General features: G+C 71.8%; 53 protein-coding genes and 1 tRNA gene (1 of these 54 running past the window's edge). 22 read left to right on the top strand and 32 right to left on the bottom strand.

Features of this window, described 5'->3' with window-relative positions; all coding sequences use genetic code 11:
- From purM to E2C06_RS37525, 3 genes are all read left to right on the top strand, one after another.
- Positions 1-606: the 3' portion of a phosphoribosylformylglycinamidine cyclo-ligase gene (gene purM / locus E2C06_RS12685; RefSeq protein WP_241671243.1), read on the top strand. It extends 492 nt beyond the left edge of the window; only the last 606 of its 1,098 coding nucleotides appear in the window; its start codon lies off the left edge, out of view; its stop codon occupies positions 604-606.
- 1 nt (position 607) lies between these two features.
- Positions 608-1,261, top strand: coding sequence for a phosphoribosylglycinamide formyltransferase (gene purN, locus E2C06_RS12680; protein WP_206664523.1), 654 nt, complete (start codon positions 608-610; stop codon positions 1,259-1,261).
- Positions 1,262-1,338: 77 nt separating this feature from the next.
- Positions 1,339-1,494: an aa3-type cytochrome c oxidase subunit IV gene (locus tag E2C06_RS37525; RefSeq protein WP_165982359.1), complete on the top strand. Its 156-nt coding sequence runs from the start codon at positions 1,339-1,341 to the stop codon at positions 1,492-1,494.
- A 44-nt stretch (positions 1,495-1,538) separates the two neighbouring features.
- Here E2C06_RS37525 and E2C06_RS12670 read toward each other — a convergent pair whose 3' ends face one another.
- The gene (locus E2C06_RS12670; RefSeq protein ID WP_133288973.1) at positions 1,539-1,811 is read right to left on the bottom strand and encodes a CsbD family protein; all 273 of its coding nucleotides are present in this window, start codon (positions 1,809-1,811) and stop codon (positions 1,539-1,541) included.
- Positions 1,812-2,236: 425 nt separating this feature from the next.
- Between E2C06_RS12670 and E2C06_RS12665 the strand changes: the two genes are divergently transcribed.
- On the top strand, positions 2,237-3,352 hold the full coding sequence (locus E2C06_RS12665; protein ID WP_133288972.1) for a THUMP domain-containing class I SAM-dependent RNA methyltransferase: 1,116 nt from the start codon (positions 2,237-2,239) through the stop codon (positions 3,350-3,352).
- A gap of 60 nt (positions 3,353-3,412) precedes the next feature.
- Here the strand turns inward: E2C06_RS12665 and ndk are convergent, their stop codons facing one another.
- A complete protein-coding gene (ndk, locus tag E2C06_RS12660; RefSeq protein ID WP_133288971.1) occupies positions 3,413-3,835 on the bottom strand; it encodes a nucleoside-diphosphate kinase in 423 nt (140 codons plus the stop codon).
- 100 nt (positions 3,836-3,935) lie between these two features.
- On the opposite strand from ndk, the gene E2C06_RS12655 reads away from it, so the two are divergent.
- The gene (locus tag E2C06_RS12655; RefSeq protein ID WP_133288970.1) at positions 3,936-4,121 is read left to right on the top strand and encodes a hypothetical protein; all 186 of its coding nucleotides are present in this window, start codon (positions 3,936-3,938) and stop codon (positions 4,119-4,121) included.
- A gap of 51 nt (positions 4,122-4,172) precedes the next feature.
- A complete protein-coding gene (locus tag E2C06_RS12650; RefSeq protein WP_133288969.1) occupies positions 4,173-6,041 on the top strand; it encodes an ABC-F family ATP-binding cassette domain-containing protein in 1,869 nt (622 codons plus the stop codon).
- Positions 6,042-6,177: 136 nt separating this feature from the next.
- On the opposite strand, the gene E2C06_RS12645 is transcribed toward E2C06_RS12650, so the two are convergent.
- Positions 6,178-6,651, bottom strand: a complete 474-nt coding sequence (locus E2C06_RS12645; protein ID WP_133288968.1) for a DUF1203 domain-containing protein — start codon at positions 6,649-6,651, stop codon at positions 6,178-6,180.
- Positions 6,652-6,897: 246 nt separating this feature from the next.
- Here E2C06_RS12645 and E2C06_RS12640 point away from each other — a divergent pair, with 246 nt between their 5' ends.
- Positions 6,898-7,236 carry a hypothetical protein gene (locus E2C06_RS12640; protein ID WP_133288967.1) on the top strand — a complete coding sequence of 113 codons (339 nt, stop codon included), beginning with the start codon at positions 6,898-6,900 and terminating at the stop codon, positions 7,234-7,236.
- Positions 7,237-7,276: 40 nt separating this feature from the next.
- Here the strand turns inward: E2C06_RS12640 and E2C06_RS12635 are convergent, their stop codons facing one another.
- The 8 genes from E2C06_RS12635 to E2C06_RS12600 all read right to left on the bottom strand — a co-directional run bounded on the left by E2C06_RS12635 (position 7,277) and on the right by E2C06_RS12600 (position 17,872).
- Entirely contained in the window at positions 7,277-8,191 is a 915-nt protein-coding gene (locus E2C06_RS12635) for an FUSC family protein (protein ID WP_133288966.1), read from the bottom strand.
- Positions 8,188-9,153, bottom strand: coding sequence for a tripartite tricarboxylate transporter substrate binding protein (locus tag E2C06_RS12630; RefSeq protein ID WP_133288965.1), 966 nt, complete (start codon positions 9,151-9,153; stop codon positions 8,188-8,190). Before E2C06_RS12630 ends, E2C06_RS12635 begins: the two co-directional genes overlap by 4 nt.
- 80 nt (positions 9,154-9,233) lie before the next feature.
- Entirely contained in the window at positions 9,234-10,202 is a 969-nt protein-coding gene (locus E2C06_RS12625) for a tripartite tricarboxylate transporter substrate binding protein (RefSeq protein WP_133288964.1), read from the bottom strand.
- 376 nt (positions 10,203-10,578) lie between these two features.
- Positions 10,579-11,565: a tripartite tricarboxylate transporter substrate binding protein gene (locus tag E2C06_RS12620; RefSeq protein ID WP_133288963.1), complete on the bottom strand. Its 987-nt coding sequence runs from the start codon at positions 11,563-11,565 to the stop codon at positions 10,579-10,581.
- Between the two features lie 120 nt (positions 11,566-11,685).
- Positions 11,686-13,998, bottom strand: coding sequence for an LPS-assembly protein LptD (locus E2C06_RS12615; protein WP_241671242.1), 2,313 nt, complete (start codon positions 13,996-13,998; stop codon positions 11,686-11,688).
- On the bottom strand, positions 13,995-15,119 hold the full coding sequence (lptG, locus tag E2C06_RS12610; RefSeq protein WP_133288962.1) for an LPS export ABC transporter permease LptG: 1,125 nt from the start codon (positions 15,117-15,119) through the stop codon (positions 13,995-13,997). The genes E2C06_RS12615 and lptG overlap by 4 nt, the downstream gene beginning before the upstream one ends.
- Positions 15,116-16,303, bottom strand: a complete 1,188-nt coding sequence (lptF, locus tag E2C06_RS12605; RefSeq protein WP_133288961.1) for an LPS export ABC transporter permease LptF — start codon at positions 16,301-16,303, stop codon at positions 15,116-15,118. Before lptF ends, lptG begins: the two co-directional genes overlap by 4 nt.
- A 129-nt stretch (positions 16,304-16,432) precedes the next feature.
- Complete coding sequence (locus E2C06_RS12600) at positions 16,433-17,872, bottom strand: FAD-binding oxidoreductase (RefSeq protein ID WP_133288960.1); 1,440 nt, start codon at positions 17,870-17,872, stop codon at positions 16,433-16,435.
- 87 nt (positions 17,873-17,959) lie between these two features.
- Between E2C06_RS12600 and E2C06_RS12595 the strand changes: the two genes are divergently transcribed.
- The 3 genes from E2C06_RS12595 (at position 17,960) to E2C06_RS12585 (ending at position 21,909) form a co-directional block, all read left to right on the top strand.
- Positions 17,960-18,331 carry a DUF2946 family protein gene (locus E2C06_RS12595; protein WP_133288959.1) on the top strand — a complete coding sequence of 124 codons (372 nt, stop codon included), beginning with the start codon at positions 17,960-17,962 and terminating at the stop codon, positions 18,329-18,331.
- A gap of 55 nt (positions 18,332-18,386) precedes the next feature.
- Positions 18,387-20,456, top strand: a complete 2,070-nt coding sequence (locus tag E2C06_RS12590) for a TonB-dependent receptor family protein (protein WP_133288958.1) — start codon at positions 18,387-18,389, stop codon at positions 20,454-20,456.
- 139 nt (positions 20,457-20,595) lie between these two features.
- Positions 20,596-21,909, top strand: coding sequence for a CitMHS family transporter (locus E2C06_RS12585; RefSeq protein ID WP_133288957.1), 1,314 nt, complete (start codon positions 20,596-20,598; stop codon positions 21,907-21,909).
- A 142-nt stretch (positions 21,910-22,051) separates the two neighbouring features.
- Here E2C06_RS12585 and E2C06_RS12580 read toward each other — a convergent pair whose 3' ends face one another.
- From E2C06_RS12580 to E2C06_RS12565, 4 genes are all read right to left on the bottom strand, one after another.
- Positions 22,052-22,576, bottom strand: a complete 525-nt coding sequence (locus tag E2C06_RS12580) for a chromate transporter (RefSeq protein WP_133288956.1) — start codon at positions 22,574-22,576, stop codon at positions 22,052-22,054.
- On the bottom strand, positions 22,573-23,154 hold the full coding sequence (locus E2C06_RS12575) for a chromate transporter (protein ID WP_165982358.1): 582 nt from the start codon (positions 23,152-23,154) through the stop codon (positions 22,573-22,575). Before E2C06_RS12575 ends, E2C06_RS12580 begins: the two co-directional genes overlap by 4 nt.
- A gap of 78 nt (positions 23,155-23,232) precedes the next feature.
- Positions 23,233-23,841 carry an HdeD family acid-resistance protein gene (locus E2C06_RS12570; RefSeq protein WP_165982357.1) on the bottom strand — a complete coding sequence of 203 codons (609 nt, stop codon included), beginning with the start codon at positions 23,839-23,841 and terminating at the stop codon, positions 23,233-23,235.
- Between the two features lie 102 nt (positions 23,842-23,943).
- Positions 23,944-25,197 carry a cation:proton antiporter gene (locus tag E2C06_RS12565; protein ID WP_133288953.1) on the bottom strand — a complete coding sequence of 418 codons (1,254 nt, stop codon included), beginning with the start codon at positions 25,195-25,197 and terminating at the stop codon, positions 23,944-23,946.
- A 296-nt stretch (positions 25,198-25,493) separates the two neighbouring features.
- Here E2C06_RS12565 and E2C06_RS12560 point away from each other — a divergent pair, with 296 nt between their 5' ends.
- The 3 genes from E2C06_RS12560 (at position 25,494) to E2C06_RS12550 (ending at position 31,986) form a co-directional block, all read left to right on the top strand.
- Positions 25,494-26,213 (top strand): response regulator transcription factor, encoded by a 720-nt coding sequence (locus tag E2C06_RS12560; RefSeq protein ID WP_133288952.1) that lies wholly within the window; start codon positions 25,494-25,496, stop codon positions 26,211-26,213.
- Between the two features lie 162 nt (positions 26,214-26,375).
- The gene (locus E2C06_RS12555) at positions 26,376-30,419 is read left to right on the top strand and encodes a PAS-domain containing protein (RefSeq protein ID WP_133288951.1); all 4,044 of its coding nucleotides are present in this window, start codon (positions 26,376-26,378) and stop codon (positions 30,417-30,419) included.
- A gap of 223 nt (positions 30,420-30,642) precedes the next feature.
- The gene (locus E2C06_RS12550; protein ID WP_133288950.1) at positions 30,643-31,986 is read left to right on the top strand and encodes an alpha/beta fold hydrolase family protein; all 1,344 of its coding nucleotides are present in this window, start codon (positions 30,643-30,645) and stop codon (positions 31,984-31,986) included.
- A gap of 16 nt (positions 31,987-32,002) precedes the next feature.
- Here E2C06_RS12550 and E2C06_RS12545 read toward each other — a convergent pair whose 3' ends face one another.
- The 3 genes from E2C06_RS12545 to E2C06_RS12535 form a co-directional block, all read right to left on the bottom strand.
- Positions 32,003-32,386, bottom strand: coding sequence for a hypothetical protein (locus E2C06_RS12545; protein WP_133288949.1), 384 nt, complete (start codon positions 32,384-32,386; stop codon positions 32,003-32,005).
- 212 nt (positions 32,387-32,598) lie between these two features.
- Positions 32,599-33,750 (bottom strand): helix-turn-helix transcriptional regulator, encoded by a 1,152-nt coding sequence (locus tag E2C06_RS12540; RefSeq protein WP_133288948.1) that lies wholly within the window; start codon positions 33,748-33,750, stop codon positions 32,599-32,601.
- Between the two features lie 241 nt (positions 33,751-33,991).
- Positions 33,992-34,067, bottom strand: a tRNA-Ala gene (locus E2C06_RS12535).
- Positions 34,068-34,281: 214 nt separating this feature from the next.
- Here E2C06_RS12535 and E2C06_RS12530 point away from each other — a divergent pair.
- The 5 genes from E2C06_RS12530 to E2C06_RS12510 are packed head-to-tail and all read left to right on the top strand — an operon-like array spanning position 34,282 to position 36,851.
- Entirely contained in the window at positions 34,282-34,593 is a 312-nt protein-coding gene (locus E2C06_RS12530) for a YggT family protein (protein ID WP_133288947.1), read from the top strand.
- A gap of 45 nt (positions 34,594-34,638) precedes the next feature.
- Complete coding sequence (locus E2C06_RS12525) at positions 34,639-34,944, top strand: DUF167 domain-containing protein (RefSeq protein WP_133288946.1); 306 nt, start codon at positions 34,639-34,641, stop codon at positions 34,942-34,944.
- The gene (gene folD, locus E2C06_RS12520; protein ID WP_133288945.1) at positions 34,941-35,789 is read left to right on the top strand and encodes a bifunctional methylenetetrahydrofolate dehydrogenase/methenyltetrahydrofolate cyclohydrolase FolD; all 849 of its coding nucleotides are present in this window, start codon (positions 34,941-34,943) and stop codon (positions 35,787-35,789) included. The genes E2C06_RS12525 and folD overlap by 4 nt, the downstream gene beginning before the upstream one ends.
- Positions 35,789-35,983, top strand: a complete 195-nt coding sequence (locus E2C06_RS12515; RefSeq protein WP_133288944.1) for a hypothetical protein — start codon at positions 35,789-35,791, stop codon at positions 35,981-35,983. Before folD ends, E2C06_RS12515 begins: the two co-directional genes overlap by 1 nt.
- Before the next feature lie 4 nt (positions 35,984-35,987).
- On the top strand, positions 35,988-36,851 hold the full coding sequence (locus tag E2C06_RS12510; RefSeq protein ID WP_133288943.1) for a DMT family transporter: 864 nt from the start codon (positions 35,988-35,990) through the stop codon (positions 36,849-36,851).
- 3 nt (positions 36,852-36,854) lie between these two features.
- On the opposite strand, the gene E2C06_RS12505 is transcribed toward E2C06_RS12510, so the two are convergent.
- Both E2C06_RS12505 and E2C06_RS12500 read right to left on the bottom strand, forming a co-directional pair.
- Entirely contained in the window at positions 36,855-37,490 is a 636-nt protein-coding gene (locus E2C06_RS12505; protein ID WP_133288942.1) for an FMN-binding negative transcriptional regulator, read from the bottom strand.
- Between the two features lie 225 nt (positions 37,491-37,715).
- Complete coding sequence (locus tag E2C06_RS12500) at positions 37,716-37,928, bottom strand: hypothetical protein (protein WP_133288941.1); 213 nt, start codon at positions 37,926-37,928, stop codon at positions 37,716-37,718.
- A 90-nt stretch (positions 37,929-38,018) separates the two neighbouring features.
- On the opposite strand from E2C06_RS12500, the gene E2C06_RS12495 reads away from it, so the two are divergent.
- Entirely contained in the window at positions 38,019-39,083 is a 1,065-nt protein-coding gene (locus E2C06_RS12495; RefSeq protein WP_133288940.1) for a mechanosensitive ion channel family protein, read from the top strand.
- Between the two features lie 53 nt (positions 39,084-39,136).
- Entirely contained in the window at positions 39,137-40,102 is a 966-nt protein-coding gene (locus E2C06_RS12490; protein WP_165982356.1) for a Bug family tripartite tricarboxylate transporter substrate binding protein, read from the top strand.
- A 54-nt stretch (positions 40,103-40,156) separates the two neighbouring features.
- Here the strand turns inward: E2C06_RS12490 and E2C06_RS12485 are convergent, their stop codons facing one another.
- Genes E2C06_RS12485 through E2C06_RS12475 form a run of 3 tightly spaced genes read right to left on the bottom strand, consistent with a single transcriptional unit; the run spans position 40,157 to position 42,761 of the window.
- The gene (locus E2C06_RS12485; RefSeq protein ID WP_133288938.1) at positions 40,157-40,729 is read right to left on the bottom strand and encodes a hypothetical protein; all 573 of its coding nucleotides are present in this window, start codon (positions 40,727-40,729) and stop codon (positions 40,157-40,159) included.
- Positions 40,722-41,513, bottom strand: coding sequence for a potassium channel family protein (locus E2C06_RS12480; protein WP_193560452.1), 792 nt, complete (start codon positions 41,511-41,513; stop codon positions 40,722-40,724). The genes E2C06_RS12485 and E2C06_RS12480 overlap by 8 nt, the downstream gene beginning before the upstream one ends.
- Positions 41,514-41,525: 12 nt before the next feature.
- A complete protein-coding gene (locus tag E2C06_RS12475) occupies positions 41,526-42,761 on the bottom strand; it encodes an argininosuccinate synthase (protein ID WP_133288937.1) in 1,236 nt (411 codons plus the stop codon).
- A 158-nt stretch (positions 42,762-42,919) separates the two neighbouring features.
- Here E2C06_RS12475 and E2C06_RS12470 point away from each other — a divergent pair, with 158 nt between their 5' ends.
- The gene (locus tag E2C06_RS12470) at positions 42,920-43,945 is read left to right on the top strand and encodes an alpha/beta fold hydrolase (protein ID WP_133288936.1); all 1,026 of its coding nucleotides are present in this window, start codon (positions 42,920-42,922) and stop codon (positions 43,943-43,945) included.
- A 123-nt stretch (positions 43,946-44,068) separates the two neighbouring features.
- Here the strand turns inward: E2C06_RS12470 and E2C06_RS12465 are convergent, their stop codons facing one another.
- The 9 genes from E2C06_RS12465 to E2C06_RS12425 all read right to left on the bottom strand — a co-directional run bounded on the left by E2C06_RS12465 (position 44,069) and on the right by E2C06_RS12425 (position 54,064).
- Positions 44,069-45,286: a urate hydroxylase PuuD gene (locus E2C06_RS12465; RefSeq protein ID WP_133288935.1), complete on the bottom strand. Its 1,218-nt coding sequence runs from the start codon at positions 45,284-45,286 to the stop codon at positions 44,069-44,071.
- Positions 45,286-46,650: a nucleobase:cation symporter-2 family protein gene (locus E2C06_RS12460; protein ID WP_133288934.1), complete on the bottom strand. Its 1,365-nt coding sequence runs from the start codon at positions 46,648-46,650 to the stop codon at positions 45,286-45,288. The genes E2C06_RS12465 and E2C06_RS12460 overlap by 1 nt, the downstream gene beginning before the upstream one ends.
- A gap of 96 nt (positions 46,651-46,746) precedes the next feature.
- Positions 46,747-47,724, bottom strand: a complete 978-nt coding sequence (locus E2C06_RS12455; protein ID WP_133288933.1) for a Bug family tripartite tricarboxylate transporter substrate binding protein — start codon at positions 47,722-47,724, stop codon at positions 46,747-46,749.
- A gap of 21 nt (positions 47,725-47,745) precedes the next feature.
- A complete protein-coding gene (locus E2C06_RS12450) occupies positions 47,746-48,495 on the bottom strand; it encodes a hypothetical protein (RefSeq protein WP_133288932.1) in 750 nt (249 codons plus the stop codon).
- 1 nt (position 48,496) lies between these two features.
- Positions 48,497-49,582, bottom strand: a complete 1,086-nt coding sequence (locus E2C06_RS12445; protein WP_133288931.1) for a malate/lactate/ureidoglycolate dehydrogenase — start codon at positions 49,580-49,582, stop codon at positions 48,497-48,499.
- A 53-nt stretch (positions 49,583-49,635) separates the two neighbouring features.
- Positions 49,636-50,790: an ABC transporter ATP-binding protein gene (locus E2C06_RS12440; protein ID WP_277751818.1), complete on the bottom strand. Its 1,155-nt coding sequence runs from the start codon at positions 50,788-50,790 to the stop codon at positions 49,636-49,638.
- Positions 50,791-50,819: 29 nt separating this feature from the next.
- Positions 50,820-51,725, bottom strand: a complete 906-nt coding sequence (locus E2C06_RS12435; protein WP_133288929.1) for a carbohydrate ABC transporter permease — start codon at positions 51,723-51,725, stop codon at positions 50,820-50,822.
- A complete protein-coding gene (locus tag E2C06_RS12430; RefSeq protein WP_133288928.1) occupies positions 51,722-52,666 on the bottom strand; it encodes a carbohydrate ABC transporter permease in 945 nt (314 codons plus the stop codon). Before E2C06_RS12430 ends, E2C06_RS12435 begins: the two co-directional genes overlap by 4 nt.
- 69 nt (positions 52,667-52,735) lie before the next feature.
- Complete coding sequence (locus E2C06_RS12425; protein WP_241671241.1) at positions 52,736-54,064, bottom strand: ABC transporter substrate-binding protein; 1,329 nt, start codon at positions 54,062-54,064, stop codon at positions 52,736-52,738.
- 236 nt (positions 54,065-54,300) lie between these two features.
- Here E2C06_RS12425 and E2C06_RS38710 point away from each other — a divergent pair.
- Positions 54,301-55,580 (top strand): YsnF/AvaK domain-containing protein (locus E2C06_RS38710; RefSeq protein ID WP_206664522.1); only part of this gene is annotated, 1,280 nt, incomplete at its 3' end.

Here is a 55,580-nt window from a genome sequence, read left to right as displayed (position 1 = left end):
TACGACCTGGCCGGCTTCTCGGTGGGTGCCGCGGAGCGCGAGGCGCTGCTGCCGAAGGCGATCGGCGCCGGCGACGTGCTGCTCGGCCTCGGCTCCTCGGGCGTGCATTCCAACGGCTTCTCGCTGGTCCGGCGGGTGGTGGCGGCGGCGGGGCTCGGCCTCGCGGACCCGGCGCCCTTCGCCCCGGCGATGACGCTGGGGGAGGCGTTGCTGGCGCCGACCAGGATCTACGTGAAATCGTTGGTCGCGCTGCACAAGGCGGGGCTGCTGAAGGCGGCGGCCCACATCACCGGCGGCGGCCTGCCGGGCAACCTGCCGCGGGTGCTGCCCGAGGGCGTGACCGCGGTGCTGGACGGGGCCGCCTGGCCGGTGCCGCCTGTCTTCGCCTGGCTGGCAGCGGCCGGCAACATCGCGGCCGATGAGATGCTGCGGGTCTTCAACTGCGGCATCGGCATGGTCCTGGTGGTCGCCGCCGGCAATGCCGAGGCCGCCATGGCGCAACTGGCCGCCGCCGGCGAGCAGGTCTTCCGCATCGGCGCGATCGAGGCGGGCAGCGGCCCGGCCGGACTCCGCATCGACAACCTGGCCGCCCATTGGCCGCGCTGACGTGGCCCGCGCCCGCACCGCCGTCCTGATCTCCGGCCGCGGCTCCAACATGGCGGCGCTGCTGGAGGCCGCTGCGGACCAGGCCTACCCCGCCGAGATCGCCCTGGTGCTGTCGAACCGCGCCGATGCCGCCGGCCTCGGCCGTGCCGCTGCGTCCGGCATCCCGACCGCGGTGGTCGAGAGCCGCGCCCATCGCGGCGACCGCCCGGGCTTCGAGGCGGCGATGGAGGCGGTGCTGGCGGAACACGGCATCGGGCTGATCGCGCTCGCCGGCTTCATGCGGGTGCTGACCGCGGCGTTCGTCGGCCGCTGGGAAGGCCGGCTGGTCAATATCCACCCCTCCCTGCTGCCGGCCTTCCCGGGGCTTGAGACGCATGAGCGGGCAATCGCGGCCGGGGTCCGGCTGCATGGCTGCAGCGTGCACCTGGTCAGCGCCGGGGTGGACGAGGGCCCGATCCTGGCCCAGGCGGCGGTGCCGGTGCTGCCGGGCGATACCCCGGCCGAGCTCGCAGCGCGGGTGCTGGCGGAGGAGCACCGGATCTACCCGGCGGCGCTCGGCTGGCTGGCGGCCGGGCGGGTGCGGATCGAGGCCGGCCGCGCGGTGGTGGACGGGGCGGCGGCACCGCAGGGGGCCCTGCGGAACCCCCTTCCCTGACCTCGCCCTTCAACGCCCTTGCCGGAAGCGCCAACGCTTCCTACACCGTGGCACCGGATCTCATAGGGACAGCAGCCGTGGCCGAGCAGACCAACTACGAATTTTCGGCAATCGAGGCGAAGGATGTCATCGCCACCCATGAGCGCGGCTGGGAAGGCTTCACCCAGTTCGTGACCTACGGCGTCGTCGCCGTGGTCGTGCTGCTGCTGGCGCTGCTGCTCTTCGTTGCGTGAATGAGAAACCGGGTGGCTGCCGCGGCGGCCACCCGGGTTGAGCGTTAGCGCCGGGCGGTGAACAGGCCGAGCGCATAGCCGATCACGCCGGCAATCAGCAGCGCCACCACCGGCTGCTGCTCGACGCCCCGACCGACCTGCTCCGCGGCGCCGCGCGCCACGTCCTTGGCCTGACCATAGGCGTCCTGGGCACGGCCGGCGATCTCGCGCGCCGCGCCCTCGGCCTGCGTCTTGCTATCGCCGAGCAGGTCGCCCGCGGCGCCCTGCACCTTGCCGGCCGCCTGCTTGACGGTGCCGCTGAACCGATCTTCGTCCATCTCGCTCATCTCTCCTTGCCGGTCGCCGGCGCGGGGGCCGTCTGCCTTCGCGCTGGCGTTCGCAGGAGGCGGAGCGCGACGGAGGCCCGATCGTTCCCCGGCGGATACTTCAGTCGAGCGTCGCGCCGGTGACCTTGACCCAGGCATCCCGGGCGATGCGCTCGCAGCGGCCGAGGGCAGCCAGCGCCCAGGGCGCCGTCGGCTCGGGCGCGACATGCCGGCGGAGGCGGCGGCCCTCGGCGTCGCGGCGACCAGCCCACGGTCCTGCCTGAACAGCATCTTCGGGAAGACCCGCACGGCGAGCCAGGCGGAGCCGGTCCGGCTGGTGGCAAGCTTCGCGCGCTGCTGCGGGATGGCGGCGTGCCCGCCGGCCTTTTCCGCCGCGTTACCCCGCCAGGCCCGCCGCGACCTGCTATGCCCCCCGGATGACCTCCCCCGACCAGTTCGAGATCTTCCTGACCACCTTTCCCGGCCTCGAGGCCACCCTCTGCGCCGAGGTCCGCGGCAAGGGGTTCAAGCTCGCGAAGCCAGTCCCCGGCGGCGTCACCATCCGGGGCGGCTGGCCGGAGGTCTGGCGCGCCAACCTCTGGATCCGCGGCGCCGGGCGGGTGCTGGCGCGGATCGATGCCTTCCACGTCACCCATCTCGCGCATCTCGACAGCCGCGCCCGGCAGGTGCCCTGGGCCAGCCTGCTGCGCCCCGACATGCCCGTCCGGGTCGAAGCCAGCTGTGCCGCCTCCAGGCTCTATCACAGCGGTGCGGTGGAGCAGCGGATCGCCACCGCGATCCGCGAGACGCTCGGCGCCCCGGTCGCGGCCGAGGCGGGGATCACGGTGATGGCGCGGATCGAGCACGACCGCTGCACCCTCAGCCTCGATACCTCGGGGGAGCCGCTGCACAAGCGCGGCTACAAGGCGGCGGTGAACCCGGCGCCGCTGCGGGAGACCATGGCTTCCCTGTTCCTGCTGGCCTGCGGCTATGATGGGCGGGAGCCGGTGCTGGACCCGATGTGCGGCGCCGGCACCTTCGTGATCGAGGCCGCCGAGATCGCCGCCCGGCTCAATCCCGGCCGGCAGCGCCATTTCGCCTTCGAGCATTTCGCCACATTCGATTCCGAGGCCTGGGCGCGCATGCGGGCGGTGGCCAGCAGCCGCGCCCCCGCGGCGCGCTGCCACGGCAGCGACCGGGATGCCGGGGCGGTGGCGATGAGCCGCGCCAATGCGGACCGCGCCGGCGTCGCCAGCCATGTCGAGTTCCGGCAATGCACGATCAGCGACGCGGCGCCGCCGGAGGGCCCGCCGGGCCTGGTCATGGTCAACCCGCCCTATGGCGCCCGGATGGGCGACAAGGCCGCGCTGGTCCCGTTGTATCGGGCGCTGGGCCAGGTGCTGCGGCAGCGGTTCGCGGGGTGGCGCGTGGGTCTCGTGACCGGCGAGCCGAGCCTGGCCCAGGCCACCGCCCTGCCCTTCCTGCCCCCTGCCGCCCCGGTCCCGCATGGCGGGCTGCGGGTCAGCCTGTACCGAACCGCGCCGCTGCCCTGACTCACAGGAAACGGTGAGTCGGGTTTGGGGAGAGAGGTGCCCTCTCCCCCCGATCTTCCTTCAGCCGACGATCTCGGTGCCGGCGAAGAAGAAGGCGATCTCGGTCGCCGCATTCTCGGCGCTGTCAGAGCCATGAACCGAGTTTGCCTCGATGCTCTCGGCGAATTCCTTGCGGATGGTGCCGGGGGCGGCATTGGCCGGGTTGGTGGCGCCCATGATGTCGCGATTGCGCTGCACCGCGTTCTCCCCTTCCAGCACCTGCACGACCACGGGGCCGGATGTCATGAAGGAAACCAGGTCCTTGTAGAAGGGCCGCTCCTTGTGGACGGCGTAGAAGGCGCCGGCCTGGGCGTCCGACAGGTGCAGGCGCTTCTGCGCGACGATGCGGAGGCCGGCCTCCTCGAACTTCGCATTGATCTTGCCGGTCAGGTTCCGGCGGGTGGCGTCGGGCTTGAGGATGGAGAGGGTGCGCTCGGTGGCCATGGGGGCGTTCCTTTGGCGTTGCGAAGGGTCGGGCGCCGGATAGGCGGGGTCCGGGCCGGATGCAAGCCCAACCCGGCGGCCCCGCCTGCGTTGGGCCGGCATGAGCGATGACCCCAAGCCGGACGACCTGCCCCCCAAGCAGGGCTACATCCCCCGCCCGCCCAGCCAGGCCGATGTGGACCTGGTCAGCGGCCAGCAGGGCATGATCGAAGACGAGTGGGGCGGCGAGCCGGCCGGGCAGCCCCTGCCGCCGGAGGAAGACGGGACGGAGAAGCAGCCCAGCTAGACCCTCGTCGCGATGGCGCCGGGGCGGCCGAGGCGGTAATCAGGCCCGGCAATGACCGTCCTCACCATCCGCGACCTCACGCTCCGCATCGCCGGGCGCGCCCTGCTGGAATCGGCCGACCTCGTGGTCGATCCAGGCCGGAAGGTCGGCCTGGTCGGGCGCAACGGCGCGGGCAAGTCGACCCTGCTGAAGGCCATCACCGGCGAGATCCAGCCGGATGGCGGGGAGATCCGCTTCGCCACCCGGGCCCGCATGGGCCATGTGGCGCAGGAGGCCCCGGGCGGACCGGAAAGCCTGCTGGAGACGGTGCTCGCCGCCGATACCGAGCGCGCGGCGCTGCTGGCCGAGGCGGAGCACCACCCGGACGGCCTGAGGATGGCCGAGATCCATGAGCGGCTGATCGCCATCAGCGCCGACAGCGCCCCGTCCCGCGCCGCCACCATCCTGGCCGGCCTCGGCTTCGACGCCGCCGCCCAGGCGCGGCCGACCACCGAGTTCTCCGGCGGCTGGCGGATGCGCGTGGCCCTCGCCCGGGTGCTGTTCCTCGAGCCCGACCTGCTGCTGCTGGACGAGCCGACCAACCACCTCGACCTCGAGGCGACGATGTGGCTGGAGGGCTGGCTGCAGCGCTTCTCCGGCGCCGCCATCGTGGTCAGCCACGACCGCGGGCTGCTGGAACGCTGCGTCGATGCGATCGCGCATCTCGACCGCGGCAAGCTCACGCTCTACCCCGGCGCCTTCGACAATTTCGTCCGCGTGCGGACCGAGCGCCAGGCGCAGCAGGCGGCGCAGAACGAGAAGCTGGCGGCCGAGCGCGCGCATATCCAGTCCTTCGTCGACCGCTTCCGCGCCAAGGCGACCAAGGCGCGCCAGGCGCAATCGCGCATCAAGGCGCTGGAACGGATGCCGGCGATCGAGAGCGTGGTCGAGGACCACGTCACCCGCTTCGCCTTCCCTGAACCCGCCGAGCTGGCGCCGCCGGTGCTGTCGATCAGCAGCGGCAGCATCGGCTACGACAGGCGGGTGGTGCTGAAGGGCCTCGACCTGCGGCTCGACCAGGACGACCGCATCGCCCTGCTCGGCGCCAACGGCAACGGCAAGTCGACCCTGGCGAAGCTCTTCGCCGGACGGCTGCCGCTGATGGGCGGCAGCCAGTTCCGCTCGCCCAAGCTGAAGGTCGGCTACTTCGCCCAGCACCAGACCGACGAGCTGGACCTGGAGGGCACGCCGCTGTCGCACATGCAGGCGGCGATGCCGAAGGCAACGGTGACGCAGTGCCGCGCGCAGCTCGCCCGCTTCGGCCTCGACGTCGAGCGCGCGACGACGAAGATCTCCGCCTGTTCGGGCGGCGAGAAGGCACGGCTGCTGCTGGCGCTCTGCACGCGCGAGGCGCCGCAGCTGCTGATCCTCGACGAGCCGACCAACCACCTCGACATCGACGCCCGCGACGCGCTGGTGAAGGCGCTGGCCGACTACAACGGCGCCGTCATCCTGATCAGCCACGACCCGCATCTGGTCGAGCTGGTCGCCGACCGGCTCTGGCTGGTGGGCGACGGCCGCGTCGCCAGCTTCGACGGCGACCTCGACGACTACCGGGCGATGCTCGGCGGCGGCAACCGCCGCGGCGCCCGCGGCGAGCCCGGCACCTCGGCGAAGCAGAACGACCGCCGCGGCAAGGCGGAAAGCCGCCAGGCCCTCGCCCCGCTGCGCGAGCGCGCCAAGCAGATCGAGGCGCAGATGGCCAAGCTGCAGGACGAGGCGAGCGCGATCGACACGGCGCTGGCCGACCCGCGGCTCTATGCCGGCAACAAGACCGACCTGATCAACCGCGCCACCACGCGGCGCGCGGTGATCGCCAGGATCCTGCCGACGCTCGAGACCGAGTGGCTGGAGCTGCAGGAGAAGCTCGAGGCGGCCTGATCCCCAGGGAAGGCCGGGGAGGAGTTATCCTCCTGGTCCCGTTCCTATCGCACTGGGTCGGTAGCCGCCCCAGAGAAAGGAAGGGTGGGGCCTGGAGAGGGAACACGTATCCCTCCCCAAACTTCCCCTGGCCGGCTCACGCCTGCTCCACCGCCGTCAGCAGGCATCCCGGCCGCGCGGTGTGGATATTCACGAAGCGGGTTCGCGGATCCTCCAGCGCCCGCGCCAGCAGCGGCGCCACCTCCCACCCCTCGCTCACCCCGCCGAGATCATAGAGGCACATCTCGTCGGCATCGTAGCTGCGCACCGAGACCATGCCGTTCGCCAGCACCACCGGCGCGATCGCATCGGGCGTCTCGAAACGGGTGCAGTCGCGTGCGTGCAGGAAGATCGGGCTCGGCGTCCAGTAGACGCCCTGCGGATGCGGCAGGTCGTAGCTGCCGAGCAGCATCGCCTCCCCTGCCTCCCCCAGTTGCAGGCAGTGACGGCAGGGAAAGCCCGGCCCGTCCACCACGCGGCGATGCAGCGCCTGGCCGCGATCGTCGCGGCCGGTGGCGCGCCAGCGCGCGGCGGTCTCGGTCGGGATGGCGACACAGCGGAAATGCGGCATGCGGCGGACTCCTTGCCGGGCGAGCCTCGCAGCGCGGCGCGGCCGCCGCCATCCGGTCCTTGCCTCCGCATCCCTGCGTTGGTTCCGCGTATCGTCCCGCGCGCAACGCACGGCACCCATGCGGGCATCAGCCCGGCAAATCACGGGCATCCACGATCCGTATTGGGATAATGCCGCGGACGGGTCCATCTGGTGTCGGGACAGGGCGACGCATTGCCGCCCCAACAACACAGGACGCCTAGCATCATGTTCCGCTCCATCCTCCTCGCTTCCACCCTCGCCGTCGCGCTGACCGGCACCGCCTTCGCACAAGGTGGCCCGCGCGTCGTTGGCGGCGGTCGCGACGCCGAGGTGGTCTACGACGCGCCGAGCGACAATGTCGTCGGCGGCGGCTATGGCCGCATCACCGGTGAGGCGGGAAACCGCAGCATCGCCTATGGCGGCGCGCCGCAAGCCCAGGCCCCGACCGGCCTGATCGCCGAGATCACCGGCGAGGCGGGCAACCGCCACGTCACCTACCACGCCCCCGGCACGGCCAATGGCGGCCAGCTGGCCGGCACCCCGGCCCGCCGCGTCGGCGGCTGACCCCACGGGTCGGGCGGGGGCACGCGCCCCCGCCCCGCCCTCATGTCCCGGCCACCACGCCCGCCGCCTTCGGGTCCCAGAGCCAGGGCGGATCGGGCAGAACGGCGATGCCGGCATGCGCGCGCGGGACCGGCCGGTGCCGCCCCGTGCCCGCCAGCACCGCTTCCCCCCGCGCCGAAAGGCGAAGGGGGTCGCCCGCCAGCAGCGGCCGGTGCGGCCCGGTCCGCAACCGCCGCACCAGGTCCCGCACGATCAGGTCGGTGACGTGAAAGACCGGATCGCCGGCGCGCAGCGCCGTAAGGACTTCGGCCTCCTCCGTTGCCCCCCCGGCCACCAACCGCAACAGCTTTCGCTCCGTCTCGCCCAGCCCGTCCGTGGTCCAGGGCAGGTCGCGCAGGTGCCGCAGCATCGCCGCGCCGAGGAAGGGAAGCGCCAGGTCCTGCCGCGCCAGCGCCTCCAGCGGTCGCGGATCGGCCGCGGCGAACCCTTCCCAGGCCTCCGCCGCCTGCTGCAGCTGCAGCGCGCTCAGCGGCGCGGGCAGCAGCGCGGCCAGTTCCGCATCGGGGAGTTCCGGGAAGCTGCGCACCCCATCCGCCGGCATCAACCATAACCGGTCGCGCAACAGCCGCTTCTCCGCCAGCAGCGACAGCACGCGGATCAGCGCCGCCTGGTCCCAGAGGTCGTGCTCGAACCAGAGATGCACCGCCTCGTAGCGGTGCAGTGCCTGCAGCGCGGCATATTCCCGGCCGAGCCGCAGCCGCGCCTCGCCCAGGTCCATGTCGGCATGCTGCGCCACGAAGCGCGCCCGCAGGCCGAGCCAGGCGAGCAGGTCGCCATCGTCCCGCGCCGGCCCCTGGCAGACGGGGTCGGAAAAGCAGAGATAGCCGCCGGCCACGCCGGCGCGCGGCAGGGCGACCCGCAGGTCGTCGCCGCAGCGGAGATGCAGCGTGCTCACACCTGCTTCAACCCCAGTTCCTGCACGATCCGCCGCGCCTCCTCGGCCAGCGCCACGGCCTCCCTGGCGAAGTCCTCGGTGCCGAGGTAACGCACCGGCATGTCGAACCGCGCGAGCACGGCGAGATGCGCCGGGTCGTGCACCGCGAGGCGGAAGGCGTCGTGGATGGTCCGCACCACCGCGGGGTCCATGCCGCGCGGCCCGGCGATGCCGTAGGTGCTCTCGCCCAGCACGTCCCAGCCCAGCTCGCGGAAGGTCGGCACCGCGGGGAAGCGGGCGACGCGTTCCGACATCCAGACCGCCAGCGGCCGGAAGCGGCCTTCCAGCGCCATGTCGAACAAGGCGCTGGTCTCGGCGGAGAAGTGGATGTCGCCCGACAGCAGCGCCTGCAGGTTGGGCGCGGCGCCGCGGAAGGCGACCGGCACCCAGTCGATGCCGGCCAGCTTCGCCAGGCGCTGCATCTGCACCTCCGTCGTATTGGCGCCGGGCGTGCCGTAGCTGATCTTCCCCGGATTGGCGCGGGCGAAGGCGATCAGCTCGGGCAGCGTCTGCCAGGGCGCGTCCGGCCGAACCACCACCCCGCCCATGTAGCCGACCAGGCGGATGATCCAGGTGAAGTCGCGCAAGGGATCCCATTGCGGCCGCTGCTGCATCGCCGGCATGCGGAAGACGCTGTTGGGCATCTGCGACAGGGTATAGCCGTCGGGCTTCGCGTCCTTCAGCGCGACGGCGCCGAGCGAGCCGCTCGCCCCCGGCCGGTTCTCCACCACGATCGGCTGGCCGAGATGCCGCGAGGCGAGCTCGCAGGCCGAGCGCATCTGGATGTCGGTCGCGCCGCCCGGCGTCCAGGGCACGAAGACGCGCAAGGGGCGGTCGGGGAAGCGCGCCTCGCCGCGGGCGGGGGCGGCCAGCGGCGCGAGGCAGGCACCGAGCAGCGCGCGGCGGGCAAGGGTCGGGGGCATGGGCGATCCTCCAGCGGCATGCCGGCTTGGGCCGGTCTGCCGCGGAGCATGCGCCTGCCGCACCCGCCGGCGCCAGCGCCTCAGTTCAGCTTGAGCCCGAGCCGCTGGATCATCGCCCGGTCCTCCTCGACCTGCTGGCGGACGAAGGCCCGGTAGTCGGCGGTATTCTTGTACATCAGCGGCATGTCGAATCGGTCCAGCACCGCGAGATGCGCCGGGTCGTCCAGCGCCTCCTTGAAGGCGTCGTGGATCACCCGCACCACGCCGGCATCCATCCCCTTCGGCCCGCCGATCCCGTAGGGCGAGGCGCTGACGATATCGATGCCGACCTCGCGCAGGGTCGGCGCGGCGGGGAAGCGCTTGGCGCGCTGCTCGCCCCAGGTGACCAGCAGGCGGCACTTGCCGTCCTCGACCAGCTGCGACCAGCCGCTGCTGTCGGCAAGGACGTCGGTGGTGCCGCCGAGCAGCGCGTTCATGTTCTCGGCAAAGCCGCGGAAGGGGACATGGGTCCAGTCGAGCCCGCGCTCGGCGGCGATGCGCTCCATCGTCAGGTGCAGCGAGGTGCCGATGCCCGGCGTGCCGTAATTGATCTTCCCCGGATTGCGCTTCGCGTCGTCCAGCAGTTCCGGAAAGGTCTTCCAGGGCGCGTCGGCGCGGACCACCACGCCGAAGAGATAGCCGCAGAGATGCACGATATAGGTGAAGTCGTTGACCGGATCGTACATCGGCCGGCTCGACATCAGCGGCGTGCGGAAGACGCTGACCGGCATCTGCCCGAGCGTATAGCCGTCCGGCTTGTCGGTCAGCATGGCCTGGGCGCCGAGGATGCCGCCGGCGCCGGACTTGTTGTCGATCACGATCGGCTGGCCGATGCGGCGGGCGGCGGCGTCGCAGAGCGCCCGCATCTCGACGTCGGTGGTGCCGCCGGCGCCCCAGGGGACGTACATGCGGATCGGCCGGGTCGGGAAGGCCGGCTGGGCGAGCGCCGGCGCGGCGAGCGTCGCGGCGCCGAGCGCCAGCGCGGCACGGCGGCCGATGGAATGGGTCATGGCGGTATCCTCTCCCGGTGCTGCGGCGCGGGTCGGGGCAGCGTGCGGACGGGCGTAAACACCCGCATGCGTGACGCTGCCCCGGATACGATGCGCGGCAGGGGTGCCGCCTGCGCGGCGTGGTGCGGCACCGCCTGTAGCCGAGGCGACGCGACGCGCCAACCGGGGGTAGCGGCAGCGGCAGCGGCGTCGCGCAGGCTTGTGACCTAGCGGCGCGGCCGCCAGCCGCCCATACCCGCCGCACCAGGTTCCGGCCTGCGGCCCGGAGGGCCGAGGCGCCGAATGGCGCCCGCCGCCGGTGCGGCGAAGCCAAGCCGCGCGGAGGCGCGGCGCCCGGCGTCCGAGGGGCACGAAGGTGGAACCTTCGTGCTGAGTATCAGTCGATCCGCAGCCCGAGCTTGCGGATGATCGCCGCCTCCTCCCCGGCGATCCGGCGGGCGAAGGCGGCGTAGTCCTCGGGCCCCATGTAGCGCAGCGGCATGTCGTAGCGCTCGAGCGTCGCCAGGTGCTGCGGGTCGAACAGCGCCTCTTTGAAGGCGTCGTGCAGCACCCTCACCACGCCGGGATCCATCCCCTTCGGGCCGGCCAGGCCATAGGGGCTGTCGGCGACGATATCGATGCCGACCTCGCGCAGGGTCGGCACATCAGGGAAGCGCTTCGTCCGCTCGGCGGTCCAGACCACCAGCAGCCGCAGCTTGCCGTCATCGACCAGCGGGGCCCAGCCGGTGCTGTCGGTATTCACCGTGGTCGCGCCGGACAGCACCGCCTGGATGTTGTCGGCACCGCCCTTGAAAGGCACGTGCAGCCACTCGATGCCGAGCTGCTCGGCGATGCGCTCCATCGTGATGTGCAGCGTGCTGCCGACGCCGGGCGTGCCGTAGGTGACCTTGCCCGGGTTGGCGCGCGCGTAGGCGACGAACTCCTGCCAGGTCTTCCAGGGCTGGTCGGCCCGCACCACCACGCCGAAGGTGTAGCCGGTCAGGTGGATGATCCAGCTGAAGTCGGCCAGCGGGTCGAAGGTCGGCCGGCGCGACATCGCGGGCAGGCGGAAGACGCTGATCGGCATCTGCCCGACGAGGTAGCCGTCGCCGCTGCGTTCCTGCGCCATCATCAGCGCGCCGAGCGTGCCGGTGGCGCCGGCCTTGTTCTCGACCAGCACGGTCTGGCCGAGCTTGCGGGTGGCCAGGTCGGACAGCACCCGCAACTCGGTGTCGGAGGAGCCGCCGGGCAGCCAGGGGACGATCATGCGGATCGGCCGGCTGGGGAAGCCGGCCTGCGCCAGGGCGGGCGTGGCAAGGGCCGAGGTGGCGAGCGTGGCGGCGCCGAGCGCGAGCGCGCCGCGGCGGCCGATGGTCGAACTCATTCTGCGGTTCCTCCGGTCTTTGGCCGGAGACTGCGCAACCCCGCGGGGATGCGCAACCGCCCAGGCCTGGCCGATACAGCGATCCACGTCCCGGTTGTCTCCATCCGGGACGGGCGCAGGCTATAGCGCCCGGAAGAAGTACTCGCCCAGCGTCTTGAAGCCGATCCGGAACAGCAGGATCGTGTTGGCCGGATAGAGCGTCTGCGTGGTCGGGTCCTGGGCGAAGCGCTTGATGAATCGGCCCTCGATGATGAAGCACTCGTCCTCGTAGCCGGCGAAGCCCTGCACCAGCACCGCGCGGCCGAGCGCGAGGTCGTACTTGCCGGAAAAGCCGGCGCGCCAGTACTCGTTGATCTTGCCGGCGATGCCGGCCGAGACCTCGTCGCGCGAGCGGGACGGCACCAGGTAGGGCAGCGGCACCGAATAGAGATAGCCGGCCGAGACCGTCACCCCACCGACGGTGACGTTCGCCACCGTGTCGGCCAGCTTGCGCTGGAAGATCTGCTCGCCGTCGGTGCGGACGCGGCCGATGGTCTCCAGCCAGGGGACCGGCGCCACCCGCAGCCGCGCGACATAGTCCGAGGCGCGGCGGTCGAGGCCAGAGCCGGCATAGGGGTTGGCGTCCTTGAAATCGTCGTCGAACCTGAAGGAGCGCCCGACCAGCCCCTCCACCTGGCCGCCATTGGGGAAGTCCCAGGCGGCACGCATCGCAGTATCGACGCGGCTGCCGCCTTCCTGCCGGTCGCGCCCGGTGAAGCGGTTCAACGCAAAGAGGTTCGCATCGGTGAACTCGAAGTCGATGCTGTCCTCGTTCGGCACGCTGCGCTGCGGCCCCATGCGCGGGCCGGTGACGAACTGCACGCGCGGCTCGATCGTCTGGCTGCCGTAGTCGCCGGCGTAGCGGATGAAGGGCATGCGCCAGTCGACCGCGGCGCGGATGTTGCCGACGCCGCGCGTGCCGTTGGCGTCCGGCAGGTTGGTCGGCGGCTCCTGCTGCCCCTTGGCATTGTATCCGATCGCCGTCGCGTCGGCCTTGAAGGTCCAGAGGCCGCCCATGGGGTCGACCTCCGGCCGCTCCCAGCGGGCACGCGTCGCCAGGCGTTGCGACTGGCTGCCGATGTCGCGGTAGATGCCGAGCAGCCCGGCATCCAGCGTCAGGTTGCCGCCGAGCACCTTCTCGCGCGGCGCGCGCTCGGCATAGATGTTCGGCAGGACATAGGGCACCTGCCGGGTGTCGTCCGAGGTGCGGAGGCCCTGATAGGCCCGCGCATCCATCCGCACGTAGCCCTCGGTGTCCCAGAAGCCCTCGGTATAGACCTGGCTGGTCAGCACCCGGCGGTATTCGTAGCGGAAGGTGCGCAGGTAGATCTCGGACGTCGCGCGGTTCAGGTCGAAGCCGGCGCGCCAGTTCTCATCCACCGTGAAGCGGCCCTTCAGGAAGATGTGGCCGGCGAACTCCTCCTTCCCCCCGGTGTCCTTGCCGTTCAGGCCGCCGATCGAGGCGCTGCCGAGAATCTCGCCGGAGTTGAACAGCTTGCGGTATTCGAGGCCAAGATTCGGATACTGCCGGGAGGAAACGATCGGGGTGATCGTCAGGTCGGAGGTCTGGTCGATCGCCCAGAAATACGGCGTCTCGAAGAAGCCGCCGAGGAAGCGGGTATAGCCGAAGGTCGGGAACAGGAAGCCCGAGGCCCGCGGGGTCGAGGGATCGGGGTGCGAGAGATAGGGCGTGTAGAGCACGGGGATGCCGAACATCCGCACTGTGGCGTCGCGGTAGGAGATCCGCAGCGCGTCCTTGTCCTGCGTCGCCCGCCGCGCCTGCACGGTCCAGAGCGGCGCCGCGGTCGGGTCGTCCTTGCAGAGGTCGCAGGAGGTATAGACCACGCGCGACAGCTCATTCACCGTGCCGCCGGTGCGCTGGGCGCCGTTCGCCGCCATCTTGCCGTTGGCCGCCAGCAACGCGCGTACGCCTTCCAGCACGCCGTCGCGGAAGCGGTCCTTCAGCTCGGCCCGGTCGGCGAACAGCACGCTGCCGTCCGGCTCCATGAGCTGGACGTTGCCGGTCGCGGTGGCGATGCCGGTGTTGCGGTCGTAGGTGAACTGGTCGGCGCGCAGCAGCCGCTCGCCCTGCCAGGCCTCGACCTTGCCGCGCGCGGTGACCAGCCCCTTCTCGCGGTCGTACTCGACCTCGTCGGCGGTGAAGGTGACGGGGGCATTCGGGTCCTGCTGCGGCCCGCCGCCGCCCAGCCCGGCAAAGGGGGCGACGCGCTGGGCGCCGCCGGCCGCGCCGCCGCCGGGCGCGAGGTTGCCGCCGAGCGGCGTCGGGTCGCGCGGGGTCACGCTCGGCGCATCCATCTGCGCCGCGGCCAGGCCCGGAAGGCCCGCGAGGAACAGCACACGGATGCCGCGGGCGGCAATGCGGGCGAGGCTCATCCGTCCTCCAGATGCAGGAGCAATGCAAGCGCCAGCAGCAATCCGGCGATGGTCGGCGCCCAGGCGGCGAGCTCGACCGGCAGGGTGCCCGCCTCGCCGAACTCGCTGGTGATTTTGTCTAGCACGAAGAGCGCGAAGCCGGCGGCGACGCCGGCGCCGATCATCTGCGCGACGCCGCCGCGGCGGGAGGTGCGCATCGAGAACCCGGCCGAGAGCAGCGCCATGGCGGCGGCCAGCACCGGCAGGGCCAGCAGGCTCTGGAAGTGCAGCTGGTGCCGCACCGCGGAGAAGCCGGCGGCTTCCAGCACCGCGATGAAGCCGGGCAGCGCCCAGAAGGACAGCGTGTCGGGCGAGGCGAAGCTGTTCTCGATCCGGTCGGGCGTGAGGTCGGTGGGGAAGTAGACCAGCGCGCGCGGCCCGGCGCTGCGGTCGGCATTGAAGGTGACGCTGTCCTCCAGCGCCCAGCGGCCGGGCAGCAGCCGGGCGCGCGGCGCCTCGATCCGCGCCAGCGGCCGGTCGTTGGCGGCCAGCCGCCAAAGGCTGACATCGGTCAGGGTGAAGTCGCCCGGCTTCGCCCCGGGCTTCGCCGCCAGCGGGCGGCCGGACAGGATGGCGACGCCCTGCGGGTCGAGCTCGCGGTCCGCCTGGCGCAGCCAGAGCCTGCCGCCGGCAATGGCGGTGAGGCCCGCGCTAGCGCGGAGATAGGCATAGTCCAGCCGCTCGGCGCGGGCGAGCATGACGGAGGACAGCGGCGAGACCGCGACGGTACCGAGCACGCCGAACAGCAGCGCGACGACCAGCGGCCCCGACAGGAAGCCCCAGGCGGAGATGCCGGCGGCGCGGGCCACCACCAGCTCCGAGGAGCGGGTCAGCCGCCAGAAGGCGAGAATGCCGCCCAGCAGGATGGCGAAGGGCAGGATCTGCAGCGCGACGAAGGGCAGCCGCAGCCCGGCGATGGTGGCAACCAGGGCGAAGCCGGCATCGGCCCGGGTCGCGGCGCGGCGCAGCAGCTCGATGAAGTCGAACAGCGCCACCAGCAGGGTCAGCCCGGCCAGCATGGCGAAGGTCGCCGCCAGGAAGCGTCGCGCGACATAGAGCGTGAGCGTGGTGGCAAGGGTCATGCCGGATTCGCCGGACCGAGCTGGGGCGGCCTGGGCCGGCGCCATTGCGGCAGGCCGGGCAGGCCGCTGATCGCCCAGGCGGCGACCAGGCCGGGGACCAGCGCATTCACCCAGATCAGCGGGATCATGGCATTCTGCCGCGCCGCCAGATTGTTGGTCATCAGCCCGATCGCGAGCAGCGCGACCACCACCAGGATGCCGGTGAAGAGCCGCAGCCCGCCGCCATGCCGGCGGAATTGCCCGGTCAGCGCGGTGGCCAGCGCCACCAGCCCGAAGCCGACGGCGTTCAGCGGCGAGGCCAGGCGCTGATGCGCCTCCGCCTTGAAGCGGCGCAGGTCGCGGTCGGGGACATGGTCGGCCGGGTCGGGGTGCAGCAGCTCGTCGATGGTGCGCTCCTGCGCGTTGCGGTAGCGCTCGCCGCCCTCGCCGGTCGCGCCGCGGCTGGTGCGGGCCAGGTCGATGCTGTTCTCGGTGAAGGACAGCACCGAGAGCCGGGTGCTGGCCGGGGTGCCGGGCGGGCTGCCGGCCGGCGCGGGGACGCGTTCCACCTGCTGCCGCTCGCCGTTCTCGAGCGTGACGCGCGGGCCGTTGGGGCCCGGAGTGATGCGGCCGGCCTCGGCCAGGATGGTGACCGGGGCGCCGCGTTCCCGCGCGTCATGCACCAGGATGCCGCGCAGCGTGCCGTCGCGGTCGCGGTAGCGGGCATAGACGGTCAGGTCGTCGCCGACCGAGCTGAACACCCCTTCCTGCACCAGGATGGCGGCGAGCTGGTTGCGGATCTCGTATTGCCAGGCGCGGAAGGCGGCCTGGCTGGCCGGGACCAGCCAGAGGTTGAGCGCGTAGCAGGTGAGAACTGCGAGGCCCGCCAGGGCGAGCGCCGGCCGGGCCAGCCGCCATTGCGAGATCCCGGCGGCGCGCATCACCACCAGTTCGCGGTCGGCCGAGAGGCGGACATAGACGAAGAGGATCACCACGAAGGTGGTGATGGGCAGGATGACGGCGAAGAAGCTCGGCAGCAGCAGGCCAGTCAACTCGATAAAAACCAGGAACGAGAGCCCGCGGTCGAGCACCAGCTCGATGAACCGGAGCGACTGGGTGAGCCAGACCAGCGCCGCGAGCCCGATGGTCACGGCGAGGAGGGCGGCGGCCAGCTGGCGGAAGATGTAACTGTCGAGCCGGGTCATGAGGTCGCGCGCACCCTAGCGGCGGCGGTGGCATGGGGAAAGCGCAAGCAAGGGGGATGTTGCGCCGAGGCCGCAGGTGTGGCCGAAGCGCCGGGCCCGGGCCGCGGCGGCAGCCGGGCGGTACCGCCGCTAGGGCAGCACCTTTCCCGGGTTCATCAGGCCCTGCGGGTCGACCGCCGCCTTGATCCGCTGCATCAGGTCCAACTCCGCCCCGCCGCGCCAATCCGCCATCATGTCGGTCTTGAGCCGGCCGATCCCGTGCTCGGCCGAGAAGCTGCCGCCGAGGTCGCGCACCACCTCGTTCACCGTCTCCATGATGTCGTGGCTGCGGGCCAGGAAGGCGGCCCCGTCCATGCCGACCGGCTGTTCCAGGTTCATGTGGATGTTGCCGTCGCCGAGATGGCCGAAGGGCACCGGGCGGATGCCGGGGATCAGCCGGGCGCAGGCTTCCGACGACCGCCGGATCAGCTCCGGGGTTTTGCTCACCGGAACGGAGACGTCGTTCTTCACGCTGGCGCCCTCGCGCTTCTGCGCCTCCGGGTGCTCCTCGCGGATCCGCCAGAGGGCGGCGCGCTGCGCCTCGCTCTCGCCGATTGCGGCGTCGAGCACCTCGCCCGCCTCCATCGCCTCCTCGAGCACCGCCTCGAGCAGGGCGCGCAGCCCCGTGTTTCCTCCCTCGGGGGGCCGGGAGGAGGCGAGGTCGACCAGCACGTAATGGGCATGGCCGGGTAGCGGGACGTTGCCGCCCTCGATATGCTTCGCGTAGAAGCCGACGCCCTCGCCCGACATGTATTCGAAGGCCCGAACCGCGCCCTCGTCGCGGTCGCGGAAGCGGCGGAACAGCGCCAGCGCGGCCTCTTCGTCCCGCACCGCGCAGAAGCCGACCTCCGATTCGCGGGCGCGGGGAAAGAGCCGCAGCACGGCCGCGGTGATGAAGCCGAGCGTCCCCTCGGCGCCGACGAAAAGGTGCCGCAGCGCGTAGCCGGTATTGTCCTTCCGGAGCCGCCGCAGGCCGTTCCAGACCTGGCCGTCCGGCAGCACCACCTCGAGCCCCAGCATCAGGTCGCGGGCATTGCCGTAGCGCACCGTGGTGTTGCCGCCGGCATTGGTCGAGAGCACGCCGCCGACCGTCGCCGTCCCCTCGGCGCCCAGCGAAAGCGGGAAGAGGCACCCGGCGCCGGCCGCGGCATCCTGCGCCGCCTTCAGCACCAGGCCGGCCTCGGCCGTCATGGTCATGTCGAGCGGGTCGATGTCGCGGATCCGGTTCAGCCGGGCGAGCGAGACAACGACCTGCCGGCCGCCCTCGTCCGGCGTCGCGCCGCCGACCATCGAGGTATTGCCGCCCTGCGGCACCAGCGGGGTGCCGGCGGCGGCGCAAAGCCTCACCGCCTCGGCCAGCTCGGCGACCGAGCCGGGGCGGACGACGCAAGGGGTCCGGCCGCGGTACAGCGCGCGCCAGTCGGCCAGGTGCGGCTCAAGGTCGGCGGGGTCGGTCAGCAGCCCGCGCGGGCCGAGCAGGGCGGCGAGGCGGTCGAGGAGAGGGGCGGGCAGCGGCTGGTCGTCGGGCATGGCCGGACAGTCCTGCGGATGCCGGCGCCGGTCAATTGCCATCGCGGCAGGGGTGACTTGCGCCGCCCGATCCGGCATAGCCGCGCAATGGTCCGTCGCGCGCCAACCCTCAGGGTCGTGCTCGCCCTGCTGCTGTCGCTGCAGTGGGGGACGGCCTTCGCGCATTGCCTTGCTCCCCTGGCGACCGGCGGCGGCGGCCATTCCATCGAGATCTGCGGCGCCGAGGGCCTCCGCACCCTGGTGATCGGCGAGGACGGCCAGCCCCGCGCGCCGGCTCCCGCGGCGCATGACAGCTGCCCGCTCTGCCCCGGCAGCGCCGCCCCGGGGCCGGAGGCGCCGAGGGTCGCCGCCACCGCCTTCCGCTACTTCGCCGCGGACCGCACGGCCAGGGTCGCCGGCCTGCCGCCCTCCCCCGCCCGCGCCCCGCCGCAACAACCGCGCGCGCCGCCCATCGCCTGACGCCACGCCTGCCACGCCGCGCCGCGGCCTGGCTTACCGTCGTCAGGAGATCGCCATGCCAGTCCAAACGCGCGCCCCCGGCGGGGCGCTGCTGCTCGCCCTGCTGCCGGCCACGGTGCTGGCCCAGGGGACGGGCCAGGAGCCGGTCACCACGCTGCCGGAACTGGAGGTGGTCGGACGGGCGCCGGGATCGCTCACCGCCCCCTCCGTCGCCGAGCAGCGGAAGCAGGTGGAGCAGACGCCCGCCGCTGCCCGCTTCATCGAGGCGGAGGAGTTCCGGAACCGCCGCGCCTTCACCCTGCGCGACGTGCTGTCCGATACGCCCGGCCTCTTCGTGCAGGACCGCTACGGGCAGGAGCTGCGGCTCTCCGTCCGCGGCTCCGGCATCGCCCGCGGCTTCCATCTGCGGGGGCTCGAGGTGCTGCAGGACGGCATCCCGGTGAACCTGGCCGACGGCAGCGGCGACTTCTACCAGATCGACCCGCTGGCGCTGCGCAGCGCCGCGGTCTTCCCCGGCGGCAATGCGCTGGCCTATGGCGCCTCCACCCTCGGCGGCGCGATCAACTTCACCACCCCGACCGCCCATACCGCCGAGGCGCCGAACATCCTCCGCGCCGAGGCTGGGGTCTGGGGGACCTGGCGGCTCTCCGGCCAGGTCTCGCGGATCCTCGGCGAGGCCGACGCGCTGGCCAACTTCTCCCATTTCTCGACCGATGGCTGGCGCCAGCACAGCCGCGGCAGCTACGACCAGTTCAACGCGAATGTCGGCTACCGCATCTCCGACACCGTCGAGACGCGCTTCTATGCCGGCATCTACGGCACGCGGCAGCTGCTGCCCGGCGCCTTGACGCTAGGCCAGGCGCTGAACACGCCCCGCATCGCCAATGCGCAGGCGCTCTCGGGCAACCAGGCGCGCAACGTCCAGGTCGAGCGCTTCGCCAACCGCACCACGGTCCGGCTGGATGCGGGGCAGCTCGACCTCGACAGCTGGGTGATCCACAAGTCGCTCTACCACCCGATCTTCCAGGTGCTCGACCAGGACGGGCTGACCTGGGGGATCGCGCCGCGCTGGACCCAGGCCTTCACGGTCGGCGGGTTGAGGAACGACCTGGTGGTCGGCGGCCGCTACTTCGCCGGCACCAACGACGCGCTGCAATACGTCAACAACCGCGGCTCGCGCGGCGCGCTGACCGCGAACGGCGTGCAGCGGGCGCAGAACTACGAGGCCTTCCTCGAGAACCGGCTCTGGGTGCTGCCCGGCCTCGCCCTGGTCGCCGGCGCGAAGGCGCTGCGGAACGAGCGCGACTACGAGAACCGGCTGACCAACCAGCAGTACAGCCGCACCTATGACGGGCTGAACCCGAAGCTCGGCCTGCTCTGGCAGCCGCGGCCGGAGGTGCAGGCCTTCGCCAACATCACCCGCAGCCAGGACGTGCCCGACTTTTCCGACCAGCTGCAGACGGTCAACAACCAACCGCTCTGGGTACCCCTGCAGGCGCAGCGGGCTTGGACGGTCGAGCTCGGCACCCGCGGCCGCTTCGAGCGCGGCAGCTGGGACGCGACGCTGTTCCGCAGCAACCTGCGCGGGCAGTTGCTGCAATACACGGTCAATCCCTCGATCCCCGCCAGCACCTTCAACGCCGGCACAACGGTGAACCAGGGGATCGAGTTGGCCGGGCGCTACGACCTGTGGCAGGGGCTGCTGGCGGCGGGGGATCGCCTCACCCTCGGCCAGGTCTGGACCTTCAACGACTTCCGCTTCCGCGCCGACCGCCAGTATGGCGACAACCGCATTGCCGGCCTGCCGCCGCACGTGCTGCGGACCACCCTCGCCTATGCGCAGCCCGACCGCTTCTTCGTGCGGCCGGCACTGGACTGGGTGCCGCAGGGCGCCTGGGCGGACTATGCCAATACCCTCCGCGCCAACAGCTACATCAAGCTGGGGCTGGAAGCGGGGGTGACGGTCGGGCCGGGCGTCTCGGTCTTCCTCGACGCGCGGAACCTGACGAACAAGCGCTACGTCTCCGACCTCGGCACCATCACCGATGCCAGCAAGGTCTCGACCGCGGTCTTCTATCCCGGCGAGGGGCGGAGCCTGTATCTCGGCACCCGGATCGCGTTCTGAAACGAAGGCGGCATCTTGTGGCGACCGGGGGGGTTCGCTAGGCAAAAGCACAAGGGCCGGCCGCCGCGCCGGACCCAAGGGCAATGCCCCGCCTGGCCGCCATGCGGTCCATTCGCATGGCGGCGGCCGGGGAGGATGCATGCTGACACTGCTCGCCTATGGCATGGTGCTGGTCTTCATGACGCTGATCATGACGGACCGGCTCTCGGCGCTGTTGGCGCTGATCCTGGTGCCGATCGCCTTTGCCCTGATCGGCGGCTTCGGCGGCACCATGGGGCCGATGATGATCGCCGGCATCCGCAACCTGGCGCCGACCGGCGTGCTGCTGCTGTTCGCCATCCTGTACTTCGGCATCATGATCGATGCCGGGCTGTTCGACCCGGTGGCGCGCACCGTGCTGCGGCTGGTGAAGGGCGACCCGGTGCGGATCATGATCGGCACCACGGTGCTGGCCTCCGTCGTCTCGCTCGATGGCGACAGCTCGACTTCCTACATCATCACCACCACGGCCATGCTGCCGCTGTTCCGCCGACTGGGGATGAACCCGCTCTACGCCGCCTGCGTCATCATGCTGGCCGCCGGCAACATGAACCTGACGCCCTGGGGCGGCCCGACCGCGCGCGCCGCCAGCGCGCTGCATGTTGACGTCAACGCGCTCTTCGTCCCGCTGATCCCGACCATGGTCGCCTGCCTCGGCTTCGCCGTCTTCGTCGCCTGGGTGCTCGGCCGGCGGGAACGCGCGCGGATCGGCGTGGTCGTTCTGCCGGGGCTCGACGACGTCGCCACCCCGCTCGGCGGCACGGTCGACACGGTGGCGCCGCTGCCGCCGGAGCGTCGGCCGCACCTGCTCTACGTGAACCTCGGCCTGACCGTGGCACTGATGGCCTGCCTGCTGCTCGGCGTGCTGCCGCTGCCGGTGCTCTTCATGATCGGCTTCGCCATCGCCATGGTCATCAACTATCCCGACCTGGCGGAGCAGAAGCGCCGCATCGCCGCGCATGCACCGAACGTGCTGGCCGTCGTCTCGCTCATCTTCGCGGCCGGCATCTTCACCGGCATCCTGTCCGGCACCGGCATGGTGGATGCGATGGCGAAAAGCGTCACCGCCATCATCCCGGAGGGCGCCGGGCAGTTCATCCCGCTGATCACCGCGCTGGTCAGCCTGCCCTTCACCTTCCTGATCTCGAACGACGCCTTCTACTTCGGCATCCTGCCGATCCTGGCCGAGGCCGGCGCCGCCTATGGCCACAGCGCCGAGGCGATCGGCCGCGCCTCGCTCGTCGGGCAGCAGGTCCACCTGCTGAGCCCGCTGGTGGCCTCCACCTACCTGCTGGTCGGGCTCTGCGAGATCGACTTCGGCGCGCACCAGCGCTTCACCCTGCCATGGGCGCTCGGCATGGCGGCGGTGATGCTGGCAGCGGGGGTGCTGGTCGGGGCGATCCCGCTGTTCTGAGGACAAGGAGGATCGGGGACAAGGTATTCTCCCCGAACCCCTCATCCGTTTCCATGAGCCCGCATTCGCTGCGCGGCGGACGCCCGGCCCGCGGAAGGGACGGTAGGAGTTCGGGCAGGGACTACTCTTTCCCTCCCTGACTTCAGCGCAGCAGGATCGACCCCAGCACGCCGCCGCCGACCAGCACCCAGAGCGGGCTGAAATTCGTCCGCCACACGAACACGCTCGACACCGCCACCACCAAAAGCGGCAGCAGGCCGAACTGGCTCGAGGCCTCGGCCATCACCAGCCCGGCCGCCAGCAGCAGCCCGACCGCGATCGGCACGAGGCCCCCCTGGGCCGGCTTCAGCCAGGGCGCGCCGCGCAGCCGGTGGGTCAGCCCCGCCACGCCCCAGGCCAGCACGGCCGCCGGCAGCAGCATGCCCACGGTCGCCATCGCCATCCCGCCCCAGGACCCGATCCGCCAGCCCATCACGCTGGCGACCAGGATGTTCGGCCCCGGCGCCACCTGGGCCAGCGCATAGAGCTGGGCGAAGGACGCGTCGTCCAGCCAGCCGCGCAGCTCGACCAGCTGCCGGTGCATCTCCGGCAGCACGGCATTGGCGCCGCCGACCGCGACCAGCGACAGGATGGAGAAGGTGGCCAGGATCTGCAGCAGCAGGGTCATCGGGCGGTCTCGCTGCGCAGGATCAGCCCGGCCCGCCAGAGCGAGGCGGCGATCGACGGCGGCGCCAGCGCCAGCACGATGAGCGGCAGCGGCAGCCGCAGCCAGGCCGCGGCGAAGGCGGCCAGGATCAGCAGCACGATCGCCTCCGGCGCGAGCTTCAGCTTGCCGACCATCTTGAAGGCCGTGCCGATCACCATGCCGGCGGCTGCCGCGGCGATGCCCGCCATGGCCGGCGCCACCGCGGGCAGCTGGCCGTAGCGGTCGTAGAGCAGGCAGAGCGCGATCAGGATCACCAGCGGCGCGCAATAGATCCCGGCGGTCGCCAGCAGCGCGCCGGGCAGGCCGTGGAAGCGCCGGCCGATCATCACCGCGGCATTGCCGACATTCGGCCCCGGCAGCACCTGGCCGAGGCCGAGCACCTCGGCATATTCGCGCTCGGTCAGCCAGCGCCGCTCCTCGACGATGACGCGGCGCGCCCAGGCGGCGACGCCGCCGAAGCCGAAGAGGCCGATCTTCAGGTAGCCGAGGAAGAGGTCGCGGCGGCTGGGGACGAGCGTGGGCAGTGGGGATTCGGGCAAAACGATCTCTCCGACGTGCCCGCATGCTCGCCGGAAAGCCCCGGGGCGGCAACGCCCCGGGCCACCATGGGCATCGCCTTAGCCGCGCCCCATCGCCGGCCCGTGCGGGTCGTTCGCCACCCGCCGCAACCGCCAACCGAGGCCGATCATCAGCCCGCCCGCCACCATCGCCTCGATGCCGACGATCCAGATCAGCGCCAGCAGGCCCGGCCCCGGGTTCAGCAGCAGCCAGGTGCCGAAGAACACCGTGATGGCGCCGAACAGCCCCATGATGATGCTGCCGAGCCGGAAGGCCATGATAAGCCGGAAGACGCCGATCGCGATGCTCCAGAAGCTGGCGACATAGACCAGCGTCAGCGCCGAAAGCCCTGGCGCCAGCAGCAGGATGGCGGCGGCGGCGAGCGAGACGAGGCCGTCCACCCAGAACCAGACGCCGTGCCGCTCCGGTGGGCCCTTCACCGCCTGGTAGAGCGTCGAGGCGCCGTCGATCGCCATCCAGGCCGCCAGCATGCCGAGGATGAAGGCGAGGCTGAGGCCCGGCGCCAGGAAGGCGACCAGGCCGAACAGGATCGCCACCACCCCGCGCAACACGAAGACCCACCAGCCCCGCGCCATCAGGCGGACCAGCGGGAAATGCCCGGTGAGGCTCGGCGAGAGGTTGGGCGACGGCGATTGGGTGCCGGACATGCGCGGCTCTCCTCTGCTGTGCATCCTAGCTAGGCACGCCGCTGCCGGGGCGCCAAGCGCCAGCGGGTGACGCTCGCGTGCACCCGCCATTTTGCCGCTCCCTCAGGTCCGCACCAGCGGCAGCACGCCTTGCCGCCGCCGCTTGGCATCGAGCAGCCGCATCGCCGGCGTCACCGTTACCCCGTGCAGCGCGATCGAGACCAGCACCGTCAGGCCGAGCACCGCCCAGAGCTGCTCGCCATGGCCGAAGGGCGCCTGGTTCAGCGCATAGGCCAGGTAGTAGAAGCTGCCGAGGCCGCGGATGCCGAAGAAGCCGATCGCCGCGCGCTCGTCCCATGGCGCCGCGACGCCGAGCAGCGAGACCAGCCCGGCCAGCGGCCGCACCACGAACAGGAAGACCAGCGTCGCCAGCACGCCCCACCAGTCCAGCGGGTCGAGCAGCCCGCCGGCCAGCGCGCCGCCGAACAGCACCAGCAGCACCATCATCAGCAGCCGCTCGGTCTGCTCGGCGAAGTCGTGCAGCCGGTCGTGGTAGCGATTGTGCCGCTCGGCCGACCGCAGCCTGAGCGCGGCGACGAAGACCGCGAGGAAGCCGTAGCCGTGCACCAGCTCGGTCACGCCATAGGCGAGGAAGGTGACGCCGAGCGCCACGAACCCGTCCCCCGTGCGCGACAGCCGGGCCCGGTTCGGCATGTGGAAGGACAGCCAGCCGAGTGCCGAGCCCACTGCCCAGCCGGCCGCGATCCCGGCGCCGAGCTTCCAGGCCACGTCGACCGCGGCCCATTCCCAGGCCCAGTCGCCGACCAGCGCGTCGTTCAGCGCCAGCGCGATGGCGAGGTTGACGAAGGGAAAGGCGAGCCCGTCGTTCAGCCCGGCCTCGGCGGTCAGGGTGAAGCGGACCTCGTCCTCCTCGCCCGAGCGCGGCGGGCCGACCTGGACATCGGCGGCCAGCACCGGGTCGGTCGGCGCCAGCGCCGCCCCCAACAGCAGCGCCGCGGCCGGGCCGAGCCCGAGCAGCCAATGCGCGACCAGCCCGATCCCGGCGATCGAGAGCGGCATGGCGAAGCCCAGCAGCCGCCAGGTCAGCATCCAGGACCGCCAGGCCAGGCGCCGATCGAGCTTCAGCCCGGCGCTGGTCAACGCCACGATAACCACAAGCTCCGTGAGGCGTTCGGTCACGGCGGGGTAGTGGAGGGGATGCGGGGTGTCACCGGCCGAGAGGCTGAAGGCGGCGAAGCCGAATGCGACACAGAACATCGGCAGCGACAGCGGCAGTTCCTTCAGCGCCATGGGCAACCAGGCGACGAGCAGGATCAGCGCGCCGGTGCCGGCGAGCAGGACGATATAGGGATCCATGGGGTGGGTGGGGTCCGCTGGTGATGCCGCAATGCAACGCCGGCCGGACCAGGTGGTCGCTGCCGCGACTTCGCCGCTTTGCCGCCTTCTGGGCTCCGCAGACGGCGACAATACTTCACTTGTCTAAACAAACAGGCTGTGTGATTCCGCACATCATCGTGTTGCCAAAGGGCGGATTATTCCTTGGCACATCGCACATAAAATCGCGTATCCAATCTCACAGGTTGAGCATCGGTGCTGCATTTTAGCCTCAGCATCCGGTCCTCGCGGTACGCGCAACACAAGGAGAGAGCCAAATGACCCTCGCCCGTCCCATCCTGATCATCGAGGACGATGCCGACCTGCGCGCCACGCTTGCGGAGCAGATCGCCCAGGACGGCGAGTTCATCGCCGACGAGGCCTGCGACGCAGCGGAAGCGGCAAGCAAGCTGGCCGAAAATGATTCTCGTTACGATGCAATCCTGCTTGATGTCGGCCTGCCCGACGCCGATGGGCGGGAATTCTGCGCCCGGCTCCGGCGCGACGGCCGCAAGATGCCGGTGATCATGCTGACCGGCGCGGATGCCGAATCCGACGTCGTCCGCGGCCTCGACAGCGGCGCGAACGACTACATCGCCAAGCCCTTCCGCCTGCCGGAGCTGCTGGCCCGGCTGCGCGCCCAGCTGCGCGTCTTCGACAACTCGGAGGACGCCAGCTTCACCATCGGCCACTACCTGTTCCGCCCGGCGGTCCGCCTGCTGCTCGACCCCGGCAAGAACCGCAAGGTCCGGCTGACCGACAAGGAATGCCGGATCCTGAAGTACCTGCTGCGGGCCAATGCCGCGCCGGTGAACCGGGCGACGCTGCTGGCCGATGTCTGGGGCTTCAACAGCGGCGTCACCACCCACACGCTGGAAACCCACATCTACCGCCTGCGGCAGAAGATGGAGGCGGATCCGGCCAACCCGCAGTTGCTACTGACCGACCGCGGTGCCTACCGGCTGGAGCCGCGGATGCCGGAACGGCTGGCGGCCTGACCGGGGCCGCTCCGGGCCGGGCGGGCGGGGGGCCATCCCCTCGCCCGTTCTGGTTAGGAAGACATGACACCAACGTGATACACGCACCCTCCTGGCAGCCTGGCGGGAGGGCATCTCGGCATAGATCTCGACCACCCGGCCGGTCATGTCCGGAGACAGGGATTGCAGGCTGAGGCGGAAGTTCAGGTAGGCCGGCCCGCGCGCTGGCTGGACAGGGCCGGGCTGGGCCTCGCCGCCCTGCTCGTCGCCACGGTCTGGCTGCTGGTCGGGCTCGGCATCCGCGCCGAATTCCGCCGCGCTGCCGACCAGGCGGCGGAGTCCGGCGCCATCCTCGCCCGCACCTTGGAAGCCGAGATCGCCGGCCGGCTCCGCACGATCGAGACCATCCTGCGCTACGGTGCGGCGCTGCAGGCCCGCGACCCCGCCGGCTTCACCGTGCGCGACTGGATCGGCATCGATCCCCCCGCCGACCTCGTCCAGGCGGCGATCATCGGCCCCGACGGCTTCGTCCACAGCATCCTCGACGGCGTGCTGCCCGCGCCGGTGGACCTGCGGGACCGGCCCTACGTCGCCGCCATCCTCGGCAACCCGGCGCAGGACCGGCTGCAGATCAGCGCGCCGCTGACCGACAGGGTCAGCGACCGGCCCACCATCAACCTCGCCCGCCCGCTGCGCGACGCCGGCGGGGCCCTCGCCGGGATCATCATGCTGGCGGTCGACGCCGACAGCTTCTCCCGGCTCTACCGGCGGCTGGATCTGCAGGGCGGCACCGTCGGCCTGGTCGGCGACGACGGCATCATCCGCGCCCGGGTGCCGGGGCCAGACAACCTGCTGGGGCTACGCCTGCCGGACGCCACCATCGAGAAGATCCGCGCCACGACGGGAGAGGCGCATTGGCGCGACCGCAGCGTGGTGGACGGAATCGACCGCTTCTTCCTCTATCGCCGGGTGCAGGGCTATCCGCTGGTCGTCACCATCGGCACCGATGCCGATGTCGCCCTCGCCCTGGCGCGGCGCGACCGGGCCAAGCTGCTGGCGGTGGGCGGGGTGGTGACGCTGCTGATCCTCGGCGCCTGCCTGGGCGTCGCGCATGTGCGGCGGCGCGACCGGCGGGCGCGGGCGCAACTCGAAGCCGTGGTCGCGCATGTCGGCCAGGGCATCATGATGATCGACCCGCAGCGCCGGCTGGCGGTGGTGAACCGGCGGGCGATCGAGTTGCTGGGCCTGCCGCCCGGGCTCGCCGTGCCCGGCACCCCGATCTCGTCCGTCGTCGCCTGGCAGGAGGCGACGGGCGAGTTCGGCGGCGGCCCGGCGCCGCATGTCCATGTGGACAGTTCCGGCGGGCCGGACCGGCCGCCGGTGGTGACGCTGCGCGCCCGGCCGGACGGCACCGAGCTCGAGATTCGCACCGCCCATGCGGCGGATGGCAGCCATGTGCGGACCTTCACCGACGTCACCGCGCCGCGCCGCGCCGCCGCCGCCATCGCCGTGGCGCGCGACCAGGCCCTGGCGGCCGAGGCGGCACTGGCGGCGGCGCTCGAGAACGTGCCGCATGGCGTGATGCTGGTCGGGCCCGACGACCGCATCCTGCTCTGCAACCAAGCGGCGATCGACTTGGCCGGCGTGCCGCCGGACCTCGCCCGGCCCGGCACCCCGATCGCCCGGCTGATCGAGCACCAGGTCGCCGCCGGCGAGATCGAGCCGATCGAGGGGCCGATCCCCGAGGCCTGGGCGGCGATGCGCGCCCAGGGCCTCGACGGGCGGGTCTACCAGCGGGTCAAGCCCGATGGCCGGGTGATCGAGGTCCGCTCCAACTTCCTCGCCGATGGGCGCTTCATCCGCACCTATACCGACGTCACCGCGCACCACGCCGCGCTGCGGGCGGAGGCGGCGGCGCGCGACCAGGCCCAGGCGGCGCAGGCCGCCCTGGCCGCCGCCTTCGAGAACGTGCCGCACGGCGTGCTGCTGATCGGTGCCGACCAGCGCGTGCAGGTCATCAACGCCAATGCCGTCCGGCTGATCGACCTGCCGCCGGACCTGGCCCAGCCGGGCGCCGCCATCCAGGACATCCTGGCCTTCCAGCTCGAACGCGGGGATTTCGCCACGACGCCAGCCGTGGCGGCGGCCGCCCGCGCCACGCTGGCGGGGCCGGAGCCGCCGCTCGCCGACTACGAACGGCGGCTGCGCGACGGCCGCGTGATGGACGTGCGGACCACGCATCTGCCGGATGGCCGGGTGCTCCGCACTTTCACCGACGTCACCGCCCGTCACCAGGCGCTGCAGGCCGAGGCGGCGGCGCGGGCCGCGCTGGTCGCCGCCTTCGAGAATGCCCCGCTCGGCATCCTGCTGGTCGACGCGGCGCAGCAGGTGGAGTTCATCAACGGCATGGCGGTCGACCTGCTCGACCTGCCGCCCGACCTGGCCCGGCCGGGCACGCCGGCCCTCGACATCGTCCGGCTGCAGCTCGCGCGCGACGACCTGGCCGCGGTGCCGGACATCCTGGCCGAGGCGGCCGCCGCGGCCGCGACGGCGCCGGAGCCGGAGGCGCGCGAGGCCTACGAGCGTCCCACCCGCGACGGGCGGATGATGGAGGTGCGGACCCGGCTCCTGCCCGATGGCCGGACCATCCGCACCTATGCCGACGTCACCGGGCGGCACGCCGCGCTGGCGGCGCAGGAAGCCGCCCGCGCTGCCCTGTCCGCCGCCTTCGAGAACGCCCCGCTCGGCATCGCGCTGGTCGATGCGGATGGCCGGGTCGAGGTGGTCAACAGCCTGACCGGCGCGTTGCTCGACCTGCCGCCCGAACTGACGCGGCCGGGGACGGCGATCCGCGAGATCCTGCGCTTCCAGCAGGAGCGCGGCGACTTCGCCGCGGCGCCAGAGGCCCTGCCGCTGGCGGGCGCCGGCCTCGTGCGCGGAGCGGCCGAGCACCCGCCCTATGTCCGCGCGACCCGGGACGGCCGGATGCTGGAGGTGCGGGTCCGCTTCCTCGAGGACGGCCGCTCGGTCCGCACCTTCACCGATGTCACGGCGCGGCATGCCGTGCTGCAGGCGCAGGAGGCCGCCCGTCTGGCGGCGGAGGCGGCATTGCGGAGCCGCACCGAATTCCTCGCCATCGTCAGCCACGAATTGCGCACCCCGCTGAATGCGGTGATCGGCCTGTCCGACGTGCTGCTGCTGCACGAGCCGCGGCCGGACCAGGTCGAGGACCTGCGGATGGTGCGCGAATCCGGCCGCCAGCTGCTCGGCCTGGTCGACGACATCCTCGACGTCTCCCGGCTCGAACGCGGCCGGGTCACCCTGCGAGAGGTGGTCTTCGACCCGCGGGAGACGCTGCGTGCCATGGCCTGGCAGGTCGCGCCGCGCGCCCGGGCCAAGGGGCTCGACTTCGTGCTCGAGCTCGACTCCGGACTGCCGGAGGCGGTGCTGGGCGACGAGGACCGGCTGCGCCAGGTGCTGCTGAAGCTGCTGGACAATGCGCTGAAATTCACCCCCTCCGGCCGCATCGCCCTGGGCGCCGTGGCCATCGCCGGGTCGGCGGAGACGGGTGCGGGGGCGGCAGGCGGCTGGCAGCTGGCCATCACCATCGCCGATACCGGCATCGGCATCACGCCGGAGGCCGGGGCGCGGCTCTTCGAGCCCTTCACTCAGGGCGACAGCTCGACCGCCCGGCAATTCGGCGGGCTCGGGCTCGGGCTCGCGGTCTGCCGGCTGCTGCTGGAGAGCATGGGCGGCAGCATCGCGGTCGAAAGCGCGGCGGGCGCCGGCAGCATCTTCCGCGTGGCGCTGCCGCTGCGCGCCGTGCCGGAGGGGCCTTCCGCCGCGCCGGCCACACCGCTGCGGGTGCTGGTGGCCGAGGACATCGCGGCGAACCGGGCGGTGGCGGTGGCCCTGCTGCAGCGGCTGGGACACCGGCCGGAGGCGGTGGAGGACGGCGCCGCGGCGGTCGCCGCGATGCGCGACCGGGCCTACGACCTGGTGCTGATGGACATCATGATGCCGGGGATGGATGGCATCGCCGCCACCCGGGCGATCCGCGCCCTGCCCGGCCCGGCGGCGCGGGTGCCGATCATCGCGGTGACCGCCGATGCCTCGCCGGAAGCCGAGGCGAAATGCCGCGCCGCCGGAATGGACCGGTTCGAGGCCAAGCCGCTGCAGACCGAAAGGCTGCGCACGGCGATCGCTGCGGTGATGGCCCGGCCGTGATGGCGGCGCGGTAGCGGACGAGCGGGCGGCCCCGGCGGGCCAGCCTCGGCCGATGACGCCGGATTGCGTTCCGGCGGCGCGGATTCGGGCGACTATGCCGCCGCATCAATCGCCGCCCCGTCGCCCCAGGCCACGGCACCCCATGCCGAGACACCCGCCGCCCCGACACCCGATGCCGCGACACGCCATGCAGAAGCACCGGCGCCTTGCGCGGCGCGCGGCCGTGCTCCTGCTGACCGGGCTCGGCGGCTGTGCCGCGCCGGTCGCGCCGGCGGCGCCCACCCCCGGCTTCTCCGCCGATACCGCGACGCGGGAAGGGCTGATCTCGGGCGCCACCGCCTCCGAGGCGGCCTGCACGGCGCTGCCGGACGGGCTCTGGGTGCGCGCCGAGGGCCGGGCGGAATGCCTGCGCGTCTCCGGCAGGCTGGCCCGGCCGGCGCGGCGGGCGATCGTCTATATCCCCGGCGACCCCGGCGGCGCCGCCTACCGGACGGCCGGCGGGCAACCGGAGATCGAGACGGTGAGCGAGGCCTACGAGCTCTCGGACGCGGCGCGCCACGCCTCGGCGCGGGCGCGCAGCGCCGCGCTCGGCGCCATGCCGGTGCTGGTGCTCGGCCGCCCGGGCATGCGGGGCTCCTCCGGCGAGCATGCGCGCGACCGCCACACCACGGCCGAGGTCGCGCTGGTCGATGCCGGACTGACCGCGCTGCGCCGCCGCTTCGGCATCGAGGAGCTGGTGCTGCTCGGCTTCTCCTCCGGCGGGGCGGTGGTCGCCAACCTGCTGGCGCGGCGCGGCGACGTCGCCTGCGCGGTGATCGGCTCGGCGCCGCTCGACCTCGAGGCCTATTACCGGCGGCCGGACGGCTCGCTGCCCGAAGGCTACACCATGCGGGCGGGCGAGCTTGCGGATCCGCTGGACAGCATCGGCGAGATCCGGCCGGGTGCCGAGATCTACGTCATCGGCGACCGGCGGGACCGGATGGTGCCGGCCACTGCCTGGACCGCCTGGGTTGCGGCGGCCCAGCGGACCGGGTTGCATGTCCATGCCGCGGAGGTCGCCGGCCAGGACCGGCCGGATCTCGGCCGGGGCGCCGCGGCGTCTCGCCACCTCACGATCAGCCGCGGCTTCGAGGTGGCGCGGGCCTGCGCCGTCGGCATGCCGCCCGACCAGGTGATGCACGCGCTCGAGGCGGACGCGCCGCTGCTGGTGCCGCAGGGACGCCGCCTGCATGGGGCGGAGATCCGCGCCGCACTGGCCGGGCGCACCCTGCGCGGCCTGGAATGGGAGCCGACGCTGAATGTCCTCTCGACCTGGGCAGCCGACGGCACGCTGACCTACCTGGCCCTCGGACGGGAAGCCCGGCCGCTGGCGCAATGGCGCTGGCGGGTGGAGGGCGACCGGCTCTGCACCACCCGGCACGGCTGCACCGAGGTTCTCACCGCGGCCGGGGCGCTCAACCTCGTCGCCGGCCATCCGGCGCGGTTGCGGCTGACGCTGCTGACCTCGCCCGACGCCCGCGCGGCCGCCGACCGTTCCGGCGGCGGGCCGGAAGGCCCGCCGCCGTGATCTGCCGCGCTGCTGCTCAGCGCCGGCCCGACGGGTTGGCGTAGACCACCGTCCGGTCGTCGCCGCCGCCCATGATCCAGGCCTGGCGGCCGGGACTCGCCTCGGCCGGGGCGGCATAGGTCCAGGCCGGACCGTCGCCGTCGTTGCCGGCGAAGGTGGCGACCCGGCCGGGCCGGTCGAAGCTGGCACCGCCACCCGCGCCGCCGCGGCTGTAGGTGATCAGCCCGTCGTCGCCGCCGCCGCTGATGGTGGCGACGCCGCCACCCGCCACGTTGCCGCCCAGCATGTTGACACCCTGGGCGGGGCGGTAGGCGAGGTCGGCTGGTGCCTGGGCCAGCGCCGGGGCCGCCGCGAGACCGGCGAGGAACGCGAAGGATGCAAATGTCGTGCTGCGGGCCATGGTGTCCTCCCACGAGATTGTTCTGGAATGGTCTGGCTGTAAGGTCTGGTCTTAATCGTCCCTGGCCCTGGCGCTGCCTCCGCGGGGGATGTCCTCGGGGGAAGGCCCTGGCAACCGGTCCAATGCGCCGGTGAGGGGAAGCTAGGCGGCCGATGGGGCGGCCGCGTCGCATGAATGATATATGCCGAAAAAAATATTTCCGCGGCCCGGCCTCAGCGGTGCAACCGGGCGAGGACCAGGGCGAGCTCCGCCTGCCGGTGCACACCGGTCTTCTCGAAGACCCGGTGCAGGTGCAGCCGCGTGGTGCCCGGGGTGATGCCGAGCGCCTCGGCGATCCGCGTCACCTCCTCGCCCTGTCCGGCCCGCGCCGCCACCTCCGCCTCCGCCCGGGTCAGGCCGAAGGCCTCGCGCAGCAGGGACAGCGGAGGCGGATCGGGCCGCTGCGCCGGGTCGGTCACCAGCAGCAGCGCCGCGGCCTCGGGCGGCAGCCCCATCGAGGAGGCGCCGGCGGCGCCGAGCGACAGCACCGCGACGATCAGCGGCGGCCGCGCCGGCGGCGGCCGCGAGAGGCAGAGGTGCTCGGCGCCCTCGCTTCCTTGGGCCGCGGCCGGGCCGGAGCTGGCGACCGCCGCGGCCACCATGCGGCGCAGCGCCGCGGTCTCCTCCACCTGCCGGGCGCGCAGCACGCCGCCTTCGGCGCGGTCGGATTGCAGCCCGTCGCGGGCGGCCAGCAGGCCGGCGCCGGCCTGGTTGGTCCGCAGCACGCGCATCGCGCCGTCGACCAGCAACGCGGCGCGCGGCAGGGTTTCCAGCGTACCGACCAGCGCGCGCCGCTCGCCCTCGGCTTCCGCAACCCGCAGGTGCAGCGCGACGGCGCGGCAGAGATGCGGCGCCAAACGTTCATAGGCAGCGACCTCCGCGCCACCGAACTCGCCCTGCTCCGCGGTGCGGAACAGGCAGAGATTGGCCGCCAGCCCGTTCGCATGCCGCGCGGCGCGAAGGTTCATCAGGCTGTCGAGCCCGAGCGGCCGGAGGCAGTCCTGGTAGAAGCGGGTCCGGCGGAACTCGTCCTTCGGCATGAGGCCGGTATCGGTGATCACCGCCCCAGCCGGCAGGTGCTCGGTGCGCTGGGCGAGCTCGTTCCGCCCGGCATGGCGCAGCAGGTAGCGTTCCACCAGGACCGGGTCGAGGCCGGTATGCAGGATACGGCCGGGGGTCTGCGGGCCGACGATGCCGAGGGCGGCGAAGGCGGCACGGAAGGTCTTGGTGAGTTCGCGCAACACGGCGTCCCAGCCGCAGACCCCGACGGCCGCATCGTAGAAGCGGTCGATCAGGATATCGAGGCGATCATCGGCGGCAAACATCTGCGCACCACCAGCCTTGATCGATGTCCGCACCCTACGCCGGACCCGGGGCGGGGTTCTGTGCCGCGACGCACGATCGATGAGCCTGCTACACAAGGGCGACAGGCTTGCTGCCGCAAGCGTGTCAGGCCGGCCCGGACCTGCGCGACAGAAATGCCGGGCCAGTGGCCATGGGCCTGCATCAGCTGCGCCGGCAAGGTCGCGGAGAGGTGCTCGGTATGGAGGTAAACGGGAGGGTAGATGGTGGAGCTGAGCGGGATCGAACCGCTGGCCTCGTCATTGCGAACGACGCGCTCTCCCAACTGAGCTACAGCCCCGTACCACCGCCGCGGCGTTGGGTGCCGCGAGGAGCGGCGATATGCCCCAGCCGATGGGGCAGGTCAAGCGCCGCGGCCGGCTTTCTTGCCGCCGTGCGGCGGCGCTGCGGGCCGGGCGGCCCGCCGGTCCCGCGGCGGGACGCTTAGCCCCCCGCGCTTGTCGCGGCGGGGTGGCGTCACTAGGTTGCGCCGGCGTTTCTGGCGGGACCGGCTGATGTTCCTTGATGTGGTGTTCTATCTGGCGAGCGCGGTGCTCGACCTGTTGTGGTGGGCGGTGCTGCTGGCGGTTGTCGTTCAGATGCTGATCCAGTTCGGGGTGCTCGACACCCGCAACCGGGTGGTCTGGACCATCGCCGACTTCCTCTACCGGGTGACCGAGCCGCTGTTCAGCCGGGTGCGCCGCGTGCTGCCGAATTTCGGCCCGGTCGACCTGGCGCCGCTGGCCGTGCTGCTGCTGATCACCGCCGGCAAGATGCTGCTGGGCGCCACCGCGAATGCCCTGCTGCGGAGCGGCATGTATTTCTGAGCTGCGGAGCGGCATGTACTTCTGAATGCGGGACGGGGCGGCGCCGTGAGCCATTGGTGGCAGGCCGCGCCGGGCGGGGTCAGCGTCCGGGTGAAGGTGCAGCCGCGGGCGCGGCGGGCCGGGCTGCAGGGCCTCGTCCCCGGGGTGGACGGGCCGCGGCTGAAGCTGGCGGTGGCCGAGCCGCCGGAGGATGGCCGCGCCAACCGGGCGGTCTGCGCCGCCCTGGCCCGCGCGCTCGACATGCCGTCCTCTGCCGCGGAGGTTGCACAAGGGCTCGCGACACGGGAAAAGCTGGTTTTTGTCGCCGGCAATCCCGAGATGCTGGCGTCCCGACTCGAGGCATTGGCATGACGGCACGGATCATCGACGGCAAGGCGGTGGCGGAACGCCTGCGTGGGCAGCTGGCCGCGCGCATCGCCGCCCTGCCCTTCCGCCCCGGGCTGCGGGTGGTCCGGGTCGGCGACGACCCCGCCAGCGGCGTCTATGTCCGCAACAAGGACCGTGCCGCGGCGGCCGCCGGCTTCGACAGCGCCACTATCCACCTGCCCGCCGATACCAGGGAGTCCGACTTGCTGATGCTGGTCGAGGACCTGAACATCGACCCCGCGGTGGACGGCATCCTGGTGCAGCTTCCCCTGCCGCCGCAGATCAGGCCGGAGATGGTGATCGCCGCGATCGACCCGGCCAAGGACGTGGACGGCTTCCACCCGGTCAATGCAGGACGGCTGGCGGCGCAGCAGCCGGGCCTCGTCCCCTGCACCCCGAAGGGCGTCATGCACCTGCTGCGGGAGGCCGGGGCAAGGCTTGCCGGCGCCCGGGCAGTGGTGCTCGGCCGCAGCCAGATCGTCGGCCGGCCGATGGCGCAACTGCTGCTGGCGGCCGACTGCACCGTCACCATCGCGCATTCCCGCACGCGGGACCTGCCCGCCGAATGCCGCCGGGCGGAGATCCTGGTCGCCGCCGTCGGCCGGGCCGAGATGGTACGCGGCGAGTGGATCGGCGAGGGCGCCGTGGTCATCGACGTCGGCATCAACCACAATGGCGCCGGCAAGCTGGTCGGCGACGTCGCCTTCGATGCGGCGGCGGAGCGCGCCGCGGCCATAAACCCGGTTCCCGGCGGGGTCGGGCCGATGACCATCGCCTGCCTGCTGGAGAATACGCTTGAGGCGGCGCTGGCCCGCCGCGGGGCGCATTGATGCGGCTCTATCGCCTGCTGCGGGTGCTCGGCATCCTCGCCCTGCTCGCCACCATCCTGCTGGCCAGCCTGGACCTGCCCGCGCTCACTACGCCGGATTGGCTGCGGATCTCCGGCGTGGCGCTGCCGGCGCTGGCGCTGCTGCTGCTCAGCCGGTCGCTGCGGCGGGCGCAAAAGTCCCTCGGCCTGCACTGACCAAATGGCGGGCCTCGGCCTCGGCCTGCTCTTCGTCGCGATCTGGGCCTCGGCCTTCACCGCGATCAAGGGCGTGGTGCCGGAATGGCCGGCGCTCTGGGGGCTGGCGGCACGGTTCGCCTGCGTCGCGCCGATCCTGCTGGCGGTGGCCGCCTGGCGCCGGGCTGTCTGGCCCGGCCGCGCCGATGCCTGGCGGCTGGCGGCCATGGGGGTCTTCGGCTCGGCGCTCTATCTCGCCGGGGCGTGGAAGGCCTCGACCGTGCTGCCCTCCGGCCTTGTCGCGCTGCTCTCCTCGACCGCGCCGCTCTTCGTCGCACTCGGCGAGGTGGCGGTGCTGCGGCAGCGGGTGCCGCCACTGGCCTGGGCCGGACTTGGGCTCGGCTGGCTCGGGGTGGCGGTGCTCGGCGCCGGGCGTGGCCTTGGCGGCGTCGGCGCGGCGGAGGTCTGGGGCCTCGGCCTCGCGCTCGGCGGGGCGCTCAGCCAAGCGGCGGGGATCCTCGCCTTCGTCCCGGCGCGGCGGCGGATCGACCCCTGGACCGCCAATGCGGCGCAGACCACGGTCGCCGCGCTGACGCTGCTGCTGCTGGCCGGCCTGGCGGAGCCCGCGCTGCCGCCGGCGCCGAGCCCGACACTGGTCCTGTCGCTGCTCTATGGCGTGCTTGTGGTCGGGATCGGCGGCTATGCGCTGTACTTCGTCATGCTTGAGCGGCTGCCGCCGGCAACCGCCGCGGCGCTGCAACTGCTGGCCCCGCCGCTGGCCGGCGTCTTCGGCTGGGCGCTGCTGGGGGAGCGGCTGGCGCCGGGCGACCTGGCCGGCGGGGCGGTGACGTTGGCCGGGCTGGCGCTGCTGTTCCGGGCGCGGCGGTAGGACTCAGCCGCCTGCCACCATGGCCCGCATCGCCGCCGCCGCTTCCCGGTCGCGCGGGTCCTCGCTCGCGGCCAGACCCGACTCGGCGCCGGCGCGGTCCGGCTCGGCGCGGTTCTGGCTCATCTTCCGCTTGCCCTCCAGCCGCTCGATCTTCAACGAGAGGCCGACGATCCCCTTCAACTGCGCGGCAACGAAGCGCTCCGGCGCGTCCGTCACCGCCCAGGGCCGCGGCTGCGCCGCTTCCTTGCGGTCCGTCAGGATGGAGACGATGGCATGCAGCCGGCCCGGGTTCTCGATCACCTCGATGGGGCCCTCGGCATGGACCGCCTCGTAGTTCCAGGTCGGCACGACGCGGTGATGCTCGGCCTTCGAGGGATACCAGTTGGGCGAGACATAGGCCTCCGCCCCCTGAAAGACCGCCAGCGCCCGGCCGGCCGCGCGCAGCGCCTGCCAATGCGGGTTGGCGCGGGCCACGTGCCCGAGCAGCACGCCCTCCTCCTCCAGCAGCACCAGCGGCAGGTGGGTCACGTTCGGCACGCCGTCGGCGCCGTTCGAGACCAGCAGCGCCAGGCGGGCCGAACGGATCAGGCCGTGCAGGATGTCCGGGCGGTCTTCGCGGAAGGCAGGCGGGTTGTACATGGCGGAAACCTGCCGGACTCCGGGCCCGCGCCGCAACGGCGGCATGCGCAGGGCGGGGTTGCGCGTGGCGGAACCCTTGTGGGGCGGCACGGCAATGTTGTCGAGGGACGCGCTTTCCTCCCTGGCTCCCTCCGCCCCTGAGCCGGCGCCTGCCGCGGGGCCGGTGCGGGCCCAGGAAATGGATGAGGGGCGCGGGGAGAATGCCGTCCCCCGGCCTTCGGTCCTTCAGCGCTTGGCGTCGCGCGCGGTATCCGACGCCGCCGTCTCGGTCTTCTCGCGGTCGTCGCTCGGGCGGCCCTTGGGCTTGGCGTCGCCGGCCTCGCCTGCATCCGTCGCCGTGGCCGGCTGGCCGGAGGCGTCCTGGCCTTTCTCCTGCTCGGTCCAGCCGGACTCGCCGGTGCCCTTCCCGGTGTCCTTGGGCGCATTCGCGTTCGGCATATCCCGCTCCTTCAGTCCGGCGGCGGAACGCCGCGGGGCAGGCGGCGGTTCCGGCGCGTTCGGACCCGGATTGCCGCAGGAGGTGACCGCATGCTGCTGCCCGGACCGACCCCGCTCTGGCTCTCGCTGCTGCTCGGCTTCGTCGCCGCGCCGGCACTGGCGCTCGGCGCCCTGGCCCTGATGCATGCCGCGCTGGACCGGCTGCTGCGCGACCACCAGGCGCCGGTGCTGCAGCGGCTGCTGCGGGACGGCCGCGGCGCGGTGCGGGTGGCGGTCGCCCTGCTGGCGCTGATCGCCATCCTGCCGGAGCTCGACCTGCCGCGGCAGCTGGTGGCGGCGGCGACGCGGCTGGCCGACCTGGCGCTGATCGCCGCGCTGGGCTGGATGCTGACGCGGAAGGTCGCGGCCCTCTTCGATGCCTGGCTCGACCGCGCCTGGACCGGGGAGGAGGACTGGATCACCCGCCGCCGCCGCACCCAGCTGGTGGTCTTCCGGCGGCTGGCGGTCTCGGCCGGGGTGACGCTGACCGCCGGGCTGGTGCTGACGCAGATCCCGGCGGTGCGGGCGGTCGGGCTCAGCCTCTTCGCCTCGGCCGGCGTCGCCGGCATCGTCGCCGGCCTCGCGGCGCGGCCGGCGGTCTCCAACCTGATCGCCGGCATCCAGCTGGCGCTGACCCAGCCGATCCGCATCGGCGACTCGGTGGTGGTCGAGGGCGACTACGGCACGGTCGAGGAGATCACGGCGACCTATGTCACCATCACCACCTGGGACCAGCGCAGCCTGGTGGTGCCGCTGAACTACTTCATGGAACGGCCGATCCGGAACTGGACCAAGCGCACCACGCAGCTGCTCGACACCGTCTTCGTCTACGTGGACTACACCGTGCCGGTCGAGGCGATCCGCGCCGAGGCCAAGCGCATCCTCGAGGCCACGCCGCTCTGGGACCGGCGGGTCTTCGCCGTGCAGGTGACCGACCTGAAGGAGCGCAGCATGGAGATCCGCGTGCTGATGAGCGCCAGCAATGCCGGGCGGATGTTCGACCTGCGCTGCCTGATGCGGGAGGCCCTGATCGGCTGGCTGGCCGCCCGCCATCCGAATGCCCTGCCGCAGGAACGCGTGGAGATGACCGGCGAACGGGCGCCGGCGCCGGCTTGACCGTGCCACGAAGCCGAATGCAGCCTTCGCTCAACTATCGGGAGACCCTTGCCATGCCGGCTCGCCGCAGCTTCCTCGCCGCCACGCTCGCCTTGCCGGCGCTTGGCCGTGCCAATGCGCAGGGCGGCTTTCCCGACCGCCCGGTCCGCGTCGTCGTCGCCTTCGCCCCGGGCGGGCAGTCCGACACCGTGATCCGCCTGCTGGCGCCGAAGATGTCGGAGGCGCTCGGCCAGCCCATCGTCATCGAGAACCGCACCGGCGCCGGCGGGTCGATCGCCGGAGGGGTCGTCGCGCAATCGCCGGCGGACGGCTATACGCTGCTCTTCGACAGCTTCGGCTTCCTGGTGGTGCCCTTCCTGGTGAAGGGCCTGTCCTACGACCACGACAAGGCCTTCGCCCCGGTGGGCCAGGCGGTGTCGCTGCCCTATGTGCTGGTGGTGAAGAAGGGCTTCCCGGCGAAGACGCTGGCGGAGTTCATCGCCTATGCGAAGAAGAACCCGGGCGTCAGCTACGGCACGCCCGGCACCGGCTCGGTCGGCCACCTGGCGGGGGCGCTGCTGGCCAGCCGGGCCGGGATCACGCTGGAGCACATCCCCTACCGCGGCGGGGCGGAAAGCGCGCGGGACCTCGCCGGTGGCGTGGTCGACGCGGCGATCGGCACCGCCAACACCTTCCGCCCGCTGGTCGAGGACGGCCGCGCCGCCGGCATCGCGCTGACCAGCGGGGAGCGGCGCGGGACGCTGGCAAACCTGCCGACCATCGCCGAGAGCGGCTTCCCCGGCTTCGACCTGACCAGCTGGAACGGGCTGTTTGCCCCGGCCCGCACGCCGGCGCCGGTGATCGCCCGGCTGGAGGCGGCGATGCAGGCGGCGCTGGCCGACGAGCCGACCCGGCAGAAGCTGATGATGGCCGGCAACGACCCGGCGGCCGAGGGCTCGGCGGCCTTCGCCGCCCGCATCGCGCGCGAGCGCGAGGTGGTGCGGAAGATCGTGCAGGAGACCGGGATCAAGGCGGAATAGGCGAGCCGCCAGTCCGCTCCAGCCGCGGATGCCGGCCGTGGCTGGCGGCGGAGATCAGAAGGCCCGGCCGGCGACGGTCTGGCCGATCACCGGCACAACGGCGCCGACCAGCGTGCCGATCAGCGCCGCCTGGTCGTCGCCCTGCCGGTCGCAGGACAGCACGGCGGTCCAGACCACCCGGCCGCTGGCGCGCTCGCGCAACTCGACATTGCCGTTCAGCCGGCGGACGGGCGCGGCGCCGCCGCGCCGGTTGCGCGGGACATCCCGCATCCAGCCGAGGTCGTCGCCGTCGCGGTTGTTGTCGGCGTCACGGAAACTGAAGGGGTCGGCGCCGCCGCCGCGGCCGCCGTCGGCCGAGAGGCTGCCGCGCCAGGAGAGCACATGCGTCGCCGGCTCCCCCACCCGGTGGCCGGCGGCGCGCAGCGCGGCGAAGACCCGGTCGCGCAGCGCCCGGCCGGTGGCGTCGTCGTTGCGTAGCGCGATGCCGTAGACCGCCTCGCGCGGCACCGGCGCCAGGGCGGTGGCCGAGAGGTGGCCCGGGCATGCCGCCTGGGCCAGGGCCTGTCCGGCCGGCAGCAGCGCGGCGAGCAGCAGCGCCAAGGACATGGTGCGCATCGGGTCAGGCATTCCCCTCATCCGGGATGTTGATCAACTGGCCGCAGGCCTTGCAGTGGACGGCATCCGGCTCATGCCGTTCCAGCCCGCAGGCGGGACAGGGGTAGCGCACCTTCGTCGGACGGAACAATGCCTGGGCCAGCCGCAGGAAGAGGGTGACGCCGGCCAGCATGATGACCACCGAGAGCAGCCGCCCGGTGGTCCCCGGCAGGGTGACGTCGCCGAAGCCGGTCGTGGTCAGCGTGGTGACGGTGAAATAGAGCGCGTCGGCATAGTTGCCGATGCCGTGGTTGGCGCGGTGCTGCGTCTCGAAGACGACGCCGCTCATGACGAAAAGGAAGACGAGGAGCTGCGCCGCGGCCAGCGTCGCCTCCTCGTTGCGGCGGAAGAAGGGCAGGTCGCTGCGCAGCGTGGTGATCAGCTTCACCGAATGCAGCAGCCGCAGCGTCCGCAGCACGCGGAGGAAGGCCATCGCACCCTGCAGCAGCGGCGCCAGCAGCAGCGACAGGATGGCGACCAGGTCGGCCAGGTTGAACGGGTTGACCAGGCTCCGCAGCGGCACGCCGCTGGCGGCGATGCGCATGCCGAACTCGCTCGCCAGCACCAGGCCGAGCAGCACGTCAAGCGTGAGCACGAGGCTGCTCGGCGGCAGGAAGGACGCGATGACGATCCAGGCGATGCTGAGGATGTCGAGCCCGAGCAGGGCATAGCGGAAGCGCTTGGCGGGTGGCGTCCCCGCTTCGTAGAGATGGCGCAGCACCACGCGCAGGCCGTGCCGCCGCGCCATCTCCCGCATCGGTTCGGGCGCCTAGAGCGCGCCGCCCTTGCGGCCGGCCATGGCGCCGAGCCGGAGGCGGAGCGCGTTCAGCTTGATGAACCCTTGCGCGTCGAACTGGTCGTAGGCGCCCTGGTCGTCCTCGAAGGTCACGTGCTTCATGGAGTAGAGGCTGTTCGGCGACTGCCGCCCGGTGACGATGGTGTTGCCCTTGTAGAGCTTGAGGCGGACGGTGCCGGAGACGCTGGCCTGGCTCTCGTCCGCCATGGCCTGGATCATCCGGCGTTCCGGGCTGAACCAGAAGCCGTTGTAGACGATCTCGGCATAGCGCGGCATGAGCGAGTCTTTGAGGTGCGCCGCCTCGCGGTCGAGGGTGATGCTCTCGATCGCCCGGTGCGCGACATAGAGGATGGTGCCGCCGGGCGTCTCGTAGCAGCCGCGCGACTTCATGCCGACGAAGCGGTTCTCCACCAGGTCCAGCCGGCCGATGCCGTTGGCCCTGCCGAGCGCGTTGAGCTTGGTCAGCAGCATGGCCGGCGACAGCCGCTCGCCGTTGATGGCGACCGCGTCGCCGCGCTCGAACTCGATGGTGATCTCGGTCGGGGTGTCGGGCGCGGCCTCGGGGCTGAGGGTGCGCTGCCAGACCATCTCGTCCGGGGCGTCCCAGGGCTCCTCGAGGATCTTACCCTCGGAACTCGAGTGCAGCAGGTTGGCGTCGACGCTGAAGGGCGATTCGCCGCGCTTGTCCTTGGCGATCGGGATCTGGTGCGCCTCGGCGAAGGCGATCAGCGCGGTGCGGCTGGTCAGGTCCCATTCGCGCCAGGGGGCGATGACCTTCACCTCCGGCTTCAGCGAATAGTAGCCGATCTCGAAGCGGACCTGGTCGTTGCCCTTGCCGGTCGCGCCATGGGCCACGGCATCGGCGCCGACCTGCTCGGCGATCTCGATCTGACGCTTGGCGATCAGCGGCCGGGCGATCGAGGTGCCCAGCAGGTACTGGCCCTCATACAGCGCGTTCATGCGGAACATCGGAAAGACGAAGTCGCGGGTGAACTCCTCCCGCAGGTCGTCGACGAAGATGTTCTCCGGCTTGATGCCGAGCAGCAGGGCCTTGTCGCGGGCCGGGCCGAGTTCCTCGCCCTGGCCGAGGTCGGCGGTGAAGGTGACCACCTCGCACTGGTAGGTGGTCTGCAGCCATTTCAGGATGACGCTGGTGTCGAGCCCGCCGGAATAGGCGAGAACCACCTTCTTCACGTCCTTCACGCGCATCGGAAACGTCCTTGGTCGGCCCCGTCGGGGCAGCCGCGCGACGGGGCCGCGCGGCGGGAAAACCTGGCTGTCCTGCCCGGTCGGGGCGCGGCGGACAAGAGGCTTGTTGCAATCCAGCCCGGCGATGTGGTTTCCTCACTTTTATGGGATATCACATATTGTTGTCCTTTATCCTCTGCGCCGTTGCCCTCCTCCCTGCCCGGGCGGAGCCGCCGCGCATCCCCGTCCTCGATGCCGCCGCCGTGCCGCATCTCGGCCCCGCGGGCCGCGAGGATTATGCCCGCTTCCTGCTGCAGGCGACGCCGCGCGCCTTCGCGCTCAGCCCGGAAGGCGCCTGGGGCTGGGCCGCCGCGCTGCCGGACGCGGCGGCGACGGCGAAGCGCGCCGTGGAGCTCTGCGCGTCCTGGGGCGGCAGCGACTGCCGGGTCTATGCCGCGGACCTCGCGGTGGTCTGGCCCGGGATGGAAAGCCCCGCCCCGCCCCCCGCCCCCGCTGCCCCGGTCGAGGCCGGCGCGGGCTGGTCCCTGGTGCCGGACGGCCGCTTCCTCTGGCAGGGGCCGAAGGCAGCGCGCGGCGCCTATGTCTGGGCGCATGGCCGCGCCGCCGGCGGCCAGGACAGCCGCGGCAGCCAGCCGCAGCCGCATGTCCGGGTCTTCAACAATGCCGGCTACGACGTGCTGCGCTTCGACCGCGACCCGTCGACCGATGAGACCGACACCGCCGCCGAATGGCTGAAGCAGACACTCCGGACGCTGCGGGCGCAGGGCTACGACCGCATCGTCATGGGCGGCCAGTCCCGCGGCGCCTGGAACGCGCTGCAGGCGCTCGACGTGCCGGGCCTGGTGGACGGCGTGGTGGCCGTGGCGCCGGCGGCGCATGGCGCGACCGGCAGCCCGGCCTGGGCCTGGGCACTCGATGACCTGCAGCAGGTGGTGCGCGCCGCCCGCAGCCCGCGCGCCCGGGTGGTGGTGGCGAATTTCGCCCGCGACGAATTCGACCCCGACCCGGACCGCCGCGCCGCGCTGTTCCGCAGCCTGGGCGCGCCGCGGGTCGGCGCGCTGCTCTTCCTCGACCGGCCGCAGGAGGTCACGGGCCATGGCGGCGGCGCCGATGCTCGGTTCACGCTGCGCTACGGCACCTGCCTGCTGGAGTTCATCGAGGGCCGGGCGGCCGACTGCGGCTAGAGCAGATCCCGATCAGGTGGGATCACCTGATCGGGTGAGGATGCTCTGAACACAATGACCTGGAGCATTGGCCGTGAACGCATGCGAGCGGAAAATGCTCTGGCGGCGGATGGGCGGCGGCGCCTAACGCAGCCAGGCCGCCAGCACCCGGCGTTCCTCCGGCTCGATCCCGGTGATGTTGTTCGGCGGCATGGCCTGGCTCATCACCGCCTGCGCGCGGATCGCCGGCGCCGCGCGGGCGATGTGCTCCGGCGTGTCCAGCCGGATGCCCTTCGGCGCGACGGCGATGCCGGCCCAGACCGGCTCCGCCGCGTGGCACATCGAGCAGCGGCCGAGGACGATCTCCACCACCTGCCCGGGCGGCGCGGCGACGCCCCGCGGCAGCGTGGCCCCGGGCGGCTCCGCTGCCGCCAAGCCCAGCCTGTCCCGGCCCACCGGCGAGGAGGTCAGGCTGATGACGCCGGCGAGGATGATGCAGAGCGCGGCGACCGCCCAGGTCCACCATGGATTGCCACCGGCATGGTGGCGGATGTTGTAGAAGTGCCGGATCATGGCACCGGCGACGAGGATCAACCCGACGACGACGAAGGCGAAGGGCGTCGAGCTGACGATCGGATAGTGGTTCGCCAGCATCAGGAACAGCACGGGCAGCGTGAGGTAGTTGTTGTGCGTGCTGCGGATCTTGCCGATCCTGCCGAAGGCCGGGTCGGGCTGCTGCCCGGCGATCAGCGCGGCGATCGACTTCCGCTGGTTCGGGATGATGATCATGGCGACGTTGCCGGCCATCCAGGTCGCCAGCACCGCGCCGGTATGGATGACGGCGCCGCGGCCGGAGAAGACCTGCTGGAAGAACAGCGCCAGCAGCATCACGAAGGCGAAGCAGGTGCCGGCCAGCAGCACCTCGTTCCCCGCGATGCGCGACTTGCAGAGCCGGTCGTAGACCACCCAGCCGAGCACCAGCGCGCCGATGCCGATCGCCGCCGCCGTCGCCGGCCCGATCGCCGCCACGCCTGGGTCGATCAGGTAGAGGTCGGCGGCGCCGTAATAGATCCAGGCCAGCAGGCAGAAGCCGGAGAGCCAGGTCGTATAGGCCTCCCACTTGTGCCAGAGCAGGTCGGGCGGCAGCGAGGCCGGCGCCACCAGCCATTTCCTCACTTGGTAGAAGCCGCCGCCATGGACCTCCCACATCTGGCCGCCGCGGCCGCCGGGGATGCCGGGATCCGCCTTCATCATGGCGTCGATGTGCATGAAGTAGAAGCTGGTGCCGATCCAGGCCATGGCGCTCAGCACATGCAGCCAGCGCAGCAGCAGGCTGGCCCATTCCTGCAGGTACGGGTCCATCAGTGCGCCGCCTCCTGGGCCCGGGCCGTGGCGGCGGCGTCGTCCTGCGCCGCGGCGGCCGAGCCCATGCCGTTGAAATAGAGGTTCAGCACCACCGCCATCAGCGCCGAGAGCAGGATGCCGCTCTCCAGCAGCGGCGCCAGCGCATGCGGCATCGCCTTGAAGAACTGCGGCGCCACCAGCGGGATCAGGCCGAAGCCGATGGCAATGGCGACGATGTAGAGGTTGTGGCGGTTGCCCTGGTAGTCGACGCCGGACAGGATGCGCACCCCGGTCGCCGCCACCATGCCGAACATGACGATGCCGGCGCCGCCGAGGACGAAGAGCGGCACGCTCTCGACCAGCGCGCCGAGCTTCGGCACCAGCCCCATCGCCAGCATGACGCCGCCGCCGACCGCGGTGACGTAGCGCGACGTCACCCCCGTGACGCCGACCAGGCCCACGTTCTGCGAGAACGACGTATAGGGGAAGGTGTTGAAGATGCCGCCGATCAGGGTGCCGATGCCGTCGGTGCGCAGGCCGCGGGTCAGCGCCGCCTGGTCCACGCGCCGCCCGGTCATCTCCCCCAATGCCAGGAACATGCCTGCGGATTCGATCATCACCACGACCATGACGATGCTCATCGTGACGATGGCGACGAGGTCGAATCGCGGCATGCCGAAGGCGAAAGGCGTGACCGGCGCGAACCAGGGCGCCGCCGCGACCTTGGCGAAGCCCATATGGCCGATGCCCCAGGCGACGGCGCAGCCGGCGACGATGCCGACGAGGACCGAGACATTGGCGAGGAAGCCACGGGCATGCTTGGTGACCAGCAGGATCAGCACCAGCACGCCGGCCGCCATCCCGAGATGCAGCGGGTCGCCATAGCCCGGCATGGCGGGGGACGCGGCGCCGGCCGCCCAGTTCACCCCGACCCGCATCAGCGAGATGCCGATCATCAGGATGATCGTGCCGGTGACGACGGAGGGAAACAACGGCAGCAGCCGGCTGACGAAGGGCGCGATCAGCATGGTGACGATGCCGGCGGCGATGACCGCGCCGAAGATGCCGAGCAGGCCGAGATCGGGGTTGGTCGCCATCGCCACCATCGGGCCGACCGCGGCGAAGGTCACGCCCATCATCACCGGCAGGCGGATGCCGAAGGGCCCGATGCCGAGCGACTGGATCAGCGTGGCGATGCCGCAGGCGAAAAGATCCGCATTGACCAGCAGCGCCACCTGGTCCGGCGGCAGCTTCGCGGCACGGCCGATGATGAGCGGCACCGCCACGGCGCCGGCATACATCACCAGCACATGCTGCAGCGCGAGCGCCAGCAGCTTCGGCGCCGGCGGCACCGTATCCACAGTCTCAGCCCGATCCGACACATCCGGTCCCCCTGACGCAAGCCGCGCGGGTCCCGGCGCCCTTCCCCATGGGCCGTCAGTTAGCCTTCAGACGATGGGCCGGGCAAGGGGACGCGGTCAGGGTTCCAGCTTCACCCCTGTCCGCTGCACCACGACGCGGAACTTCTCGACCTCCCGTGCCAGGAAGGCGCGGGCTTCCTCCGGGCCGTTGGGCCGGGTCCAGGCATCGACGCCGGCGGTCAGCAGCCGCTGCTGCAGGGCAGGCTCGGCGAGCGAGGCGTTCAGCGCCCGGTTCAGCGCCGCCTGGATCTCGGCCGGCATCCCCGGCGGTCCCAGCAGGATGTTCCATGTCACCAGGTCGAAGCCGGGCACGCCGGCCTCGGCCAGGGTCGGGAGGTCGGGGAAGGTCGGGAAGCGGTGGTCGCCGGTGACGGCGATGCCGCGCACCATGTCGTCCCGCACCTGCTGCGCGGCGGAGGCGAGCACGGCGATGCCGAACTTGCCGTCGCCCTGGAAGATCGCCGTCAGCATCTGCCCGCCGCTGCGATAGGGCACGTGGACGAAGCGGGTGCCGAGGTCGAGCGCCAGCATCTCGGAGGCCAGGTGGACGATGGTGCCGACGCCCGAGGTCGCATAGGCGATGCTGTCGGGCGGCGCGCCGCGCAGATGCTGCACCACCGCGGCGGGCGTCGCGCCGGGCAGGTCCTTGTTCACCACCAGCACCAGCGGCGCGGTGCCGATGACGCCGAGATGGGAGAAGTCCGCCACCGGGTCGTAGCGCGTGCCGCCCACCAGGGCATTCGGCGCGATGGCGTGGGAGGAGCTCTCGACCAGCATGATGGTATGGCCGTCCGGCGCCTGCCGCTTCAGCCACTCGCTGGCGACGATGCCGCCGGCGCCCGGCCGGTTCTCCACCACCACCCGCGCACCGTTGCCGAGATTGGCCGCCAGCCGCTCCGCCAGGATCCGGGCCGCGATGTCGGTGGAGCCGCCCGGGGCATAGCCGGTGGCCAGGGTGATGGGACGGTCGGGGAAGGCCTGCGCCACGGGCGCGAGCAGCAGCATGGCAAGGGCAAGGCCGAGGAGGCGGTGCATGGTCGGTGACTCCGTGGCGGCTCAGCCTTGGGCCAGCAAATCGGCCGGGGTGCGACCGAGGACGGGGCCCATCAGGCCGAGATCGAGGGCGGTGCGGGTGACCTTCGCGGCGAAGCCCGGCGCCGCGGCCAGCGCCGCCAGCCGCAGCCGCGCCGCGGCTTCCGCCATCAGCCGCTCGAGCGCCGGGCCGTCCTCAGGCCGCGGCAGGTTAGGGATCACCGGGCCGCGCTGCGGCGGGGTGCCGAGCAGGAGGCGCTCCAGCACCCGGCTGTCGAGCGAGATGGCGGTGCCGCAGGTCATCGCCAGGTCCTCGTCCGGGAAGGCCAGCCGCAGCCCGACCAGCGCGCCCGGCGCCCGGTTGCGGGTGAGGTGGTTGTCCCAGATCACCAGCGGCCTGCCGTCGGGGAAGGCCTCGGCGGAGACGCCGCCCTCCGCCCGCGGACCGAGGATCCGGTAGAGGCCGAAGCGCGCCTCGCCCAGCGCGCGCAGCATGCGGTCCTCCTCGCTGCCCGGCAGCGGCGGCTCGGCCCGCGCCTGGCGCTCGATCGCGCGGCCATGGCCACCCACAGGGTCGAGCACGCCGAGGTCGAACACCGCGGCGAGCTGCATCTCATCCGCCGGGCGGACCTGCTTGCCGTCCCAGAGCGTCAGCGCGCGCGCCTGGCTGGCGACGCTGGCGAGCGGGATGCGCTGCGAGGCCGCGCTCAGCAGGCTGCGGCGGATCGCGGCGTAGCGCAGGTAGCGCGCCGCCGGCGTCTGGTCATCCGACACGTCAATTCGGGACGGTGACGCCAAGCGCCCGGGCGCAGCGGACGATGCTCTCCCAGGTGTCGGGCTGCAGCGGCACGCCCTTGGCGAGGCGCTCGGCGCGCAGCCGCGCCTCCGGCTCGCCGGGGGCCAGCACCTCGCCGCCCGGGGTGGCGGGGCGGCAGGACTTCACCCAGGCGACATAGTCCTCGGCGGTGCGCTTGAACTCGGCAGCGGTGCCGAAGTGCTGCGGCGAGATGTAGATCGACAGCATGCCGTTGGCGATGCGGCCCCGCACATCGACGGGGCCCGAGGTGCCGCCGCCGGTGAAGGCGCCGGCCAGCAGCTCGCACATGAAGGCGAGGCCCGAGCCCTTGTGCTCGCCGAAGGCGCGGATGGCGCCGAGCCCAGCCGAGGGACTGCGCGGCCCGACCTGTTCATATGGGCCGTAGAGCGTATGCGGGTCGGCCGAGAGGGTGCCGTCCGGCTCGATCAGCGCGTCGTGCGGCAGCGCCTTGCCGCCGTTCGAGGCGACGAGGACCTTGCCTTCCGCGACCAGCGACGTCGCGAAATCGAGCACGACCGGCGGGTCGGTCGGCACCCCGACGCTGAAGGGAGCGGTGGAGAAGCGTCGCTCCGTTCCGCCGAAGGGCGCGACCAGCACGGAGCCCGCGACGTTGACGAAATGGATCGAGATCAGCCCCGCGGCGATCGCCTGCTCGGAATAGGCGCCGATGCGGCCGACATGGCCGGCGTTCTTCAGCGCGACGATGGCGGTGCCGTGCTTCTGCGCCCGCTCGATGCCGAGCGCGCAGGCCTCCGGCGCCACGGTCTGGCCGAAGCCGAACTTGCCGTCGAGCAGCGCGAAGGCGCCGCCGTCGGTGACGATCTCGGCCGACTGGCCGGCGAGGATGTAGCCGGCCTGCTGCCACTCGACGTAGCGTGGCACGCGGACCACGCCGTGGCTGTCATGCCCCGCGAGGTTGGCGCCGAGCAGGTGGTGGGAGATGCGCCCGGCCTCCGCCGCCGCGCAGCCATTGGCGACGAAGATCTTGGCGACGAGGGCTTCGAGCGTGTCGGCGGCGATCAGTACCGGGGTATAGCTGTCCATGGGTCTTCCCTAGGGCAGGCCCGAGGGCGTGGCCACCCCCGGGCCTTCGGCGATTACAGGACGCGGTCGGTCTTCGGGTCGATCAGGTGCATGCGGTTCATGTCGATCGCCATCGGCGTCCGCACGCCCGGCTCCACCGCGACGCCCGGGTCGAACTTGGCGCAGATCTCGTGCCCATCCTTCCAGAAATGCAGCAGCGTCTCGGCGCCCATCGGCTCGACCACCTCGGGCGTCGCGTGGAAGCTGGCGAGGCCGGGGCGGTGGTCGTTCGGGCGCACCTCGGTCATGTGCTCGGGCCGGATGCCGAAGAGCAATTCTCGCCCTGCATGGGCCTTGTAGCGGCCGATGCGGTCCTCCGGGATCGGCAGCACGATGTCGCTGGACAGCTCGAGATTCAACGCGCCGGAGGTCTCGACCAGCCGGGTCGGGATGAAGTTCATCGCGGGGCTGCCGATGAAGCCGGCGACGAACTTGGTCTGCGGGTGGTGGTAGAGCTCCTGCGGCGGGCCGACCTGCTCGATCACGCCGTGGTTCATCACCACCACGCGGTCGGCCAGCGTCATCGCCTCCACCTGGTCGTGGGTGACGTAGACGGTGGTGGTCTTGACGGTCTGGTGGACCTTCTTGATCTCGGTCCGCATCTGCACGCGAAGCTTGGCGTCGAGGTTCGAGAGCGGCTCGTCGAAGAGGAACACCTTGGGGTCGCGGACGATGGCGCGGCCCATCGCCACGCGCTGCCGCTGGCCGCCCGAGAGCGCCTTCGGCTTGCGGTCGAGCAGCACCTTGATGTCGAGGATCTGCGCCGCGTTCTCGACCCGGCGGCGGATCTCCTCCTTCGGGAATTTCCGCAGCATCAGGCCGAAGGCCATGTTGTCGTAGACCGACATGTGCGGGTAGAGCGCGTAGTTCTGGAACACCATGGCGATGTCCCGGTCGCGCGGCGGGATGTCGTTCACCACGCCGCCGCCGATGGCGATCTCGCCGCCCGAGATCTCCTCGAGCCCCGCGATCATCCGCAGCGTGGTGGACTTGCCGCAGCCGGATGGGCCGACGAGGACGACGAATTCATGGTCGTCGATCTCGAGGTTGATGCCCTTCACCGCCTGCACGCCGCCTTCGTATTCCTTGACGACCTTGCGGATGGAAACCTGCGCCATCTGTTCTTTCTCCTCCCGGCCGATCCACGCCTCCGGCCTGTCCGGGGCGATGCCCCGGACAGGCCGGCGACCGGACGGTGTCAGCCCTTGGTCGCGCCGGCGGTGAGCCCGGCGATGTAGTAGTCCATGAGGAAGGCGTAGACGATCACCGGCGGCAGCGCCGCCAGCAGCGCGCCCGCCATCAGCTGGCCCCAGGCGAAGGTGTCGCCGCGGATGAGCTGGGAGACGACGCCGATGGTCAGCGGCATCTCGTCGGGACGGGTGATGAAGGCGGTCGGGTAGACGAAGGCCGCCCAGGACACGGTGAAGGCGAAGATCGTCGCCGCGATGATGCCGGGCAGCGCCACGGGGATGAAGATCTTGGTCAGCATCTGCATCCAGTTGGCGCCGTCGATCAGCGCCGCCTCGTCCAGCTCCTTCGGGATGGAGGCGAAGTAGCCGATCATGATCCAGGTGCAGAAGGGCACGGTCAGCGTCGGGTAGACCAGCACCAGCCCCCAGATCGAGTTCAGCAGCCCGAGCCCGCCGACGATCTGGTAGAGCGGGATGAAGAGCAGCGTGTCCGGCACTAGGTAGGTCAGGAAGACGCCGGTCGCCAGCAGGCCGCTGCCGAAGAACTTCATCCGCGCCAGCGAGAAGGCGGCGAGGACCGAGATCACCATGGTGACGCAGACCACCGCCGCGGTGATCTTGATGCTGTTGAAGAAGAAGCCGCGGAACATCGGGTCGCTGATCAGCGCCCAGTAGTTCTCCAGCGTCGGGTTGCGGACGATCCAGGGCGTGCCGACCGGGTTGGAGATCTCGGCGCTGGTCTTCAGGCTGGTGATCAGCATGTAGAAGGGCGGCGCCAGCATGACGATGGCGGCGACGACCAGCGACACATAGGCGGTGATCAGCGCCCAGCGCCGCTCCTTGCGGAGCGAGCCGACCTTGCGGGCAACGCCTGGAAGAACGGCGGAGGGGGAGGCTGCGGAGGCCGACATCATGCCATCTCCCGGTTGCGCTGGTTGACGCCGCGCAACATGAAGAAGGCGACGGTGGCAAGCAGCGGGAACATGAACAGCGACACCGCCGCGCCGCGCGGGATGTTGCCCGACAGCACGCCGACCTGGAAGGCATAGCTGGCGAAGACATGCGTCAGGTCGCGCGGCCCGCCATTGGTCAGCACCCGGACGATGTCGTAGTTGGCGAAGGTGACGATCAGGCTGAACAGCACGGTGATGCTGATGATGTTGCGCATCATCGGCAGGGTGACGAAGCGCAGCCCCTGCCAGCCGGTGGCGCCGTCGATGGCGGCGGCTTCGTAGAGCTGGTCGGGCACCGATTTCAGCGCCGCCAGGTACATGATCATGAAGAAGGGCGTGCCGGCCCAGACATTGACGATGATGACCGAGGCGCGCGCCCAGCCGGGCTCGCCGAGCCAGGGGATGGAAGGCCCGCCCATCGCGGTCAGCAGCCAGTTCAGGCTGGAATAGCTGGGATCGAACATCCACCACCACCCCAGCGTCGACAGCGCCGGCGGCACCACCCAGGGCAGCAGCAGCATGCCGCGCCAGACCCGCTGACCCTTGGTCGGGATGTGGTGCAGCATATGCGCCAGCCAGAAGCCGAGCAGCGCCTTCAGCACCACGGCGGTGATGGCGAAGATGCAGCTCTGCCAGATCACCATCCGGAAGGTCTCGGAATCCAGCAGGATCTCGAAATTGCCGAGGCCGATGAAGCTGGTCATCCGCCGGTTCAGGGTGGAGAGGTAGATGGCATAGCCCGCCGGCCAGGCGACCAGCCCGGCGATCACCGCGATCAGCGGCAGCGCCATCAGGAAGGCGATCGTGGAACGGCGCCGCGCGAAGCGCTGCAGCGTCATCCCCCCGGTGGCCGGCGCCGCGGGACGCCCGGTCTCGGTGATGGTGGTGGCATCCAGGGCCATGGCGGCCTCTCCTGCTCAAATGGCGAAAGGGGGCGGCACGCGGCCGCCCCCCGCCGTGCACGCCTTGCTTCAGCCGCGACGCATGTTGTTGATCTCACGCTCCAGCCAGCCCATCGCCTGGTCGATCGTCTCGCCGCCCTGGGCGACACGGGCGATCACCTTGGTGTTGAGCGCCTGGATGTACATCTGTGAGGCCAGCTCCGGCGGCGCCGGGTCGAAGGCGATCGAGGTCTTCGCCTGGTGGTGCGGCTTCAGCGGGTAGTTGGCGATGGTGCCGACCGGCGGGTTCTGGGTCTCCCAGATCTTGAAGTCGGACATCGTGGCGAAGGGCGGGATGTCGTAGCCGCCGCTGGTATTGGTGGTGAACTCCGCGCTCTCGCGCTGGCTGAAGAACTCCAGCATCGCCTTGGCCGCAGCCTTGTTCTTGCCGAAGGACCAGATGCCCGTGGTGAAGGGCAGGTAGGCCAGGAAACGACCCGCGGGGCCGGCCGGCATCGGCACCGTCCAGCACTTCTCGGCCACCGCGATGTTGTCGCGCTTGGCGACCGCCCAGGCGGAAGGCGGGTTGAAGACCAGCGCCGACTTGCCCGAGATCAGGGCGCGGTTGTTGGAGGCGTCGTCCCAGGCCCAGACGTCGTTCGGCAGGAACTTCGACAGCCGCACGCCGTAGTCGATCGCCTGCTTCAGCTTCTCGTTGCCCTTGATGGTGGGCTCGCCCTTGGCGTTGGTGATCTGCGCGCCGTAGCTGAGGAAGAGCGCGCCGACCCAATCGACGGCATCGGAGAACTGGCCCATCGGCAGGCCAAAGGGGAAGCCGGCCTTCTGGCAGGCCTCGGCCGCCTTCAGGAAGGTGTCCCAGGTCCAGGTATCGGCACCCGGGCCACGCTCGCCGCTCGCGGGCCACATGGCGCGGACGTCGATCCCGGCATGCTCCTGCATGAGGTCGAAGCGGACGCAGGCCGGCTTGTTCTGGGTGCCGGACGTCGCCGGGATGCCGCGCCACTTGCCGCCATGCACCGCGAGGAACTTGGCGACCGGGTTGATCTGGCCGTACTTCGCCTCGAGCCGCTGGATGACGTCGTCGACCGGCTCCAGCCGGTCGGCATAGGCGCCCACATCCCAGGGCGTCAGCGAGATGCCGTCATGCCCGTTGCCCGACTGCGCCTGCGCGGCGGCGGTCAGCTGGAGCTGGTTGCCGGTGGTGTTGATGAAGTCGAGCGAAACGTTGACGCGATTCTTCTCGCCCCAATCGGCCGCGAGCTTCTTCAGCGCGTCGTTGCCACCCGGAACCCAGTGGTCCCAGAAGGCGAAGCGGAGCGAACCGCCCGTGCCCTGCGCATGCACCATAGGTGCGCCAAGCGTCCCCGCCGCCACAACTCCGGCTCCGGAACGAAGCATCGTGCGCCGGCTCAAGCGATTGCCTGCCATCTGTATCCTCCCTGCATGGCGGGCGGTGCCCGCCGACGTTCCGCTCGGGCCTGTTCCGGCCCCGGCCCGCAACATGGCCCGACGCAATCGCCGTGACAACGGGGGGCACTTTGTAACTTCGGCGCAACCAGGGTGACGATGCGCTGCCGGGCGGAACATCCGCGCCATCGCCGCCGTTGAGGTTTCATCGCGCCAGGGAACACCGCATGGAGCAGGACGCGGCAGAGCAGGTCATTCCGCTGCTCGAAGAGCGACTTCGTATAGCTAAGCAATGGCGCGACACCGGCCGCGTCCGCGTCTCGGTCACCACCGCCGAGGACTCCCGCCTGGTGGAAGAGGTGCTGCGCCAGCGCAGCGTCGAGGTCGAGCGCGTGCCGATCGGCCGCCAAGTGGCCGAGCTTCCGTCCGTCCGGGAAGAAGGCGACACCCTCGTCATCCCGGTGGTGGAGGAGGAACTGGTCGTCGAGCGGCGGCTGGTGTTGCGGGAGGAGGTGCGCGTGCGCCTCCGCACCGAGGACCGCCGCGCGGCGGTCCCGGTGACGCTGCGCCGGCAGTCCGCGGCGATCGAGCGGCTGCCACCCCACCCGGCACCCGGGACGGGCAACAAGAAGCAGGAGAGACACGTCATGCGAACCATCACCGGCTTGTTCGACAGCCGCCCGGAGGCGGAACGCGCGGTTCAGTCAATCATCCAGGAACACGGCCTCGGCCGCGACCGCGTGCAGATTCATGCCGCCTCCGATGCGGGGCGCGACACGGCGCAGCACGGCGTCCCCGCCTCGCTGCGGACGCTCCCGATCCCCGAGCAGGACCGCGTCCTCTATCAGGAAGGCATTCGCCGCGGCGGCGTCCTGGTCTCGGCCGAGGTGGCGGAGGCGATGGTCTGGCCGGTTGGCGAGGCCTTGGAGCGGCACGGCGCCGTCGACCTCGACGCGCGCGAAGCGGAATGGCACGCCAGTGGCCCCGGCGGAGGCCCGGTGACCGGTGCCGCCGGGGCGGGCGGCCCAGGGGCCGGTGCCGCGGGCACCGACGTCGCGGGCGCCGCCGGCGAATGGACCGGCGGCGGCGGGCTGATCGGCGGCCGGTCCGCCGGCAGCAGCGCGACGCAGGACAGCCTGCCGGCGGTGAACCCGGACGCTTCCGGGCGCGGCTGGACCGGCGGCGGCGGCGCCATCGGCAGCACGGCCTCGACGCGCGACACGCCGGAGCAGGCGGGCGTCGGCTCGACCTATGCCGGCACCAGCTATATCGGGGCCCGCAGCACCGACGAGGACATCACCAAGCCGATCAATGCCGGCATCGCCTCCTCCCCGCCGGTGCGGCCGGCCGGGCCGGCGGCGCTCGCGGCGGCGGGGGCGGGCGCCAGCACCTCGGCGCTGCGCGGCTCGGAGCGGGATGTGACCCTCGCCGCCTCGGTCGGCAACGAGGGCCCCGGCACCGGCGCGGGACCTGCCGCGGGCAGCGCCGCGGCCGGGCAGGCGCCGAT

The organism is Dankookia rubra (genome assembly GCF_004355005.1).
GTDB classification, from domain to species: Bacteria; Pseudomonadota; Alphaproteobacteria; order Acetobacterales; family Acetobacteraceae; genus Paracraurococcus; species Paracraurococcus ruber_A.
The sequence above is the reverse complement of the archived record's forward strand: the minus strand, read 5'-3'. Positions and strand labels throughout refer to the sequence as shown.

Excerpts from the sequence above, each read along its gene's own strand:
- E2C06_RS12545 (WP_133288949.1), bottom strand. The coding sequence starts at position 32,386 with ATGGCCCGCAGCACGACATTTGCATCCTTCGCGTTCCTCGCCGGTCTC.
- E2C06_RS12650 (WP_133288969.1), top strand. The coding sequence starts at position 4,173 with ATGACCGTCCTCACCATCCGCGACCTCACGCTCCGCATCGCCGGGCGC.
- E2C06_RS12595 (WP_133288959.1), top strand. The coding sequence starts at position 17,960 with ATGGTCCGTCGCGCGCCAACCCTCAGGGTCGTGCTCGCCCTGCTGCTG.
- E2C06_RS12435 (WP_133288929.1), bottom strand. The coding sequence starts at position 51,725 with ATGATGTCGGCCTCCGCAGCCTCCCCCTCCGCCGTTCTTCCAGGCGTT.
- E2C06_RS12615 (WP_241671242.1), bottom strand. The coding sequence starts at position 13,998 with ATGAGCCTCGCCCGCATTGCCGCCCGCGGCATCCGTGTGCTGTTCCTC.
- E2C06_RS12585 (WP_133288957.1), top strand. The coding sequence starts at position 20,596 with ATGCTGACACTGCTCGCCTATGGCATGGTGCTGGTCTTCATGACGCTG.
- E2C06_RS12475 (WP_133288937.1), bottom strand. The coding sequence starts at position 42,761 with ATGCGCGTGAAGGACGTGAAGAAGGTGGTTCTCGCCTATTCCGGCGGG.
- folD (WP_133288945.1), top strand. The coding sequence starts at position 34,941 with ATGACGGCACGGATCATCGACGGCAAGGCGGTGGCGGAACGCCTGCGT.
- E2C06_RS12590 (WP_133288958.1), top strand. The coding sequence starts at position 18,387 with ATGCCAGTCCAAACGCGCGCCCCCGGCGGGGCGCTGCTGCTCGCCCTG.
- E2C06_RS12655 (WP_133288970.1), top strand. The coding sequence starts at position 3,936 with ATGAGCGATGACCCCAAGCCGGACGACCTGCCCCCCAAGCAGGGCTAC.
- E2C06_RS12630 (WP_133288965.1), bottom strand. The coding sequence starts at position 9,153 with ATGCCCCCGACCCTTGCCCGCCGCGCGCTGCTCGGTGCCTGCCTCGCG.
- E2C06_RS12455 (WP_133288933.1), bottom strand. The coding sequence starts at position 47,724 with ATGCACCGCCTCCTCGGCCTTGCCCTTGCCATGCTGCTGCTCGCGCCC.
- E2C06_RS12530 (WP_133288947.1), top strand. The coding sequence starts at position 34,282 with ATGTTCCTTGATGTGGTGTTCTATCTGGCGAGCGCGGTGCTCGACCTG.
- E2C06_RS12645 (WP_133288968.1), bottom strand. The coding sequence starts at position 6,651 with ATGCCGCATTTCCGCTGTGTCGCCATCCCGACCGAGACCGCCGCGCGC.
- E2C06_RS12580 (WP_133288956.1), bottom strand. The coding sequence starts at position 22,576 with ATGACCCTGCTGCTGCAGATCCTGGCCACCTTCTCCATCCTGTCGCTG.
- E2C06_RS12485 (WP_133288938.1), bottom strand. The coding sequence starts at position 40,729 with ATGCCTGACCCGATGCGCACCATGTCCTTGGCGCTGCTGCTCGCCGCG.
- E2C06_RS12490 (WP_165982356.1), top strand. The coding sequence starts at position 39,137 with ATGCCGGCTCGCCGCAGCTTCCTCGCCGCCACGCTCGCCTTGCCGGCG.
- E2C06_RS12640 (WP_133288967.1), top strand. The coding sequence starts at position 6,898 with ATGTTCCGCTCCATCCTCCTCGCTTCCACCCTCGCCGTCGCGCTGACC.
- E2C06_RS12670 (WP_133288973.1), bottom strand. The coding sequence starts at position 1,811 with ATGGACGAAGATCGGTTCAGCGGCACCGTCAAGCAGGCGGCCGGCAAG.
- E2C06_RS12620 (WP_133288963.1), bottom strand. The coding sequence starts at position 11,565 with ATGAGTTCGACCATCGGCCGCCGCGGCGCGCTCGCGCTCGGCGCCGCC.
- E2C06_RS12495 (WP_133288940.1), top strand. The coding sequence starts at position 38,019 with ATGCTGCTGCCCGGACCGACCCCGCTCTGGCTCTCGCTGCTGCTCGGC.
- E2C06_RS12445 (WP_133288931.1), bottom strand. The coding sequence starts at position 49,582 with ATGGACAGCTATACCCCGGTACTGATCGCCGCCGACACGCTCGAAGCC.
- ndk (WP_133288971.1), bottom strand. The coding sequence starts at position 3,835 with ATGGCCACCGAGCGCACCCTCTCCATCCTCAAGCCCGACGCCACCCGC.
- E2C06_RS12515 (WP_133288944.1), top strand. The coding sequence starts at position 35,789 with ATGCGGCTCTATCGCCTGCTGCGGGTGCTCGGCATCCTCGCCCTGCTC.
- lptF (WP_133288961.1), bottom strand. The coding sequence starts at position 16,303 with ATGACCCGGCTCGACAGTTACATCTTCCGCCAGCTGGCCGCCGCCCTC.
- E2C06_RS12430 (WP_133288928.1), bottom strand. The coding sequence starts at position 52,666 with ATGGCCCTGGATGCCACCACCATCACCGAGACCGGGCGTCCCGCGGCG.
- E2C06_RS12600 (WP_133288960.1), bottom strand. The coding sequence starts at position 17,872 with ATGCCCGACGACCAGCCGCTGCCCGCCCCTCTCCTCGACCGCCTCGCC.
- E2C06_RS12510 (WP_133288943.1), top strand. The coding sequence starts at position 35,988 with ATGGCGGGCCTCGGCCTCGGCCTGCTCTTCGTCGCGATCTGGGCCTCG.
- E2C06_RS12625 (WP_133288964.1), bottom strand. The coding sequence starts at position 10,202 with ATGACCCATTCCATCGGCCGCCGTGCCGCGCTGGCGCTCGGCGCCGCG.
- E2C06_RS12570 (WP_165982357.1), bottom strand. The coding sequence starts at position 23,841 with ATGTCCGGCACCCAATCGCCGTCGCCCAACCTCTCGCCGAGCCTCACC.
- E2C06_RS12465 (WP_133288935.1), bottom strand. The coding sequence starts at position 45,286 with ATGGACCCGTACCTGCAGGAATGGGCCAGCCTGCTGCTGCGCTGGCTG.
- E2C06_RS12540 (WP_133288948.1), bottom strand. The coding sequence starts at position 33,750 with ATGTTTGCCGCCGATGATCGCCTCGATATCCTGATCGACCGCTTCTAC.
- E2C06_RS12505 (WP_133288942.1), bottom strand. The coding sequence starts at position 37,490 with ATGTACAACCCGCCTGCCTTCCGCGAAGACCGCCCGGACATCCTGCAC.
- E2C06_RS12565 (WP_133288953.1), bottom strand. The coding sequence starts at position 25,197 with ATGGATCCCTATATCGTCCTGCTCGCCGGCACCGGCGCGCTGATCCTG.
- E2C06_RS12480 (WP_193560452.1), bottom strand. The coding sequence starts at position 41,513 with ATGCGGGAGATGGCGCGGCGGCACGGCCTGCGCGTGGTGCTGCGCCAT.
- E2C06_RS12665 (WP_133288972.1), top strand. The coding sequence starts at position 2,237 with ATGACCTCCCCCGACCAGTTCGAGATCTTCCTGACCACCTTTCCCGGC.
- E2C06_RS12560 (WP_133288952.1), top strand. The coding sequence starts at position 25,494 with ATGACCCTCGCCCGTCCCATCCTGATCATCGAGGACGATGCCGACCTG.
- E2C06_RS12500 (WP_133288941.1), bottom strand. The coding sequence starts at position 37,928 with ATGCCGAACGCGAATGCGCCCAAGGACACCGGGAAGGGCACCGGCGAG.
- lptG (WP_133288962.1), bottom strand. The coding sequence starts at position 15,119 with ATGACCCTTGCCACCACGCTCACGCTCTATGTCGCGCGACGCTTCCTG.
- E2C06_RS12425 (WP_241671241.1), bottom strand. The coding sequence starts at position 54,064 with ATGCTTCGTTCCGGAGCCGGAGTTGTGGCGGCGGGGACGCTTGGCGCA.